The sequence below is a fragment of the Microbacterium maritypicum genome, from assembly GCF_041529975.1.
In the GTDB taxonomy this organism is placed as follows: Bacteria; Actinomycetota; Actinomycetes; order Actinomycetales; family Microbacteriaceae; genus Microbacterium.
Genome location: NZ_CP168030.1, coordinates 3606759 through 3662655 on the forward strand (window position 1 = coordinate 3606759; position 55897 = coordinate 3662655).

At 68.8% G+C, this 55897-nt stretch carries 55 protein-coding genes and 1 tRNA gene (2 of these 56 only partly in view); 31 read left to right on the plus strand and 25 right to left on the minus strand.

Features of this window, described 5'->3' with window-relative positions:
- The 3 genes in view from ACCO44_RS17465 to ACCO44_RS17475 are tightly spaced (each overlapping or abutting the next) and all read left to right on the plus strand, a layout consistent with a single transcriptional unit that may run on beyond the window.
- On the plus strand, positions 1-1700 hold the 3' portion of the coding sequence (locus tag ACCO44_RS17465; RefSeq protein WP_372467589.1) for a glycosyltransferase family 2 protein. The gene continues 265 nt to the left of window position 1, outside the view; 1700 of the gene's 1965 nt are visible here — the last part of the coding sequence; the start codon falls outside the window, past its left edge; the stop codon is at positions 1698-1700.
- Positions 1684-2016, plus strand: coding sequence for an STAS domain-containing protein (locus ACCO44_RS17470; RefSeq protein WP_372467590.1), 333 nt, complete (start codon positions 1684-1686; stop codon positions 2014-2016). Before ACCO44_RS17465 ends, ACCO44_RS17470 begins: the two co-directional genes overlap by 17 nt.
- Positions 2006-2425, plus strand: coding sequence for an ATP-binding protein (locus ACCO44_RS17475; RefSeq protein ID WP_029261336.1), 420 nt, complete (start codon positions 2006-2008; stop codon positions 2423-2425). The genes ACCO44_RS17470 and ACCO44_RS17475 overlap by 11 nt, the downstream gene beginning before the upstream one ends.
- Positions 2426-2464: 39 nt before the next feature.
- Here the strand turns inward: ACCO44_RS17475 and ACCO44_RS17480 are convergent, their stop codons facing one another.
- From ACCO44_RS17480 to ACCO44_RS17500, 5 genes are all read right to left on the minus strand, one after another.
- Positions 2465-2878 carry a heat shock protein transcriptional repressor HspR gene (locus ACCO44_RS17480; RefSeq protein ID WP_029261335.1) on the minus strand — a complete coding sequence of 138 codons (414 nt, stop codon included), beginning with the start codon at positions 2876-2878 and terminating at the stop codon, positions 2465-2467.
- A gap of 40 nt (positions 2879-2918) precedes the next feature.
- Entirely contained in the window at positions 2919-3902 is a 984-nt protein-coding gene (locus ACCO44_RS17485) for a DnaJ C-terminal domain-containing protein (protein ID WP_029261334.1), read from the minus strand.
- Positions 3903-3909: 7 nt separating this feature from the next.
- Positions 3910-4581 carry a nucleotide exchange factor GrpE gene (locus ACCO44_RS17490; RefSeq protein WP_372467591.1) on the minus strand — a complete coding sequence of 224 codons (672 nt, stop codon included), beginning with the start codon at positions 4579-4581 and terminating at the stop codon, positions 3910-3912.
- A 2-nt stretch (positions 4582-4583) separates the two neighbouring features.
- Positions 4584-6449, minus strand: a complete 1866-nt coding sequence (dnaK, locus tag ACCO44_RS17495) for a molecular chaperone DnaK (RefSeq protein WP_105711538.1) — start codon at positions 6447-6449, stop codon at positions 4584-4586.
- 199 nt (positions 6450-6648) lie between these two features.
- Positions 6649-7962: a DUF222 domain-containing protein gene (locus tag ACCO44_RS17500; RefSeq protein WP_372467592.1), complete on the minus strand. Its 1314-nt coding sequence runs from the start codon at positions 7960-7962 to the stop codon at positions 6649-6651.
- A gap of 168 nt (positions 7963-8130) precedes the next feature.
- Between ACCO44_RS17500 and ACCO44_RS17505 the strand changes: the two genes are divergently transcribed.
- Both ACCO44_RS17505 and ACCO44_RS17510 read left to right on the plus strand, forming a co-directional pair.
- Entirely contained in the window at positions 8131-8931 is an 801-nt protein-coding gene (locus ACCO44_RS17505; protein WP_262001796.1) for a MerR family transcriptional regulator, read from the plus strand.
- Positions 8932-8950: 19 nt separating this feature from the next.
- Complete coding sequence (locus tag ACCO44_RS17510; protein ID WP_029261329.1) at positions 8951-9622, plus strand: hypothetical protein; 672 nt, start codon at positions 8951-8953, stop codon at positions 9620-9622.
- Between the two features lie 33 nt (positions 9623-9655).
- On the opposite strand, the gene ACCO44_RS17515 is transcribed toward ACCO44_RS17510, so the two are convergent.
- Positions 9656-10117 (minus strand): DUF3817 domain-containing protein, encoded by a 462-nt coding sequence (locus tag ACCO44_RS17515; protein WP_029261328.1) that lies wholly within the window; start codon positions 10115-10117, stop codon positions 9656-9658.
- Positions 10118-10271: 154 nt separating this feature from the next.
- On the opposite strand from ACCO44_RS17515, the gene ACCO44_RS17520 reads away from it, so the two are divergent.
- The gene (locus tag ACCO44_RS17520; protein ID WP_372467593.1) at positions 10272-11189 is read left to right on the plus strand and encodes a helix-turn-helix domain-containing protein; all 918 of its coding nucleotides are present in this window, start codon (positions 10272-10274) and stop codon (positions 11187-11189) included.
- A 39-nt stretch (positions 11190-11228) separates the two neighbouring features.
- Here ACCO44_RS17520 and ACCO44_RS17525 read toward each other — a convergent pair whose 3' ends face one another.
- Complete coding sequence (locus ACCO44_RS17525) at positions 11229-12425, minus strand: MFS transporter (RefSeq protein WP_372467594.1); 1197 nt, start codon at positions 12423-12425, stop codon at positions 11229-11231.
- A 261-nt stretch (positions 12426-12686) separates the two neighbouring features.
- Here ACCO44_RS17525 and ACCO44_RS17530 point away from each other — a divergent pair, with 261 nt between their 5' ends.
- The 4 genes from ACCO44_RS17530 to ACCO44_RS17545 all read left to right on the plus strand — a co-directional run bounded on the left by ACCO44_RS17530 (position 12687) and on the right by ACCO44_RS17545 (position 16546).
- On the plus strand, positions 12687-13535 hold the full coding sequence (locus ACCO44_RS17530) for a serine protein kinase RIO (RefSeq protein ID WP_372467595.1): 849 nt from the start codon (positions 12687-12689) through the stop codon (positions 13533-13535).
- Positions 13536-13589: 54 nt separating this feature from the next.
- Positions 13590-14108: a DUF3253 domain-containing protein gene (locus ACCO44_RS17535; RefSeq protein ID WP_262001807.1), complete on the plus strand. Its 519-nt coding sequence runs from the start codon at positions 13590-13592 to the stop codon at positions 14106-14108.
- A 78-nt stretch (positions 14109-14186) separates the two neighbouring features.
- On the plus strand, positions 14187-15593 hold the full coding sequence (locus ACCO44_RS17540) for an MFS transporter (RefSeq protein WP_372467596.1): 1407 nt from the start codon (positions 14187-14189) through the stop codon (positions 15591-15593).
- Between the two features lie 35 nt (positions 15594-15628).
- Positions 15629-16546, plus strand: coding sequence for a cation diffusion facilitator family transporter (locus ACCO44_RS17545; protein WP_372467598.1), 918 nt, complete (start codon positions 15629-15631; stop codon positions 16544-16546).
- Between the two features lie 12 nt (positions 16547-16558).
- Here ACCO44_RS17545 and ACCO44_RS17550 read toward each other — a convergent pair whose 3' ends face one another.
- Positions 16559-17149 carry a MarR family winged helix-turn-helix transcriptional regulator gene (locus ACCO44_RS17550; protein WP_258134220.1) on the minus strand — a complete coding sequence of 197 codons (591 nt, stop codon included), beginning with the start codon at positions 17147-17149 and terminating at the stop codon, positions 16559-16561.
- A 103-nt stretch (positions 17150-17252) separates the two neighbouring features.
- Between ACCO44_RS17550 and ACCO44_RS17555 the strand changes: the two genes are divergently transcribed.
- Positions 17253-17996: a hypothetical protein gene (locus ACCO44_RS17555; protein WP_372467600.1), complete on the plus strand. Its 744-nt coding sequence runs from the start codon at positions 17253-17255 to the stop codon at positions 17994-17996.
- 69 nt (positions 17997-18065) lie between these two features.
- Here the strand turns inward: ACCO44_RS17555 and ACCO44_RS17560 are convergent, their stop codons facing one another.
- A complete protein-coding gene (locus ACCO44_RS17560; RefSeq protein WP_372467601.1) occupies positions 18066-19409 on the minus strand; it encodes an MFS transporter in 1344 nt (447 codons plus the stop codon).
- Positions 19410-19497: 88 nt separating this feature from the next.
- Here ACCO44_RS17560 and ACCO44_RS17565 point away from each other — a divergent pair, with 88 nt between their 5' ends.
- Positions 19498-19902 (plus strand): winged helix-turn-helix transcriptional regulator, encoded by a 405-nt coding sequence (locus ACCO44_RS17565; protein ID WP_372467602.1) that lies wholly within the window; start codon positions 19498-19500, stop codon positions 19900-19902.
- 44 nt (positions 19903-19946) lie between these two features.
- Here the strand turns inward: ACCO44_RS17565 and soxR are convergent, their stop codons facing one another.
- Positions 19947-20387 carry a redox-sensitive transcriptional activator SoxR gene (gene soxR, locus ACCO44_RS17570; RefSeq protein WP_091031975.1) on the minus strand — a complete coding sequence of 147 codons (441 nt, stop codon included), beginning with the start codon at positions 20385-20387 and terminating at the stop codon, positions 19947-19949.
- A 115-nt stretch (positions 20388-20502) separates the two neighbouring features.
- Between soxR and ACCO44_RS17575 the strand changes: the two genes are divergently transcribed.
- Complete coding sequence (locus ACCO44_RS17575; RefSeq protein ID WP_372467603.1) at positions 20503-21942, plus strand: MFS transporter; 1440 nt, start codon at positions 20503-20505, stop codon at positions 21940-21942.
- Between the two features lie 18 nt (positions 21943-21960).
- The gene (locus ACCO44_RS17580; protein ID WP_372467604.1) at positions 21961-22830 is read left to right on the plus strand and encodes an NAD(P)-dependent oxidoreductase; all 870 of its coding nucleotides are present in this window, start codon (positions 21961-21963) and stop codon (positions 22828-22830) included.
- A 30-nt stretch (positions 22831-22860) separates the two neighbouring features.
- Here ACCO44_RS17580 and ACCO44_RS17585 read toward each other — a convergent pair whose 3' ends face one another.
- Positions 22861-23241 (minus strand): winged helix-turn-helix transcriptional regulator, encoded by a 381-nt coding sequence (locus tag ACCO44_RS17585; RefSeq protein WP_372467605.1) that lies wholly within the window; start codon positions 23239-23241, stop codon positions 22861-22863.
- Between the two features lie 124 nt (positions 23242-23365).
- On the opposite strand from ACCO44_RS17585, the gene ACCO44_RS17590 reads away from it, so the two are divergent.
- On the plus strand, positions 23366-24889 hold the full coding sequence (locus ACCO44_RS17590; RefSeq protein ID WP_372467606.1) for an MFS transporter: 1524 nt from the start codon (positions 23366-23368) through the stop codon (positions 24887-24889).
- Here the strand turns inward: ACCO44_RS17590 and ACCO44_RS17595 are convergent, their stop codons facing one another.
- Positions 24890-25315 (minus strand): MarR family winged helix-turn-helix transcriptional regulator, encoded by a 426-nt coding sequence (locus tag ACCO44_RS17595; RefSeq protein WP_372467607.1) that lies wholly within the window; start codon positions 25313-25315, stop codon positions 24890-24892.
- Between the two features lie 70 nt (positions 25316-25385).
- Between ACCO44_RS17595 and ACCO44_RS17600 the strand changes: the two genes are divergently transcribed.
- Both ACCO44_RS17600 and ACCO44_RS17605 read left to right on the plus strand, forming a co-directional pair.
- Complete coding sequence (locus tag ACCO44_RS17600) at positions 25386-25790, plus strand: hypothetical protein (RefSeq protein WP_372467609.1); 405 nt, start codon at positions 25386-25388, stop codon at positions 25788-25790.
- Between the two features lie 44 nt (positions 25791-25834).
- Positions 25835-26860 carry an FUSC family protein gene (locus ACCO44_RS17605; RefSeq protein ID WP_372467610.1) on the plus strand — a complete coding sequence of 342 codons (1026 nt, stop codon included), beginning with the start codon at positions 25835-25837 and terminating at the stop codon, positions 26858-26860.
- A 7-nt stretch (positions 26861-26867) separates the two neighbouring features.
- Here ACCO44_RS17605 and ACCO44_RS17610 read toward each other — a convergent pair whose 3' ends face one another.
- The 3 genes from ACCO44_RS17610 to ACCO44_RS17620 are packed head-to-tail and all read right to left on the minus strand — an operon-like array spanning position 26868 to position 28773.
- The gene (locus ACCO44_RS17610; RefSeq protein WP_372467611.1) at positions 26868-27362 is read right to left on the minus strand and encodes a hypothetical protein; all 495 of its coding nucleotides are present in this window, start codon (positions 27360-27362) and stop codon (positions 26868-26870) included.
- A 1-nt stretch (position 27363) separates the two neighbouring features.
- Positions 27364-27969 (minus strand): dCTP deaminase, encoded by a 606-nt coding sequence (gene dcd / locus ACCO44_RS17615; RefSeq protein WP_029264458.1) that lies wholly within the window; start codon positions 27967-27969, stop codon positions 27364-27366.
- A gap of 9 nt (positions 27970-27978) precedes the next feature.
- Complete coding sequence (locus tag ACCO44_RS17620) at positions 27979-28773, minus strand: IclR family transcriptional regulator (protein WP_372467612.1); 795 nt, start codon at positions 28771-28773, stop codon at positions 27979-27981.
- A gap of 123 nt (positions 28774-28896) precedes the next feature.
- Between ACCO44_RS17620 and ACCO44_RS17625 the strand changes: the two genes are divergently transcribed.
- From ACCO44_RS17625 to ACCO44_RS17645, 5 genes are all read left to right on the plus strand, one after another.
- Complete coding sequence (locus ACCO44_RS17625) at positions 28897-30240, plus strand: MFS transporter (protein WP_372467613.1); 1344 nt, start codon at positions 28897-28899, stop codon at positions 30238-30240.
- Between the two features lie 32 nt (positions 30241-30272).
- Positions 30273-31310 (plus strand): zinc-binding dehydrogenase, encoded by a 1038-nt coding sequence (locus tag ACCO44_RS17630; RefSeq protein WP_372467614.1) that lies wholly within the window; start codon positions 30273-30275, stop codon positions 31308-31310.
- The gene (gene rhmD, locus ACCO44_RS17635) at positions 31307-32485 is read left to right on the plus strand and encodes an L-rhamnonate dehydratase (protein ID WP_029264453.1); all 1179 of its coding nucleotides are present in this window, start codon (positions 31307-31309) and stop codon (positions 32483-32485) included. The genes ACCO44_RS17630 and rhmD overlap by 4 nt, the downstream gene beginning before the upstream one ends.
- 17 nt (positions 32486-32502) lie before the next feature.
- A complete protein-coding gene (locus ACCO44_RS17640) occupies positions 32503-33357 on the plus strand; it encodes a fumarylacetoacetate hydrolase family protein (RefSeq protein WP_029264452.1) in 855 nt (284 codons plus the stop codon).
- Positions 33358-33421: 64 nt separating this feature from the next.
- Positions 33422-33495 (plus strand) — tRNA-Gly (locus tag ACCO44_RS17645).
- A 26-nt stretch (positions 33496-33521) separates the two neighbouring features.
- Here ACCO44_RS17645 and ACCO44_RS17650 read toward each other — a convergent pair.
- The 3 genes from ACCO44_RS17650 to ACCO44_RS17660 form a co-directional block, all read right to left on the minus strand.
- A complete protein-coding gene (locus ACCO44_RS17650) occupies positions 33522-35846 on the minus strand; it encodes a sulfatase-like hydrolase/transferase (RefSeq protein WP_372467615.1) in 2325 nt (774 codons plus the stop codon).
- A gap of 117 nt (positions 35847-35963) precedes the next feature.
- Positions 35964-36593, minus strand: coding sequence for a hypothetical protein (locus ACCO44_RS17655; RefSeq protein ID WP_262001888.1), 630 nt, complete (start codon positions 36591-36593; stop codon positions 35964-35966).
- A gap of 82 nt (positions 36594-36675) precedes the next feature.
- Complete coding sequence (locus tag ACCO44_RS17660; RefSeq protein ID WP_029264449.1) at positions 36676-37182, minus strand: hypothetical protein; 507 nt, start codon at positions 37180-37182, stop codon at positions 36676-36678.
- Between the two features lie 262 nt (positions 37183-37444).
- Here ACCO44_RS17660 and ACCO44_RS17665 point away from each other — a divergent pair, with 262 nt between their 5' ends.
- Complete coding sequence (locus ACCO44_RS17665; RefSeq protein ID WP_372467616.1) at positions 37445-38572, plus strand: AI-2E family transporter; 1128 nt, start codon at positions 37445-37447, stop codon at positions 38570-38572.
- A gap of 169 nt (positions 38573-38741) precedes the next feature.
- On the opposite strand, the gene ACCO44_RS17670 is transcribed toward ACCO44_RS17665, so the two are convergent.
- Entirely contained in the window at positions 38742-39467 is a 726-nt protein-coding gene (locus ACCO44_RS17670) for a 2-oxo acid dehydrogenase subunit E2 (protein WP_372467617.1), read from the minus strand.
- A gap of 117 nt (positions 39468-39584) precedes the next feature.
- Here ACCO44_RS17670 and ACCO44_RS17675 point away from each other — a divergent pair, with 117 nt between their 5' ends.
- The 7 genes from ACCO44_RS17675 (at position 39585) to ACCO44_RS17705 (ending at position 47498) form a co-directional block, all read left to right on the plus strand.
- Positions 39585-41015 (plus strand): MFS transporter, encoded by a 1431-nt coding sequence (locus ACCO44_RS17675; protein ID WP_372467618.1) that lies wholly within the window; start codon positions 39585-39587, stop codon positions 41013-41015.
- A gap of 148 nt (positions 41016-41163) precedes the next feature.
- Entirely contained in the window at positions 41164-41376 is a 213-nt protein-coding gene (locus ACCO44_RS17680; RefSeq protein ID WP_029264444.1) for a heavy-metal-associated domain-containing protein, read from the plus strand.
- The gene (locus ACCO44_RS17685) at positions 41373-42332 is read left to right on the plus strand and encodes a hypothetical protein (RefSeq protein WP_029264443.1); all 960 of its coding nucleotides are present in this window, start codon (positions 41373-41375) and stop codon (positions 42330-42332) included. Before ACCO44_RS17680 ends, ACCO44_RS17685 begins: the two co-directional genes overlap by 4 nt.
- Positions 42333-42404: 72 nt before the next feature.
- Positions 42405-44675, plus strand: coding sequence for a heavy metal translocating P-type ATPase (locus ACCO44_RS17690; protein WP_372467619.1), 2271 nt, complete (start codon positions 42405-42407; stop codon positions 44673-44675).
- A 53-nt stretch (positions 44676-44728) separates the two neighbouring features.
- Positions 44729-45004 carry a YHS domain-containing protein gene (locus tag ACCO44_RS17695; protein ID WP_091032036.1) on the plus strand — a complete coding sequence of 92 codons (276 nt, stop codon included), beginning with the start codon at positions 44729-44731 and terminating at the stop codon, positions 45002-45004.
- 14 nt (positions 45005-45018) lie between these two features.
- The gene (locus ACCO44_RS17700) at positions 45019-47157 is read left to right on the plus strand and encodes a heavy metal translocating P-type ATPase (protein ID WP_372467621.1); all 2139 of its coding nucleotides are present in this window, start codon (positions 45019-45021) and stop codon (positions 47155-47157) included.
- Positions 47158-47186: 29 nt separating this feature from the next.
- Complete coding sequence (locus ACCO44_RS17705; protein WP_091032040.1) at positions 47187-47498, plus strand: metal-sensitive transcriptional regulator; 312 nt, start codon at positions 47187-47189, stop codon at positions 47496-47498.
- A 70-nt stretch (positions 47499-47568) separates the two neighbouring features.
- Here ACCO44_RS17705 and ACCO44_RS17710 read toward each other — a convergent pair whose 3' ends face one another.
- From ACCO44_RS17710 to ACCO44_RS17730, 5 genes are all read right to left on the minus strand, one after another.
- On the minus strand, positions 47569-49542 hold the full coding sequence (locus ACCO44_RS17710; protein ID WP_372467622.1) for a twin-arginine translocation signal domain-containing protein: 1974 nt from the start codon (positions 49540-49542) through the stop codon (positions 47569-47571).
- Between the two features lie 80 nt (positions 49543-49622).
- The gene (locus ACCO44_RS17715) at positions 49623-50486 is read right to left on the minus strand and encodes a carbohydrate ABC transporter permease (RefSeq protein ID WP_081859916.1); all 864 of its coding nucleotides are present in this window, start codon (positions 50484-50486) and stop codon (positions 49623-49625) included.
- Positions 50476-51405: a carbohydrate ABC transporter permease gene (locus tag ACCO44_RS17720; RefSeq protein ID WP_081859917.1), complete on the minus strand. Its 930-nt coding sequence runs from the start codon at positions 51403-51405 to the stop codon at positions 50476-50478. Before ACCO44_RS17720 ends, ACCO44_RS17715 begins: the two co-directional genes overlap by 11 nt.
- 4 nt (positions 51406-51409) lie before the next feature.
- Positions 51410-52699, minus strand: coding sequence for an ABC transporter substrate-binding protein (locus tag ACCO44_RS17725; RefSeq protein ID WP_372467623.1), 1290 nt, complete (start codon positions 52697-52699; stop codon positions 51410-51412).
- Positions 52700-52772: 73 nt separating this feature from the next.
- On the minus strand, positions 52773-53807 hold the full coding sequence (locus tag ACCO44_RS17730; protein ID WP_029264434.1) for a LacI family DNA-binding transcriptional regulator: 1035 nt from the start codon (positions 53805-53807) through the stop codon (positions 52773-52775).
- A 122-nt stretch (positions 53808-53929) separates the two neighbouring features.
- Between ACCO44_RS17730 and ACCO44_RS17735 the strand changes: the two genes are divergently transcribed.
- Positions 53930-55540, plus strand: coding sequence for an FAD-dependent oxidoreductase (locus tag ACCO44_RS17735; protein ID WP_219860798.1), 1611 nt, complete (start codon positions 53930-53932; stop codon positions 55538-55540).
- Between the two features lie 15 nt (positions 55541-55555).
- Here ACCO44_RS17735 and ACCO44_RS17740 read toward each other — a convergent pair whose 3' ends face one another.
- Positions 55556-55897, minus strand: partial view of a LacI family DNA-binding transcriptional regulator gene (locus tag ACCO44_RS17740; protein WP_372469425.1) — the 3' end only. 696 nt of this gene lie beyond the right edge of the window; only the last 342 of its 1038 coding nucleotides appear in the window; the start codon falls outside the window, past its right edge; the stop codon is at positions 55556-55558.

Below are 55897 nucleotides of genomic sequence, written 5' to 3' on the forward strand. Positions count from 1 at the left end.
AATTGGTGATGACCACGGCCCGCGCAGCCGCGCGGATCGCGTATCCGCACACGACGTGGGTACTCGACGACGGCTCCCGTCCCGAGCTCGAGGTCGCAGCGCGGGAAGCGGGAGTCGGATATCTGACGCGCTCCGCGGACTGGGCCGGCAAGCCACGGCACGCGAAGGCCGGCAACCTCAACAACGCGCTCTTCGAGACGGACGGGGAGTTCCTGCTGATCCTGGACGCCGATCAGATCCCCGATCCGCTGATCCTCCACCGCACCCTCGGCTACTTCGCCGACGACGAGAAGGTCGCCGTCGTCCAGACACCGCAGTGGTTCGTGAACGTCGACGAAGCGGATCCGCTCGGCAGCCAGGCGCCCCTGTTCTACGGCCCGATCCAGCAGGGCAAGGACGGGTGGAACGCCGCGTTCTTCTGCGGCTCGAATGCGGTTCTCCGTCGTGAGGCGCTGATGCAGCTCGGCATCATCGGGTACGTCCGAGAGGTCACCGATTCCGCGGGCAGGGCGCTGCGGACGGCCGAGATCATGATCGACAAGGAGATGCGGGAGTCGGCGAGCGCCGAACTGTCGCGTGAGCTCTCCGTCCTCCAGATCACCATCCGTCGAGGAATCCGTGATCTCGCAGCCGGCGTGCCCGTCGCCGATGTGGCGGACGAGGTCGGTGCCGCTGTCGACCGCGCCTCGCGCATCCTGGTGGCACAGGATCTGGCCGGGATCCGGGCCGACCTGGAGGAGCTGGGCGCGCTGCCCATCGCGCAGGATGCGGAGCTCGATGCCGTGATCGTCGACGAGGCGGGGCTCGCCGCTCTCGCCGAGTCCGATCTCTCTCCGATCACCGCTCTGGATGCCGTACGGGGGCTGCTCGACGCGCTTCGTCTGGACCGGGGCGAGGAAGCTCAGCCGATCCTGCCGCTGGCGACCATCTCCGTGACGGAGGACATGGCGACCGCAATGCAGCTGCACGCTCTCGGGTGGCGCAGCGTGTACCACCACGAGATCCTCGCCAAGGGACTCGCACCGGAGGATCTGCGCACCATGCTCACACAGCGTCTGCGCTGGGCGCAGGGCACGCTGCAGGTGATGCTGCGCGACAATCCACTGGTCAAGCGGGGGCTTTCGTTCGGTCAGCGGTTGATGCACTTCGCCACGATGTGGAGCTACCTCTCGGGGTTCGCCGCGATCGCGTACCTCGCCGCGCCGGTGATCTACCTGGTGTTCGGCGTGCTGCCGGTCACCGCGTGGTCTGTCGACTTCTTTGCGCGGTTCCTGCCCTATTTCCTCGTGAACCAGCTGCTGTTCCTCGTGGTCGCGAAGGGGGTGCGCACGTGGCGGGGCCAGCAGTACTCGCTCGCCCTGTTCCCGGTGTGGATACGCGCGTGCGTGACGGCTTTCGCCAACGTCGTCTTCCATCGCCCGCTCGCTTTCGCCGTCACCCGCAAGGATGGTCGCGATCCGCGGGGTGTGCCCTGGCGTGAGATCTGGCCGCAGCTGACCGCCATCGCCGTCCTGAGCGTGGCGCTCGTGATCGGCGTGACGCGGGTCCTACTGGGAACGGCCGACGGGGTCGGCACCCTCGTGAACACGGTCTGGGTCGTGTACGACCTCGTGGTCCTCAGCGTCATCATCCAGGCGGCCCGCTACCGCGGCCCGGCCGCCGTCCTGCTCGAGAAGGAGTCCCATGGAACTGTCCACTGACACCCGCGACGGGTACGCCGTGATCGCGCTCTCCGGGCGCCTCACCGCATCCGGAGCACCCCTGCTCCGCAACGCGGTCGGCGACCTGGTGACGGCCGGCGAGCCGCACATCGTGATCGACATGGCGGAGCTCGCCTTCGTCGATTCCTCCGGCCTCGGCGCTCTGGTCGGCGGTCTGAAGAGCGCGAGGGTCGCCGGCGGGGACTTGCGCATCGCCGCCGTGCCCGAGGCGGTGCGAACGGTCCTGCGGCTGACGAACCTGGATCGTGTGCTCCGTGACTACCCGACGCCCGAATCGGCGTTCGATGCCCGGTGAAGCCCGCGCCCGCGTGAGCGGACCCGCCGGGCTGGCGACGGTCGACGAGATCCTCGACACTCTCGAACGGTTGTGGTCGGATGCGCCGGGCGTACCGGCCGAGGACCGCACGGTGTTCGCCCTCGCGGTCAGCGAGATCGCGACCAACATGGTGCAGCACGGAGAGGTCACTGCCGCAGTGACGCTCTCCGTGGACCTCAGCCTCTCCTCCGACGAGCTGCGCGCCACACTGGTGGACACGGCTCCGCCCGCCTCGATCGACTGGCACGGTGTCGCGATGCCCGACGTGGACAGCGAGAGCGGCCGCGGGCTGGCTCTGGCGCGCGAAGTGCTCGATGGGTTCGTCCACACCTACGATGACCGCGGCAACACCTGGGTGCTGGTGCGCCGCGTCGGCATCAGCCGCTGAGTCACGGGCAAGCGGGCGCGCCGACGCGCGGTATGTGGACTAGGCGCTCCCGCGCGGGTCCCAGAGCACGACCTCGGTCGAGCGACGGATGCGGCGGCCGGTCGGCATCGGGACGACCCCCGCGGAGCCGGCGGCGAACACGCGCACGCCGGGACGATTCTCGCGCTCGGTGCGCAGCGCGCCCTCGAGCACGGCGATGCGATCGCGCAGCATCCGGTTCTCGTCTTCGAGGTCCAGCAGGCGCGCGATCGCGGGAAGGCTCACGCCTTCGGAGGAGAGCTGGGCGACCTCGCGCAGCTGCTCGATGTTGCGGGGGGAATAGCGGCGGGAGCCGCCCGTGGTGCGCCCGGGGACCACGAGCCCGATGCGGTCGTACTGCCGCAGCGTCTGCGGGTGGAGGCCGGAGAGCTCCGCGGCGGCCGCGATCGCGAACACCGGGGTGTCAGCATTCATCATGAACGCCTCCGCCCCCGGTGCCCGCTTCGACGATCGGTCATCGCCGCGCCTTGGCCATCAGCTCGGCGCGCGGGTTCTCCTCGGGCTCGAGCTCCTGGAACTTCTGCAGCGCCTCACGTGCGGCGTCGTCGAGGTGCGTGGGCACCGCGACCTGGAGCTCGGCGAGCAGGTCGCCCGTCCCCTTCGATGTCGCGACTCCGCGGCCCTTCACGCGCAGCACCCGCCCGGAGGGGGTGCCGGGTGCGACCCGGAGCTTGACCACATCGCCGCCGAGCGTCGGAACCTCGATCGTCGCCCCGAGGGTCGCCTCGGTGAACGTCACGGGGACCACGACGCGCAGGTTGAGCCCGTCGCGGGTGAAGACCGGGTGCGGACGCACCGCGATCTGCACCACGATGTCGCCGTTCTCCCCGCCGTCAGGCGAGGGTCGGCCACGGCCGCGCAGACGGATCTTCTGCCCGTCGGCGACGCCCGCGGGGATCTTCACCTTGAACGGCTTGCCGTCTTCGCCCTGCAGGGAGATGGTCTCCCCCTGCACGGCGGTGACGAAGTCGAGCGTGGTGCGCGCGGTGACGTCGGCGCCGCGCTGCGGGCCGCCGTAGCCGCGGTAGCCGCCGCTCGGCTGCCCGAAGCGCCCGTTGCCGAAGCTCGCGCCCTGACCCTGGTTGAACATCGCGAAGATGTCCTCGAAGTCGGCGGTCTGCCCTCGGCCCTGCTGACCGAACCGGCTGAACACGTCTTCGAAGCCGCCGGCGCCCTGACCGCTCGCGGTGAAGCGAGCGCCCGAGCCCATGGCGCGGATCTCGTCGTATTCCTTGCGCTGTTCGGCGTCGGAGAGCACCGAGTAGGCCTCGCTGATCTCCTTGAACTTCGCCTCTGCTTTGGCATCACCCTGATTGGAGTCCGGGTGGTACTTCCGCGCGAGCTTGCGATACGTCTTCTTCAGATCCGCATCGCTGACGTCCTTGGAGACCCCGAGGGTCTTGTAGAAGTCCTTGTCGAACCAATCCTGGCTGGCCATCGATCACCTACTCCGCAGGGACAGCGACGACGACCTTCGCGGGGCGCAGCTCGACGTCTCCGAGGCGGTAGCCCACCTCGACGACCTCGAGGATCGTGGTCTTCTCCACGCCGGGAGTCGGCTGCTGGAAGATGGCCTCGTGGCGCTGCGGGTCGAATTCCTCGCCCTTCTCGCCGTACGCGACCACTCCGAGACGCTCCACGACCGTGCGCACCTTGTCGGCGATCACGGCGAACGGGGTGCCGTCGATGAGGTCGCCGTGCTGAGCGGCGCGATCGAGATCATCGAGCACGGGGACCAGGCCCTTGGCGGCCTCGCCCTTCGCCCGCTCGATCTCGACCTGGCGCTGCTCCTCGGTGCGGCGACGGTAGTTGGCGTACTCGGCCTGCAAGCGCTTGAGGTCGTTCAGCAGGGTCGACTCGAGGTCGGCGAGCACGGCGTCTTCTGCCGCGGCCTCGCCGGTCTGCGTCGCTCCGAGGATGTCGTCGACGGTGAGGTCGTCGGCAGGCTCAGGAGTCGCGGCGCCGTCGATCGGGGTCTCGTCCGATCCCTCGGCCGCTGCCGCCTCGCGGGAGTCCGGGTGGTGCGGCGCGGGGCCGGATGCCTGAGCGTCCGACCCCTCGCTGCGACCTTCGGCGGACTCAGGAAACTGGTTCTCGTCGAAGTTCTTATCCGTCATGATTACTTCTTCTCGTCCTCGTCGTCGACGACCTCGGCGTCGATGACGTCTTCCTCGGAGGAGGGAGCGTCACCGGCCGGGGCCTCGCCCTCAGCCGAAGCGCCGGCTGCGGCATCCGCCTGCGAGGAGGCGTAGATGGCCTCGCCGAGCTTGGACTGGGACTGGTTGAGCTTGTCGAACGCGGTCTTCACTGCCTCGTCGTCTTCGCCGGCCAGCGCCGTCTTGAGCGCGTCGACGTCGGCCTTGACCTCGGTCTTCACGTCTTCGGGCAGCTTGTCGTCGTTCTCGGTGATCAGCTTGTCGATCGAGTACGCGAGCGTCTCGGCCTGGTTGCGGACCTCGGCGGCCTCGCGGCGCGCCTTGTCCTCGGCCGCGTGCTCCTCGGCCTCGCGCACCATGCGCTCGATGTCTTCCTTCGACAGCGAGGAGCCCCCGGAGATGACGATCGACTTCTCGGTGCCGGTGCCCTTGTCCTTGGCGGACACGTGCACGATGCCGTTGGCGTCGATGTCGAAGGTGACCTCGATCTGCGGGATGCCACGGGGAGCCGGAGCGATACCCGTCAGCTCGAACGTGCCGAGCGGCTTGTTGTCGCGCGTGAAGTCACGCTCACCCTGGAAGACCTGGATCGCGACGGACGGCTGGTTGTCGTCTGCCGTGGTGAAGGTCTCGCTGCGCTTGGTCGGGATGGCCGTGTTGCGCTCGATGAGCTTGGTCATCATGCCGCCCTTGGTCTCGATACCGAGGCTCAGGGGCGTGACGTCGATGAGGAGGACGTCCTTGCGCTCGCCCTTGAGGACACCGGCCTGGAGCGCGGCTCCGACGGCGACGACCTCATCCGGGTTGACACCCTTGTTCGCGTCCTTGCCGGTCTCGCGCTTGACGAGCTCGGCGACCGCGGGCATACGCGTCGATCCACCGACGAGCACGATGTGGTCGATCTCGGAGACCTTGATGCCGGCTTCGCGGATGACATCCTCGAACGGCTTCTTGGTGCGGTCGAGCAGGTCCTTCGTGAGGTCCTCGAACTTCGCGCGGGTGATGGTCTCGGAAAGCGACACCGGGCCGGACTCCGTCAGCGACAGGTACGGCAGGTTGATGCTCGTCGAGGTCGAGGAGGAGAGCTCCTTCTTCGCCTGCTCGGCAGCTTCCTTGAGACGCTGCAGGGCGATCTTGTCACCCGAGACGTCGACGCCCGTGGTCTCCTTGAACTGCTTGATCAGGTAGTCGACGAGACGCTGATCCCAGTCGTCTCCACCGAGACGGTTGTCACCGGCGGTCGAGCGCACCTGGATCGTGGAGAAGTCGTCGTCCTTGCCCACCTCGAGCAGCGACACGTCGAAGGTTCCGCCACCCAGGTCGAAGACCAGGATGAGTTCGTCTTCCTTGCCCTTGTCGAGGCCGTAGGCCAGAGCGGCCGCGGTCGGCTCGTTGATGATGCGCAGGACGTTGAGGCCCGAGATCTCGCCGGCCTCCTTGGTGGCCTGACGCTCGGCGTCGTTGAAGTACGCGGGGACCGTGATGACCGCGTCGGTCACCGTGTCACCCAGGTACGACTCGGCGTCGCGCTTGAGCTTCATGAGGATGCGCGCGGAGATCTCCTGCGGCGTCCACTTCTTGCCGTCGACGTCGAAGCTCCAGTCGGTGCCCATGTGGCGCTTGACGGAAGCGATCGTCCGGTCGACGTTGGTGACGGCCTGGCGCTTCGCGGTCTCACCGACGAGCACCTCCCCGTCTTTGGTGAAGGCCACGACCGAGGGGGTCGTGCGGAAGCCCTCGGCGTTGGCGATGACCTTGGGCTCGCCACCCTCGAGGACGCTGACGACGGAGTTGGTGGTTCCGAGGTCGATACCGACAGCACGTGCCATGTGTTCTCTCCTTTGTTGGAAGTTTCGTGAACTGGATGTTCGTTGTGGTGCGGAAATCTGCGGCGATCAGAGAAACCTGAGTCGCGATGGCTCAACTGTACGCTCGAGCATCGACCGTGTCAAATCAACTTGATACGAGTCAACTCAACTTTGCGGAACCGCACCCCGTACGGCCCCGCGCACACTCCCTTGCCCCTGATCAGAAGGGTGCGAGCGCGTGATCCTCGACGAACGTCACGGTGTTCTGGGGCTGCGGTCGATCGAGGTAGACCCTGCCCGTCGGACTCGTCCAGGCATAGGCGCCGTCGCCGAGCACTTCGACGACCCACGGCGAATGGTGTTTGAGCACGTGATGGCGGCGGCAGAGGTGGCCCAGATTTCTCACGGCGGTCGGCCCGCCGCGGGCGGCATCGTGATGATGGTCGATGTCGCAGTCGCGGGCCGCATACCCGCAGGCGGGGAATCGGCAGCGTTGATCCCGTGCCCGCAGATGCCGTTTCAGTTCGGAGCCGGGCCGATAGCGATCGACGGCGAGCAGCGCCCCCGTGATCGGGTGGGTGAGGATCCGATCCCACCCGGACGCCGCTCCCGCAAGAGCTTTCGCCGTGCCGGTGTCGATCGGTGTACGCCCGTCGAGTTCGGCCGGAGTCGTACCGTGCCCCATCAGGGTCGTGACCGGAACGGTGACGGATACCGCTCCCTGGATTGCGGCAAGAAGTCCCTCAGGAGTGTCATGGCCCGCCGGAGCACCGGTGAGCAGCAGGTCGAGCGCGAGATCGGCGCGGAGTTGCGCGACCGTGCGCTGATCGACGTCCTCCCGCTCCGGCGATTCGGGCTCGTGCGATGGCGCTTGCGCTTGCGCCTCACCCTGCTCCTGCACGCCCTGCGCCATCTGCGTCAGTCGCTCGAATGCGCCGTGCACGAGCGCGGCGGGGCCGAGCAGCCCGAGCTGGGACATGCCGTCGCCGACGTCTTTCACCCACACCGACCGCTTCTCCCGCGCATCCTTGTGCCGCTCGTCGACCGACCGGGACTGGAACCGCTCCGCGACGCGCCGACCATGCCGCGACACCCGGTTCGGCGATCCCGATTCGGCGAACGGCACCATTTCGGCGGAGTATGCGTCGCGATCGGCCGCGTCTTCCAGATGCTCTGCCGCATCGCAGATCGCCCGTGCATGTGCGGCGCTGATGCGCCCGGTCCCCTGAGCCGCCCACACCAGCGGGAAGCGCTCCACCCGCCACACCGCCTCCGTCATCCGTGCCTGCACCGTGCGGTCGCTCACCCGGAGCGCCGCCGCCATCTCTGCCGCGACCGTGCGGGTGGTCAGATCGCCGAAATCCGGATGCTCCGCCTCGTCGGCAACCTGCAGCGCCAGCCGGGAACCGACCGCGAGCACGCCGTCACGCGCGGCCTGCAGACTGCTGATCGTGCGCTCCAACCCGACGAGCATGTCGGTGAGCTCGGCGAGCGTCCCCACCTGCTCGACCGTCGCATCCACCAGTGCTGCCATATCTCGAGTCAATCAGGGGCCACCGACATTCAAAGGGCCAGATCAGGCCCACAAAACGAAATACCGATATGCGGTCACGGGGGGTCCCGCACACCGCCGCGAAATCGATCGACACATCCCGGACGCGATACTTGACCCTGACACTGTGGCAGACGGGAGAACAGAGACATGTTGTCCATCGGAGCGTTCGCGCAGATCGGCCAGGTGACCCACCGCATGCTGCGGCATTGGGACACGGCCGGCCTGCTCGTCCCCGCCCACGTGGACGAGTTCAGCGGCTACCGCTCCTACGACCCCTCGCAACTGGATCGTCTGCATCGGATCGTCGCCCTGCGTCAGCTGGGCTTCGGGCTCGATGACATCTCGTCGATCCTCGACCGAGGTGTCGACGCCAACCGCATCGCCTCCCTGCTGCGGATCCGCCGCGCGGAGGTCGAGCTGGAGCACCGGGTCGCCGCAGAGAGACTCGTCGACGTGGAGCGGCGCCTCCACCTCATCGAGAAAGAGAACCACATGTCCCCGATCGAGATCGTCGACAAGCCCCTCCCGGCCGTCCGCCTCGCCGCCATCCGCACCGTCGTCGCCGATCAGTCGTCCGTCGCCGCCGTCGTGGGCCCGTCGTTCGACGCCGTGGCGGCGATCATCGGCGACGAGCACTCGCTCTCCACTCCGATCGCCCAGTACGAGACGCTCGACGACGGCTTGCAGGTCGTCGTCGGGTACACATACTCCGGCCCCGCCCGCGACGGGTTCGAGATCATCGAACTCCCGGCCGCGAACGAAGCGGTGTGCGGCATCCACCTCGGGTCGATGGACCGCATCGCCGAGAGCTGGCACGGCATCCACACCGAGATCTTCGCCCGCGGTCTGGTGCACGACGGGCCGTGCCGAGAGCTCTACGTCCGCGCCGTGTCGGACGACCAGTCGGACTGGGTCACCGAGCTGCAGCAGCCCGTCCGACGCGCCTGAAGTGGCTAGGCTGACGGGCATGATGTGGACCGCCTCCGCCACCCGCCGCCTCGGCACCGCCGCCGCCATCGTGACGCTCGCGATCCTGCCCCTGAGCGGATGCCTGTACGCGCAGATCCCCGCAGCAGATCCCTCTGCGGCGCCGTCGCCCGGCACGGAGACCGACGGGACGGACGCCCCGGAAGGCGGCACCCCCGGCACGACGCTGACCTTCGAGGAGGGCCTCGACCTCGATCCCGACACCTACATCGAGTGGGGCGACGGATTCATCGCCGACGAGCAGTGGGAGACGATCTCGCCCGACGACGGCAACGGCGGCTGGACGTACGGCACGGCAGACGGCACCTGCACGGTGCGCTTCTGGCAGGGCCACATGACCGATGTGCCCGTCGTCGACGGCGATGACAGCGCGTCGTCCGATGCGATCCTCGGCGTGCTGCTGGAGACCCCGACGGCCGACATCACCCCCGTCGCCACCACCGGCGAGTTCAGCTACATGGCGGGCGGCAACGGCGGCGTCGAGATGCGTCAGGTCAGCGCGGTGGAGGGTTCTCGGTCGTGGCTCATGGCCGCCCGCGCGTTCACGCAGACCGGAGTCGGTCTCTACACGATCGTGGACTGCATGGCCAACGACGCGGAGAAGATCATGGACGCCGTCACCGACGCGAACGCGGTCGTCGTCACGCCCTGATCGCCACGCCGACCGGGCTCACTCCGGGGCGGCTCACTTGCCGCCGGGAGGGCCGACCAGCAGCAGGATGACGTACAGCGCCACGATGCCGACGGCCAGCAGCAGCGCCAGCACCCACGGCCGCCGCAGGAACCACCGCATCAGGCGGTCGTACCAGCGACGATCCCGCGAGTCGTCCGTGGCCTCGAGGCGCCAGGCACCGTCGAGGCGACCGGTGCGGTGCAACCAGATCTCCATCGGGATCGTCGCGTACGGGATCACGGCGCTGACCACCGCGAGCACACCGACGCCGGGGTGCCAGCGCTGGTTCAGCGCGACCAGGATCGCCGTCGCCGCATAGGCGAGGAACACGAATCCGTGGATGCCGCCACCCACCGTCACCACGACCCCGGGCGCGCCGACGGCACGGGCGATGATCGCGGCGATCAGGATCGTCCAGGTGATCGCCTCCGCGATCGCGAGAACACGGAACAGGCGGTCGGGGGTGCGGAACACGGAACTCCTCGGGTGGGGGTCCTCCCACCGTATCCGGCCGTCATCGCCGTCGAATCAACCGAATGGTTGAGAACGCCGGAGCGATGCGACCTGTTTCGCGCCTCGAAGAAGTCGGATGCGGAATAGCGGACGCGACGGAGGCGTTGCCGAAGGCATGGTGACAGTGGACGCAGACGCGATCTCGCAGGTGCTCGGCGCCGTCGACCTCCGCGTCGGCGTCGGCCGTCGGATGTCGCTCGCCTCCGGCACACTGCTGCCGATCCCGACCGGCGCCATCACCCTCGTGTACATCGTCGAAGGCGGCGTGCACGGGCATCCGCCGCTCGGCGACGGCTGCCGCCTCGACGTCGACCGGGACTCGCACCGCCTCATGGTCGACCCGAGCAGCCGCCGCGACGTGCTCGTCGCGGGCGATGCCTTCCTCACACTCGGCCGCACACCGTTCGCGCTCGAGGCCCAGGGCGACACGAGCCTCATGATCGCCGAGATCGTGCTCGCGGATGCGGCTTCGCCGCTGCCCGCCCTGCTTCCGCCCTTCCTCACCGTCACCGGTTTCGACGACATCGAGCCGGCCGCCGCCGCCCTGGCCCTGAACATGGGCCTCGTCGATCACACCGTGCTCCCGGCCCGTCAGGGCGACCCGGTCATCTGCCGCATGATGGCGACGACGGTGCTGCTGTCGGTCATCCGCGCCTGGGCGGCGAACGGCTGCGCACCGGCGGGCTGGCCGTCGCTGTCGAACGACCCGTTCCTCGACCGCGTCGTCGACGCCATCCATGAGGAGCCCGGCCGCGACTGGACGGTCGAACGCCTCGCGGCCATCGGCGCCATGTCGCGGTCGACCTTCGCCGAGCGGTTCCGCAACGCCGTCGGCCGCTCCCCCGCGGACTACGTCACCGAGGTGCGCGTGGACGCGGCCAAGCGGATGCTCGAGGCCGGACGCAGTGTCTCGGAGATCTCCCGCGAGCTGGGCTACGCCTCGGACGAGGGGTTCAGCCGGGCGTTCCGCCGCCGCACCGGGCTGACCCCCACGTCGTGGCGGATGGCCAACCGGATCCCCGTCTCCGCCTGACGCCGTCCCGCCCGTCCCCACCCGTCACGGGCACCCTCGTCAGGCGCGGCTGCTGACCCGGTTGGACACCCCGAAGAGCACGGCACCGGCGAGCAGCGCGGCCGCACCGAGCACGTAGACCAGCTCGACGTTCAGGGTGTCGACGAGGAGCCCGCCGACGCCGGCCGCGATGGTGATCGCCCCCTGGAAGCCCACGACCACGAGGCTGCCGCCGGCTTCGAGCCGATCCGGCATCCGGTGTCCGACCCAGGTGTTCGCGACGATCAGCCAGGACGAGAAGAAGAAGCCCCAGACCACCACCACGATGCCCACACCCAGGAACGACCCGGAGAACAGGATCATCGAGATCACGGACACGGCGATCACCAGCGGCGCGAACACGGCGAAGAAGGCGAACGTGCGGTCGATGACGAGTCCGATCGTGATGTTGCCGAGGAGGCCGCCGACGCCGAACAGCGCGAGCAGCACCACGATCGTCGAGGCGTCGACGTCGGGGATGCGCTCCAGCGCGAGACGCACGTACGTGTAGGCGAGGAAGTGCCCGAGAACCACGAGCACGTGCCCGACCATGCCGAGTCCGATGCCCGGCCGGCGTAGCGTGTCGACGAGCAGGCGCAGGCTCGACGCGCGCTCGGCCGGAACCGACGGCAGTGTGAATCGCAGGACGACCGCGAGCACCACCATCAGCCCTCCGGCGATGGCGAAGACCATCCGCCAGTCGACGAGCTCACTCAGCATCACGCCCAGCGGCACGCCGGCCACGGTCGCCAGCGAGACACCGGCGGAGGTGAACATGACGCCGCGACCGAGGTTCGCAGGCCCCGCGAGGCGGGCGGCGACCGTGATCGACATCGCCCAGAACGCGCTGATCGCGGCGCCCAGCAGGAAGCGCGCCAGCAGCACGATGATCAGATTCGGCGAGATCGCCACGATGAGGTTCGACACCGCCGCGGCGAGCGCCATCCACACCAGCAGCGACCGTCGGTCGAGGCGCGGGAAGATCAGTCCGATCGTCGGCGCGACGACGAGGCCGACGAGGGCCGTGACAGTGACGGTCTGCCCGGCCTGACCGGGAGTGACGCCGAGCCCGTCGGCCATCTCGGTCAGCACGCCGTTGGGGAGGAACTCCGCCGTGACCAGCAGGAAGCCCATCAGCATCAGCACGATCAGTCCGCCGTAGCGGATGCGGGTGACGGCCGAGGCCGGCACGGTGGGGACGGGCGCTGTGATGGTCATGGTTCCACGCTCGCAGCATCCGGATGCCGTCGCCCGATCAGGCGTCCGCCGCAACCGACCGATCGTCCGAGTCCCGGAATCCTGGACACGGAACCGACGCACGCCCTATGCTCGACGACGCACCGGGAAGCGCCCGGGAAGCCCGAGCGGAAGGAGCTGAAGACATGAACACGGTCTTTGTCGCGCTCACCGCCGACCACCTTCCCTTCGAGGCCACCCGCTCCTGACCCTGGCGTGGCCTCCTGCTCCCGGAGCCACACCTTGTCTGATCACTTCACTTCCTCATTCGACTCCCTCGAAACCGAACTCTCCTTCGCCGACGTCGATCCCGGCGAGGGGCAGCGCTGGTCCACCTGGCCCGCGATCACCCCGTCCGAGCGCGGCCCCCAGCCGTGGCCCGCGTGGGTGGTCACCTCGGCGGGCGCACTCGACACCGAACGCGGCATCCTCAAGACCGGCAAGGAGGCCGACGTGTTCCTGCTCGAACGCGCGGTGCCGGACGACCCGAGCCAGCGCACGCTGCTCGCGGCGAAGCGCTACCGCAGCGCCGAGCACCGCAGCTTCCACCGCTCGTCCGTCTACACCGAGGGCCGCAGCACCCGGAACACCCGCGACACCCGCGCCCTCGCGAGGAAGTCGGATCACGGCCGCGAGGTCGCCGCGGCGCAGTGGTCGTTCGCCGAGTTCGAGGCGCTGTGCCGGATGTGGGAGCTCGGCGCCCCCGTGCCCTACCCCGTGCAGGTCAACGGCACCGAGCTGCTGATGGAGTTCCTCGGCGATGCCGACGGCACGGCCGCGCCCCGACTCGCCCAGGTGCGCAGCGACCGCGCCGAGCTGCAGGAGTACTACGTCCAGGTGGTCGATCTCATGCGGATCTTCGCCGCGGCCGGCTTCGCCCACGGCGACCTCTCCGCGTACAACCTGCTCGTGCACGAGGGGCGGGTGCGGGTGATCGACCTGCCGCAGATCGTCGACATCATCGCGAACCCGCAGGGGCTCGATCTGCTGCACCGCGACTGCGTGAACATCTGCGACTGGTTCACCCGGCACCGCGTCGAGTGCGACGCCGAGGAGCTGTTCGCCGAGATGCTCGCCGCGTCGTACGCGTGAGCGTCGCTCGTCAAGGGTCTGGAGCGGTCGCTGCGGGCCCGAGACACTGTCGGCATGGCGGAGCACGAGCGGGACGCGGCGCACGAGCGGGACGACGGCCCGGAGCGCACCCCCGACGGCCACCACATCATCGTGAACGGACGGCGGTGGCGCGCATCCGATCCGTCGATCCCCGATGCGCTGCGCCAGGAGCTGGTCGACGAGCTGATGGCGGCCCGGCGCGCGGTGAAGGCGTCGGAGCCCGACGCCCGGCGCCGGGTGCAGGACGCCAAGAACGCACTCGGCGAACGAGGCGCCCCCTGGTGGGAGGCGCGCTCCGGCGACGCCTTCGACGAACGCATCGCCGCGGCGATCCGAGCGCTCACCCGCAAGCGGTCGGACTCCTCGATCTGCCCCAGCGACGTCGCGCGCGCGGTCGGCGGCGAGGGCTGGCGCGCGCGCATGGACGACGTCCGACGCGTCGCGGCGGAACTCGCCGCCCGCGACGAGATCGTGGTGACGCAGAAGGGCGAGCGCGTGCGCATCGACGAGACCCGCGGCCCGATCCGCATCCGGCGCGGCCCTGCGCTCTGACCCGTTCGAGGATCACGCACGATCCGGCGTGCGGCGCGCCGTCACCGGGCGTTCACCGGGGGCCGCCAGACTTCCCCCATGAGCGAACCCGAATCTCGCCAGGGCGTCCCCGAGCCCGTGGCGACCGCCAACAGCGGCGCCGTGGCCGTCGTCGGACTCGACCTGCGCGGCGAGACGCCGGCCCCCAAGAAGCAGGTGTACTCCTGGGCGCTGTGGGACTGGGCGACGCAGCCCTTCAACACCGTCATCCTCACGTTCGTGTTCACGGCGCTGTACCTCGTCGGGGAGGGATTCCTCCCCGCGGACGTGGCAGCCCTCGACAAGAACGATCAGGTGCGACTGGCCGCCGAGGCGGACCTCGCCTCCGGGCTGGGGCTGGGCTCGACCATCGCCGCGTTCGGCATCCTGCTGCTCGCTCCGGTGCTCGGCCAGCGGGCGGATGCCGCCGGGCGCCAGAAGCTCTGGCTCGGGATCGGCACCGGAGCCCTGATCCTGTGCATGCTGGGCCTGTGGTTCGTCGAACCGACGCCGAGCCTGTTCTGGCTGGGCGTCGCCCTGATCTCGGCCGCGACCGTGTTCCAGGAGATCGCCGCGGTGAACTCCAACGCGATGCTCATCGGCATCGCGAACCCGAAGAACGTCGGACGCATCTCGGGCCTCGGGTGGGGCTTCGGCTACCTCGGCGGCATCATCGCCCTCGTGATCGTGGTCGTGCTCGACACCTTCGACTGGTTCGGCATGTCGACCGACAACGGCCTCGCCTATCGACTGATCGCCGTGGGATGCGCCGTATGGGCGATCATCTTCAGCATCCCGATCTTCCTCAACGTGCCGGAGCCGTCGCTCGGCCGCCCGGAGCGCAAGGTCGGTTTCTTCGCCTCCTACCCGCTGCTGGTGAAGGACGTCGCCGGGCTGTACCGCAACGAGGAGACCCGGCCCACCTTCTGGTACCTGCTGGCGAGCGCCGTCTTCCGCGACGGGCTGGGCGGCGTGTTCGCCTTCGGAGCGATCATCGGCACGGCCGTGTTCCACTTCGAGGCGCAGGACATCATCATCTTCGGTATCGTCGCGAACCTGATCGCCGGCGTCTCCACGATCGCCGCCGGCCGGCTCGACGACCGCCTCGGCCCGAAGCGGATCATCCTCGCCTCGATCGGCTCGATGATCGTCGCCGGTCTCGCGGTCTTCTTCCTGCGGGACGCCGGGTCGATGGTCTTCTGGATCGGCGGCCTCGTCCTGTGCGCGTTCGTGGGTCCGGCGCAGGCGGCGGCACGCTCGTTCCTCGCCCGGGTCACCCCCGCCGGCCGCGAGGGCGAGATCTTCGGCCTCTACGCCACGACCGGTCGCGCCGCGAGCTGGATGGCCTCCGGCGCCTGGACGCTCCTGATCGTGCTGACGAGCCAGACTGCCTACGGCATCCTCGGCATCGTGATCGTCTTGATCGCCGGCTTCCTGCTGCTGCTCCCGGTGAAGGCGCCGCGCTGAGTCGTGCACACCCGCGGCGGGAGTAGCCTGACCGCGTGACCGTGATCCTCGCCTTCCTCGCCAACATCCTCGTCGCGGTGGCGAAGACGATCGCGGCGATCATCACCTCGTCGGCATCGATGGTCGCCGAGGCGGCGCACTCGTGGGCGGATGCCGGCAACGAGGTGTTCCTCCTCATCGCCGACCGCCGCGGCGCGAAGACCAAGGATGCGCGGCACCCCCTCGGCTACGGACGCAACGCCTTCGTGTGGTCGCTCATCGCCGCGTTCGGGATCTTCACGGCCGGATCCATCGTGTCGATCATGCACGGCATCCAGGAGCTGTCCGACACGGGCCCCGTGGAGAGCCCGATGGTGGCGTACATCGTGCTCGGCGTCTCGTTCGTGCTGGAGGGCGCGTCGTTCACACAGGCGATGGTGAGGTCCCGGCGCCTGGCCAAGGAACGCGGATCGTCGACCTGGGACTTCGTGCTGGAGACGAGCGACACGACGCTGCGGGCCGTGTTCTTCGAGGACTCCGCCGCGCTCATCGGCTTGGCGATCGCGGCCGGCGCGATCGCGATGCACCAGATCACCGGCGTGGCCGCGTGGGATGCGATCGGCTCGATCCTGGTCGGCGTGCTGCTCGGCGTCGTCGCGATCATCCTGATCCGGCGGAACATCGCGTTCCTGGTCGGCGCCACGGCGGCGCCGAAGCTGCGGGCCCGCGTCGGCACCGCTCTGCTGGGGCTGGACGACATCGAGCGCGTCACCTACCTGCACATCGAGTACGTCGGGCCGAACCGGCTGTTCATCGTGGCCGAGATCGACCTGGCCGGCGACGCCCGCGAGCACGATGTGGCCCGCCGGCTGCGCGACGTCGAACGGCGGATCGAGGCACACGAAGCCGTCGAGACCGTCGTGCTGTCGCTCTCGGTCGACGACGAGCCGTCGCTCGAGTTCGCGCGCGCCTAGGGCGCAGCCGGTTCAGCGCTGCCAGTTGTCGGCGAGCTTGTTCAGCAGCCGGGCGAGCTCGACCCGCTCGTCGTCTGTGAAGGAAGCGAGCGCGGTCGTGAGCATCTCGCGACGCTCCCCGCGCATGCCGCGGGCGAGCCTGCGACCCTCGTCGGTGAGAGCGATACGGGTGCGTCGCGCGTCGTCGGGGTCGGCCTCACGGCGCACGAAGCCGTGATCGACGGCCTGTTGCACGAGCCGTGAGGCGCGCGGCTGATCGACGCCGATCGCGATGCCGAGATCGCTGACGCTGAGCGGAGCGGATGCCGCCGCCAGCGCCTCGAGCAGGCGCATGCGAGCGGGTCCGCCGAGACGTCCCGACGGGTCGGCCATCCAGGGCGGCATGCCGGGGTGTCCGCGGTGGTGGTCGAAGTGGTCGCGGGCGTCGTCGTCATGCGGACCGCCGTGCCAGCCGTGCGGGCCGCCGTGACCCCGACCGCGCTCGGACGGGCCGCGGCCGCCGGGGCCCCGGTCGCCGGGGCGACGCCCGCGCAGGCGGGACAGCGCCTGCGCGATGGCTTCGGCGGGATCCTGCGCGGCGGGGTCGTGCGGTTCGGTGGTCACCGTTCGATTTTACATGCGACTTGACATGCATTGGGACTCCATGTCACACTACATGTACATGCACTGTGACATTCACATGCACACTGACAACTAAGGACTTCCCATGAACACCTCTGAATCACAGAACCCCGAGAACACCACCCGCCCCTTCGGCTACTGGCTGAAGGCCGCCGACCGCCTGATGGCGGCCGAGTTCGCCGCCGCCTTCGACGGCGAGCACGCCAGCCGCCGCGACTGGCGGATCCTCAACATCGTCGACGGCACCGTCACGACGGACCGCCCGCTGAACGAGCACAAGCTGCACCGACTCGTCGAGCGCGGCTGGGTCGCCCCCGAGGGCGACGGCTGGACGCTCACCGACGAGGGCCGTGCGGCGAAGGATCGCCTCGGCACCATCGTCGACGGCATCCGCGCGAAGGTGTCGAGCGCCGTCTCCGACGAGGAGATGGCCACGACGCTCGCCTCGCTCGAGAAGATCGCCCGCGCCTTCGGCTGGGACGAGGAGACCCCTCTTCCTCGCGGCCGTCGGCACGGCTTCGGCGGACCCCGCCACGGACGCGGATTCCCGCGCGGCTTCGGGCGTCCGTTCGGCCGCGGCTTCGGTCCGGACGCGGATGCCGAGCACGGCTGCCGCCACGGCGAAGCAGGTGCCGGACACCGCGGTCACGGCCGCGGGCACGGACACCCCGGGCACGGACACCCCGGGCACGGCGACCACGGTCACGACGACCGGGGCCACGGACACCCCGCCCACCGCGGACATGGTCCGCACCGTGCCGAGCGCATCGCCCAGCACGCCTTCGAGCGCGGCTTCGACGCGGGCTTCACCCGCGGTAGCGACGCCTGACCTCCACCCCCCTCTGCGAAACGCCCCACCCGACAGCCGGGTGGGGCGTTTCGCGCTATCAGGGGCGGATCAACGCACGCCGCGGCGTGCCAGCGGCACCAGCGCAGCAGCTGTGACCACGACGGCCGCCACGAGCACCGCCGCCACGAAACCGCCCGTCACCAGCACGGCGGCGATGGTGCCGAACACCGCGATGCCGAGCCCGCCGCCGAGCGCGAACCCCACCTCCTGGATCGCGCCGACCTGGCCGGCCTGATCCTCGGTCGTCACCTCGAACAGCGCCGTCGCGGCGAGGGTCGCGCCGACGCCGAACCCGAGCCCGACGAGCACGAGCGGGATCGCCACGATCGCGGGGTCGAGTGCGAGCCAGACGAGCCCGACGGCCTGCAGCATCAGCGCCAGGACGGTGAGGGCGTTCGCCGACAGCCAGCGCAGCGCCACGGGCGCCACGACACCGCCGATCGCGATCGCCACCGCCTGCGGCAGCAGGGCGATGCCCGCCTCGGACGCGCTCTGCCCGCGCGAGTCCTGCAGATGCAGGCTCACCAGCAGCACCGAGGCCGACGACACTCCGCTGCTCACGATGATGCGGATGATCGCGGGACTGAATCCCGGCACCCGGAACAGCCGCATGTCGATGAGCGGATCACGGAGTCGTCGCTGCCGGCGCACGAAGAACACCAGGCTCAGGATCGCGATCACCGCGGCGACCACCGCCGACATCGGCGCCGCGAGGGCCTCATGCAGCGCGAAGACGAGCGCACCGAGCGCGACGATCGACGACAGGATGCTGGGTAGGTCCCAGGACGGGCGCTGCGAGCTGCGCGAGTCGGGCACGAGCCACAGAGCCAGCGCCGCGGCGACCACCGCGAGCGGAACACTGCCGAGCAGCAGCCAGCGCCATCCAGGACCCTCGGCCAGCACTCCGCCGAGCACGGGCCCGAGCGCGCTGCCCGTGCCGAAGGTCGCCGTCCACAGGCCGTAGGCGAGCACGCGTTCGCGCGCCTGGAACTTGGCGCCGATCGTCGCGACCACGCCCGCGATGACGAAGGCCTCGGCGACACCGAGCAGCGCCCGCACGACGATGAGCAGCAGGCCGCTGCCGGCGAGCCCGCCGATCACGTTGAGGACGGCGAACCCGGCCAGGCCGATCAGGATGATGGTCTTGCGCCCGAACGCATCACCGATCCGCGCGGCGACGATCAGCGTCGCGGCCAACGACAGCGCGTACACATCGACCAGCCAGAGTCCCTCGGTGTCGGTCAGGTCCAGCTCGCCGCGGATCGCGGGAAGGGCGGTCGAGACGCTGCTGATCGCGAGGGCGCCGATGAGCACCCCGAGGAGGAGGGGGACCATCGCGAACCAGAGGCGAAGGGAGGAGCGAGTGCCGTCGAGAGTGGGGGTGTTGGTCACGGTCTCAGTCTGTAAAGTACAGACAGAAGCCACAAGTACGGTCATTTCTGATACGTACTGACAGTTCGGATACCAAGGGAGCCGTGCCGTGCGGGAGAAGACCGAGCGGATCATCCGCGACTGGACCGAGACCTGCGACGCCGAGGTGTCGATCGCGGTGCTCGGCGGGGCCTGGAAGCCCAGCATCCTGACCCTGCTCGGCGAGCACGAGGTGCTGCGCTTCGGCGAGCTCGGACGCCTGCTCGAGAACCCGACCGCACGCGTGCTCACCCGTCAGCTGCGGGAGCTCGAGGAAGACGGCCTCATCACCCGCACCGTGTACCGCGAGGTGCCGCCCAAGGTCGAGTACCGGCTCAGCGACCTCGGCGCGAGCTCCGGACAACTGCTCACGGAGCTGACCCGCTGGGGCACGCTCTACGCCGGTCGGCAGCGGGCCGCCAAGACAGCAGACGCGCCCGCCGCACCGGAAGCCCTGCCAGCAGCGACCTCCTGAGACTCGCACACGCCAGCCGAGACTCACCCCAGCGATCCCCGCTGTCAGATGCGGCGCGGTCCCGGTCCGTCGGTGCCGAGCGCATCCTCGGGGTTCAGCAGACGGCACGCCTTCATCGACAGGCAGCCGCAGCCGATGCATCCGGTGAGCTCGCGCCGCAGGTGCTCGAGCTGCGTGCGGCGGAGGTCGAGCTGCTCGCGCCACAGCTTCGCCACGCGCTGCCAGTCGTGCTGCGAGGGCGGCTCATCCGTCGGCAGGCTCTCGAACACCTCGTGCACGTCGGTGAGAGGGATGCCGAGGCGCTTGGCGACCACGATCAGTGAGATCCGTCGCAGCATGTGCCGACGGTAGCGGCGCTGATTTCCCGCGGTCCGCGTCGAGACGATGAGTCCGAGCTGCTCATAGAAGTGCAGGGCCGTCGCCGGCACGCCGCTGCGGCGGACGACCTCGCCGATCGGCAGCAGATCATCGGGTTCCAAGGACATCTGCACCCCCTCTTGACCTCGAGTTTACTCGAGGTATTAGCGTGACGATCGGCCGCCGAGGAACGGCGCCGCCGGGCGGATGAACGCCCGCCTCCGACGCCACGAAGGGCATCCGATGACCCAGACACCGAACCGCACGAGCACCGCAGGGAGCTGGCGCGAACTCCTCGGCAGCCGCTACGCCCCGATCGCCTCGGTGCTCGCGGGAGGCGTGCTGCTCGAGGCGAGCAACGTGTATCTCACGACCAGCCTGCTCCCCACGATCGTCGGCGACATCGGCGGCGCGGAGTTCTACGCGTGGACGATGATGACCTTCCTCCTGGCATCCGTCGTCAGCTCGATGATGGTGAGCAGGATCCTCACGCAGCAGGGCGCCGTGCGCGCCTACCTGCTCGCGCTCGGCTTGTTCGCGCTCGGCTCGCTGCTGTGCGCGGCGAGCCCGTGGATGTGGGCGCTGCTCTCCGGCCGCGCCGTGCAGGGCCTCGGCGGTGGACTGCTCGCCGGCCTCGGCTACGCGCTCATCCAGCGCGCCCTTCCCGAGCGGCTCTGGGCGCGCGGTGCGGCACTCGTCTCGGCGATGTGGGGCGTCGGCAACATCGTCGGCCCGGTCGTGGGCGGCGTGTTCGCGCAGCTGGACGCCTGGCGGGTGACGTTCGTCGGCCTCGCCGTCGTCTCCGCGCTGATCGGCATCGTCGTGGTGCGCGCACTGCCGAGGACCGCCCGAGCCCGCTCGAGCGAATCGGTGCCGTGGGGATCCCTCGTGCTCCTCTCCGGCGGCGTCGCCGCGGTGGGCATCGCGAGCGTCGTCCCCAGCGGTCTCGGCACCGGGGTCGCCATCGTGGTCGGGGTCGTACTGGGCGCATGGTTCCTGCGTCACGAGCGCCGCGGGCGCACCGGCATCCTCCCCCGGGTCACGTTCGCCCCGGGCTCCTCGCTGGGCTGGGTCTACGTCACGGTCGCCGTCCTGGCGTTCGCGATCGGCACCGAGGCGTTCATCCCGCTCTTCGGCCAGGAGATCGGCGGACTGATGCCGTTCATCGCCGGCCTGCTCGGCGCCGCCCTGTCCCTCGGCTGGTCGATCACCCAGGTGTTCACGGCGAATGCCACCGGCATCCGCTCGCGCCGCGTGCTCATCACCCTCGGTCCGGTCGTCGTCGCCATCGGTCTCGCCGCGTACGGTCTGCTCCAGCATGAGGGCCCCTCCGCCGTCGTGATCGCACTCTGGTTCGCCACCCTGTTCCTCGCCGGCGCCGGCATCGGCCTCGGATTCCCGCACCTGACCGTCGCCGCGCTCGGCAGCACGTCGGGCGAAGAGGAGGGCGCCAAGGCGGCCGCGGCTGTCAACACCGTCTTCATCATCGCGAGCGCGTTCAGCTCGGCGATGGCCGGGGTCCTCGTCAACCTCGCGATGCCGGACGTCGTGGATGCCGCCCGCCTCCTGATGCTCGTGTTCGCGGGCGTCACCGTTCTCGGAGCCTTCATCGCGCGCGGCGCGAGCTGGGGCATCGGACTCACCCGCGACGACGAGCAGCCCGCCGCTACGGCGTCCGACTGACGGAAAGGAAACCTCACCATGGAAACGAAAACCCGGGTCACCGTGATCGGCCTCGGCGAGATGGGCTCCGCGATCGCGAAGGCCCTTCTCGACCGCGGTCACTCCACGACCGTCTGGAACCGCACAGCGAGCAAGGCCGACCCGCTGGCCGCGGCCGGCGCCGAGGTCGCCCATACGGCAGCGGATGCCGTGGCGGCGAGCCCGCTCGTCATCGTCTGCCTGCTCGACAGCGGCGCGGTGGATGCGGTCGTCGGAACACTCGACGCGGCGGTGGAGGGAAAAGTCATCGTGAACGTCACCAGCGGCTCCCCCGCGCAAGCACGGAGCAACGCGGAATGGGCCCGCACGCGCGGAGCGAAGTACGTGGACGGGGGGATCCTGGGAGACCCGTCGGATGTCGGCAGACCGAACTTCTTGTTGTCGTTCAGCGGCGATCGCGACGGGTTCGATGCTCACCGCGAGGTGTGGGAAGACCTCGGCACCCTCACCTACTACGGCGAGGATGCGGGGCTCGCTGCCGTCGAGTTCCTGGCCCAGGTGGCGGTCGGCTACGAGTTCCTCCTCGGCCTGCTGCACACGTTCGCGCTCGTGAAGGCGGAGGGCGCCGACGTCGAGGGGTTCGCCGACCGCGTCGCCGGGTCGGTCGGCGGCTACGTGCCGCTGGTGCAGGCCTTCGGCACCGCCGTCGCGAGTGGGGAGTACGGGCCCGACCTCGGTTCGCTCACCGTGCAGGCCGCACTGATGGACGACCTGATCAGCCACCGCGAGTCCCTCGGCGTCGACACCCTGCGCATGCGCGAGGTCAAGCGGCTGATGGACCGCCGGATCGCGGACGGCCACGGCGACGAAGGGTTCTCGAGCCTGTTCGAGCTGCTCGGCCACGCGTGAGCGAAAGGATGCCGCGGCTCTGACACGACGTCAGGGACGCGGCATCCGCGACGCGTCGGCATGGTCGACGAGGGCGATCTCCTCACGGAGAATGCGCTCACGGCCCCAGTCTCCGAGGGGTTCGAGAGCGGCACTGAGCGCGGCACCCGCCTCAGTCAGCGAGTACTCGACGCGCGGCGGCACCTCCGCGTAGACCTGTCGACGAACCAGGCCGTCCTGCTCCATCTCACGCAGGTGCTGGGTCAGCATCTTCTCGCTCACCCCGGGCAAGCCACGGCGCAGCTGCGCGAAGCGCAGGGTGCCGTGCTCGACCAGCTCCCAGAGGATCAGGCCCTTCCATTTGCCGCTCACGACATCGAGTGCGGCGTCGATGCCGCAGACGTAGGGCCCGCATCTGACGGTGTCCGACATGATCCCTCCCCCACTTACCAAAAGGTAAGTACCGAAGTAAATAGTGGGTACTTCCCCGATCCGGGGAACCGTCTCAGTATGAGGGACGTGCTCTCGGAAGAGAAGAGCCGGATACGAGGAGACGATGGACCAGACGACGACCCCCCTGATGCGCGCCGGGGCGAAGGAGTGGCTCGGTCTCGCGGTGCTGGCTCTGCCCACGCTGCTGCTGGCACTCGACATCACCGTGCTGCACCTCGGAGTGCCGCGGTTGAGCGAAGAGCTCCAGCCGACCGCGACGCAGCTGCTCTGGATCATCGACATCTACGGGTTCATGATCGCCGGTTTCCTGGTCACAATGGGATCGCTCGGCGACCGCATCGGGCGCAGACGTCTCCTCATCCTGGGTGCGGCCGCGTTCGGGATCGCGTCCGCAGCGGCCGCGTTCTCGACGACTCCCGAGATGCTCATCGCCAGTCGTGCGGTCATGGGCATCGCCGGTGCCACGCTCATGCCGTCGACTCTCGCGCTCATCAGCAGCATGTTCCCCGATCCGCATCAGCGCGGGCTCGCGATCGGCATCTGGGCGACGATGTTCTCCGCCGGAATCGCCCTCGGCCCGATCGTGGGCGGGGCGCTGCTCGAGCACTTCTGGTGGGGCTCCGTGTTCCTCCTCGGACTGCCTGTCATGCTGCTTCTGCTGATCGCGGCCCCCCTGCTCCTTCCGGAGTACCGCGATCGCACGGCTGGGCGACCCGATCTCGCGAGCGTCGGCCTGATCATCGGCGCAATGCTCGCGCTCACGTTCGGGATCAAGGAGTCGGCTGTGCACGGCATCAGTGCGCCGGCCGCCGCGTCCGGCATCATCGGCCTGCTGCTCGGCTACCTCTTCATCCGGCGACAGGGCCGACTCACGGATCCCCTGCTCGACCTCCGGCTCTTCGCGAACCCTGCGGTGCGCGCCGGCCTCATCGCACTTCTCATCAGCACCCTCACCATCGGCGGGATCTACCTCTTCCTGACGCAGCATCTGCAGCTGGTCGCGGGGCATCCGCCGCTCCTCACCGGCCTGCTGCTGCTCCCGGGAGCCGCGGCCCTCATCCTCGCCTCCGTCCTGGCACCGATCCTCGCCCGCCGCATCCGCCCGGTGCTGATCGTCGCCGTGTCGCTCGCCGTGTCCGCTGCGGGCTTCGTGGTCCTCGCACGCGCGGCGGTGGAGGCGGACACCGTGCTCGTACTGGTCGGCTTCGCGGTCGCTTATGCCGGGATCGGTCCCGTTACGGCCCTCTCCACCGAGCTCGTGGTGGGGTCGGCGCCTCCCGAACGGGCAGGATCGGCATCGGCGCTCAGCGAGACGAGCACCGAGATCGGCGTCTCCCTCGGCATCGCCGTCATGGGCAGCATCGGAGTCGCGGTCTATCGCGCCGGCATTCCCCAGGGATCGGATGCCGAAGGGACCGCCGATGCATACGGGAGCGCGGCGGAGACGCTGGCTGCGGCGCTGCAGGCGGCGGACGCCCTCCCCGCCACCCAGGGGGACGCGCTCCGCGTACTCGCCACCGACGCCTTCTCCGCAGGATTCGAGGTGTCGGCCTGGCTGGGGGCGGTGCTGCTGATCGCGGCGAGCGCGGTGACGCTCACGGCCCTGCGTCGACCACGGATCGAGTGATCAGGCAGATACACCGGTTCCGACGCGTCTGAGCAGGTCGAGGAAGACGGCGCGCTCCTCGTCGGCCAGCGGGGCGAGGAATTGCTCCTGCACTCGGTCGACGACGGTATCGAGCCGGGCGAGCTCGGTGCGGCCCGACGCGGTGAGGGTGACGAGGTTGCGGCGGCGGTCGGACGGATGCGGCGCGCGCGCGAGCAACCCGCCCGCTTCGAGCGCGTCCAGCGCGACCGAGACGTCGCTGCGGTCGATCTCGGTCGCGCGCCCGAGGTCGGCCTGGCTGATCGGGCCCCACTCCTCGACCGCCGCAAGAAGCCGGTAGTGGTAGGCGCGGGCGCCCGCATCGGTGAACTGCTCCTGCAGGAGCGCATGGCTGCGCAACTGCGCTCGGCTGACCCACCAGGTCGCTCTGTCTTCGAGTCGTCGCATGCCCCGATGCTACTCGTTGGTGCCACCCACGATCTGTTACCGTTGGTGGAACCAACGATATGGAGAAGTCATGATCCCCTTCGGTCCTCAACTCATCGGCCAGACGGAGAAGGCGCTGAACGCCCTGCTGCAGAGCGTCCTCGTCGGCCGCGACCTCACCGAACGCGAGTGGGTCACGCTGAGACTCGCCTCGCAGTTCGACGGCACCCACGACCTCGACGGCTTCGTCGCCGAGCGGCTCCACGATCCGGATGCCGGCCGGCTCACCGCCGCTCTGCGCGACCGCGGGCTCCTCACCGACACTGCGCTCACTCCCGCGGGCAGCGCCCTGGTCGCCGAGATCGGTCAGGAGATCGCCGCCCTCACCGCACCCCTGTGGCTCGGTATCGAGGAGGAAGATGCCGACGCCGCGACCCGCGGGCTGAACGTCGTCCTCGAACGGAGCCTGACACTCCTACGCACGTCGCACGCGTAGCACCTCGGCTTCGGCCCGGTCGCCGTCGGACGTAGGCTGGATCGGTGGCGGATTCCCAGGGACGAGTATGGACAGGCGTCCTGCGCGTCGGACCGCACCGGGGCGATCACCGGGTGGCTCTCCGGGCCGCGATCAGCGTGGCGGTGCCGCTCCTCGTGCTGTGGATGCTGGGGCGCCTCGACCTGAGCATCTACGCCAGCTTCGGCGCCTTCGCCGCGCTGTACGGTCGCCACGACGTGTTCCGCGACCGCATCCGGATGCAGGCGAGCGCCGGCGGAGTCCTGCTCGCCGCGATGCTCATCGGCACCGCGCTCTCGGTCGTGTCCGCTCCCGCCGCCGTCAGCATCCTCGTGCTCGCCGCCATCGCCTCGGCCGTCACCCTGCTCGCGTACACGATGCGCTGGCACCCGCCAGGGCCGCTGTTCCCGGTGTTCGCGGTCGGCGCGTGCGCCACCATCCCCGCGACGGCAGCCTCTTTCGGCGATGTGCTCCTGGTCGGCGGCGCGAGCGTGCTGTTCGGCCTCGCCGTCAGCGCGATCATCGGCCTGTTCACGCGCGGCACGCAGGAGGCGCCGCCCCGCTCTCGGCAGCCCGTGGGACCCATCGCGTGGGAGATGGCCGCCACCGTCGCCGTCGCGATCGTGGGTGCGGGCTTCGCGGGATTCCTGATCATGGATTCGCACTGGTACTGGGCGGCGGTCGGTGCGGTCGCCGCGGTCAGCGGTCCACAGCTCAACGCCCGTGTGATCCGCGGCATCCAGCGCCTCGTCGGCACGTTGCTCGGCATCCTCGTCGCAGCGGGAGTCCTTGCGATCGATCTGCCGCCGCTCGCCGTCATCGCACTCGTGGTGCTGCTGCAGGCCGCCGCCGAGCTCTTCGTCGGCCGCAACTACGGCATCGCGATGGTGTTCATCACCCCGCTGGCCCTACTCATGGTGCACCTCGCCGCCCCCACACCGGTCGACGTGCTCCTGCAGGACCGCGCGATCGAGACCGTGATCGGCGTCGCCGTCGGAACCGTGGTCGCCGTGGCATCGGCGGCGCTCCGTCGGCGGCAGACGAAGGCCTGAGGCGGCGTCAGACCAGCAGCGCGAGGACGGACTGCGGCACGACGGCTCCGCCCGCGAAGGGCAGCCCGACCGTGTTCAGCAGCACCACGATCACGACGATCGCGGCGACGAGCAGCAGGAACAGGAACGCGAAGATCACGGCCACGAACCCGCCGTAGCCGCCGGACGTCGGAACCTCGGGCGCGACCGACGGCTGCGCCCAGTCCTCGGCCACCGCGGCCGGCGCCTCGCCGTCGAGGATGCGGGGCGTCGGGCGTACCCGGTCGGAGCGACGCAGCGGGTCCGGCGGAGGCGGCGGGATCACGACATCCGCATCGGGGATGTCCGCTGACGGCGGCGGCGTGAGCAGGCCCTCGGGGATCGGGATCTCGGGCGGGGGCGGCGGGATGACGGCTTCGGCGGGCGGGATCAGCGCCTCCTCGGGGGCCAGTGCCTCCTCGGGGAGCGCCGTCTCCTCGGGGGTGACCGGCTGTTCCGGGGTGCTGCCGCTGCCGTCCGTCATGTCAGCCTCCGACTGCTCCGATATCGGTCACGCCGACATCCGTCCGATGGAAGTTCTGGAACGACCGTGAGGCCGTCGGTCCGCGCTGCCCCTGGTACCGATTGCCGTAGGGACCGGAGCCGTACGGGTTCTCGGCAGGCGAGGTGAGTCGGAAGAAGCAGAGCTGCCCGATCTTCATCCCCGGCCACAACTTGATCGGCAGGGTCGCGACATTCGCGAGCTCGAGCGTCACGTGCCCGGTGAACCCCGGGTCGATGAAGCCGGCCGTCGAGTGCGTGATGAGCCCGAGGCGCCCCAGCGACGACTTGCCCTCGAGGCGGGCGGCGATGTCGTCCGGCAGCGTGACCTGCTCGTAGGTGGCACCGAGCGCGAACTCGCCGGGGTGCAGGATGAACGGCTCCTCCGGGTCGACCTCGATCAGACGCGTGAGCTCCGGCTGATCGACCGACGGATCGATGAACGGATACTTGTGGTTGTCGAACAGCCGGAAGTAGCGGTCCAGGCGCACATCGATGCTCGACGGCTGGACCATCTCCTGCTCGTGCGGTTCGAGGCCGACGCGGCCGGATGCGAGTTCTGCCTTGATGTCGCGATCACTGAGAAGCACGGCCCCAGCCTAGTTGCCGATGCTGATCCCCTGGAGATGCATGTCCTCGCGGAGGCGAAGGACCGTGCGCCGCAGCGGCTCGACCATGGAGTGCGGCCACCGCTCGTCGGTGCGGCTGGTCGGCATCGTGATGCTCAGCGCGGCGGCCACGCCGGTCTCTTCCGGCCAGGTGAGCGGCATCGCCACACAGCGGCATCCGTCGATGAACTCCTCGTCGTCCACGAAGAAGCCCACATCCCGCCCCTTCTCGATGACCGCGAGGATGTCGTCCGGGTCGGTGATCGTGCGGGCCGTCAGGCGCGGGATCGCGACCTGGTGCAGGCGGCGCATGACGTCGTCATCATCGAGCGTGCTCAACAGCGCCTTGCCGATGCCGGTCGCGTGCGCGTGGAGTCGCATCCCCACGTTCGACGCCAGACGCATGGGATTCGGCGACGGGCTGATCGCGATGTAGACGTTCTCCACCCCGTCGAGCCGGGCCATCTGCACGGTCTCCCCGGTCTCGTCGGTGAGAGCGCGCATCAGCGCCGGCCCGGCCTCGAGCAGCAGGCGGTGCCCGTCGTAGCGCTGTCCGATCTGCCAGGCCTTGAGGCCCAGCGAATAGCGCTTGCTCACCGGGTCGAGTTCGACCCAGCCGGCGTCGACGAGCGTGCGGAGCAGGCCGTGCGCGCTCGAGCGCGGCAGCCCCAGCGCCCCGAGGAGTTCTGGGAACGTCTGGGCATCGGTCGCGGCGAGGTGCTCGATGATCTCGAGGGCCCGACCGGCGGATTTCACGGCACTCGGCGCCTGCGCGATGTCTGTCATGTCTCCCCCGGTGATGAATTGTGTCCGACGCGAACGTGTGTCACACTATCGCGCGTTCAGGTCTGAGACATCAGATTCACATACGTGAACGCATTGGATTCCCTCGTCAATGGAGATGCACCGATGTCCACCCAGTCCCCCACGCGGCCCGAACTCGCCGCGATCGTCCGCAAGGTCACGCTCCGGCTGATCCCGATCCTGCTCCTGATGTACATCCTGGCCTTCCTCGACCGGGCCAATCTCGGATTCGCGAAGGCGGCCTGGCAGGCCGACACCGGGATCTCGGATGCCGCGTACGCGCTCGGCGCCGGCATCTTCTTCCTCGGCTACGCGGTGTTCGAAGTGCCCTCGAACCTGATCATGCGCAAAGTCGGGGCCAAGATCTGGCTCGCGCGCATCATGGTCTCGTGGGGCATCGTCTCCGCGCTCATGATGTTCGCCACCAACGAGTGGATCTTCTACATCCTGCGCGTGCTGCTCGGCATCACCGAAGCGGGCTTCTTCCCCGGCGTCATCCTGTTCCTCACCTACTGGATCCCGCTCAAGTTCCGCGCCCGCGTGAACGGCCTGTTCTACTTCGGCGCACCGCTCGCCTTCATCTTCGGCGGGCCGCTGTCGGGAATGCTGCTCGACCTCGACGGCAAGGTCGGCCTCCACGGCTGGCAGCTCATGTTCCTGGTGACCGGCATCCTCACGGTGATCATCGGCATCGTCGCGTTCTTCTACCTCGACAACGGCCCGAAGGACGCGAAGTGGCTGAGCGAGGGTGAGCGCTCGACGCTCCTGGCCGCACTCGAAGCGGAGGACTCGGCGAAGGAGAACCACTCGCCGCGGGGCGCCCTGCGCGCACTCGCCAACCCGGTGGTGCTGTACTTCGCCGCGATCTACCTCACGATCCAGATGAGCGTCTACGGGGTGACCTTCTATCTGCCCACCCAGATCGCCACGATCGTCGGCAAGCCCGTCGGGCTCGAGGTCGGCCTGCTGACGGCCGTGCCGTGGACCTTCGCACTGATCATCACCTTCGTGCTCTCCCGACTCGCGGACAGCACGGGTCAGCGCCGCCTGATCGCCACGTGCGCCCTCGCCGCGGCGGGCGTCGGCATCGTGCTCTCCGCCGTCATCCAGGATCCGCTGATCGCCCTGGCCGCGCTCAGCGTCGGTGCGGCGGGGTTCATCTCGGTGCAGCCGGTGTTCTGGACGCTGCCGACGTCGTTCCTGCTGGGAGCGGCGGCCGCGAGCGGCATCGCGCTCATCAACTCGCTCGGCAGCCTCGGCGGCTTCCTCGCGCCGGTCCTGAAGAACTGGGCGGACGCCACGTTCGGCGACAACGCGGGACTCATCATCCTGGCCGCGATCGCCCTGGTCGGCGCCGGCCTCATCGCCCTCAGCAAGGTCGTCAGCCCCACTGTCCGCGAGACGGACGGCGTCGGACTCGCCACGACCACCACCACCGGCCAGCGCTGACCGCGCCCGGCAGATCAAGGAGACATACGCCCATGCGCGAGCTCGTGCTCACCGAGATCGGACGCCTCGACGTCCGTGAAGCCCCGATTCCGCAGCCCGGCCCCGGCGAGGCACTCATCCGGGTGGCCGCGACCGGGATCTGCGGATCCGACGTGCACGGCTACACCGGCGAGAACGGACGCCGGTTCCCCGGGCAGGTGATGGGGCACGAGTCGAGCGGGACGATCGCCGCGCTCGGCACCGGTGTCGACGAGCTCGCGGTCGGCACGGCGGTGACGTTCAACCCCGTCGTCGTGCCCGCCGAGGATGCCGCAGCGTTCGCGGGACGGGAGCAGCACCACCCCGGCAAGCATGTGATCGGTGTGGCGAAGGAGATCCCCGCCGCGTTCGCGGACTACGTCGTCGTCCCGGCGCGCAATGTCGTCGCGCTGCCCGACGGCCTGCCGATCGAACTGGGTGCGCTGATCGAGCCGCTCGCCGTGGCGGTGCACGCCGTACGCCGACTCCCCGCCGGGAGCCTCGCACGCGTGCTCGTGATCGGCGGCGGTCCGATCGGCCAGTCCATCGTGATCGCCCTGCGCGACGCGGGCGCCGGGACGATCATCGTGAGCGAGATGGATGCCGCACGCCGCGAGCTCGTGCGGCGGCTCGGCGCCGAGACGATCGATCCGGCCGACGGTCCGGTCGCGGACCAGCTCCGAGCCGGCGGCGGGCTCGCCGATGCGGCGCTCGACGCGGTGGGGATCACCCCGACGCTGCGGGACGCGTTCACCAGCACCACGCTCGGCGCCCCGATCTGCCTGGTCGGGATGGGTTCTCCGCAGGTGACCATCGACGCGTTCCTCGTGAGCACCGAGGAGCGCTCGCTCATCGGCAGCTTCACCTACGGATCCGACGACTTCGCCGATGCCACCGAGATCATCGGCGCCGACCCCGACGTCTACCGCACGCTGATCAGCCGCGAGATCGACGTCGCCGATGCAGACACCGCCTTCTCCGCCCTCGCGGCGGGCGACGGCACCCCGGGCAAGGTCCTTGTCCGATTCGACCGAGAGGAAGAGACACGATGACCGGCACCCCCACCATCCGCGAGGTCCGCGCCTACACCGTGCGCGGCGGCGGAGCGGACTACCACGACCAGGGCGCCGAGCACTGGATCGACGATCACATCGCGACGCCCATGAGCGTGTACCCCGAGTACCGGCAGTCGCGGCAGAGCTTCGGCATCAACGTGCTCGGCACCCTCGTGGTCGAGATCGAGGCGAGCGACGGCACGGTCGGCTTCTCGGTGACGACCGCCGGCGAGATCGGCGCGTTCATCGTCGAGAAGCACCTGGCACGCTTCCTCGAAGGCCGCAAGATCACCGACATCGAGCGCATCTGGGATCAGATGTACAAGTCGACGCTCTATTACGGACGGCGCGGTGTGGTGCTCAACGCCATCAGCGGCGTCGACCTCGCGCTCTACGACCTGCTCGGCCGTGTGCGACAGGTGCCCGTCTTCGAGCTGCTGGGCGGCCCCGTGCGCGACGAGCTGCAGTTCTACGCGACCGGCGCGCGCCCCGATCGCGCGAAGGAGCTCGGCTTCATCGGCGGCAAGATGCCCCTGCACCACGGCCCCGCCGAGGGCGAGGAGGGGCTTCGCAAGAACATCGCACAGCTGGCCGATATGCGCGAGAAGGTCGGCGATGACTTCTGGCTCATGCTGGACTGCTGGATGTCGCTCGACGTCGAGTACGCGACGCGCCTCGCCCACGCCGCCGCCGAGCACGGGCTGAAGTGGATCGAGGAGGCGCTCATCCCCGACGACTACTGGGGATACGCCGAACTGCGCAAGCGCGCACCCTCCACCGTGCTCGTCACCACCGGCGAGCACGAGGCGACGCGGTGGGGATTCCGGCAGCTGCTCGAGACCGGCGTCGACCTGATCCAGCCCGACGTGGGCTGGTGCGGCGGCATCACCGAGCTGCTGAAGATCTCGGCGCTCGCGGACGCGCACGGAACCATGGTCGTTCCGCACGGATCGTCGGTGTACTCGTACCACTTCGTCGTGACGCGCACGAACAGCCCGTTCGCGGAGTTCCTCATGATGCACCCGACTGCCGAGGAGGTCGTGCCGATGTTCTCGCCGATGCTCGTGGGCGAGCCCGTGCCCGTGAACGGCCGACTCAAGGTGCCCGAGACTCCCGGCTTCGGCGTCGAGCTCTCCGACGCCATCGACAAGCACCGCCCCTACACGCACTGACCCTGGAGACACGACACATGGAATTCCTCCGACTCGGCGCGGCCGGCGCCGAACGACCGGCCGTGCGCCACGACGGTCGCATCCACGACTTGACGCCGCTCACCGGCGACATCGACGGCGCGTTCCTCGCCCGCGACGGGATCACCCGCACGCGGGAGGCGCTCACTGCCGGCACGCTCCCCCTGCTCGACGGCGCCGAGGCACTGCGCGTCGGTGCGCCGATCGCGCGCCCGATGGCGGTGCTGTGCATCGGACAGAACTACGCCGCGCACGCCGCGGAATCCGGCGACGCCCCGCCCACGGTGCCGATCCTCTTCCACAAGCACCCGAACACGATCGTCGGCCCGTTCGACGACGTGCTCATCCCGCCGGGAGCCGAGAAGGTGGACTGGGAGGTCGAGCTCGGCGTCGTGATCGGCACCACCGCCCGCTACCTCGCGAGCCCGGAGGAGGCGCTCGCGCACGTGGCCGGATACGTCGTCTCGCACGACGTCTCCGAGCGCGCGTTCCAGGTGGAGCAGTCCGGTGGGCAGTGGTCGAAGGGCAAGAACGCCGAGACCTTCAACCCGCTCGGCCCGGTACTCGTCCCCGCCGATGAGGTCGACCCCCAGGCGCTGCGGCTCTGGTCGACGGTGAACGGCGAGGCCCGTCAGGACTCGAACACCGCCGACATGATCTTCACCGTGGCGCAGATCGTGCACCACCTGTCGCAGTACCTCGTGCTCGAGCCCGGCGACCTCATCAACACCGGCACCCCGCAGGGAGTCGCGCTCTCCGGACGCTTCCCCTACCTGCGCGCCGGCGACGTGGTCGAGATCGGCATCGACGGACTCGGGAGCCAGCGACAGCGCCTGGTCGACGCGCGACGCTGAGTCGCACTTTGGCCAACGCCCGTGTGCCAGGTAGGCTTGCCCTCACCTGCCCTCGGGCGGGTTCGGGACTGTAGTTCAATGGTAGAACTTCTGCTTCCCAAGCAGATAGCGCGGGTTCGATTCCCGTCAGTCCCTCCACATATGACGTCCAGAGCGGGAGCGCCCTACTCCCGCGCGAAGGCGGCCTGCGCTTCGAGTTCGAGGTCGAGGTACTGCTCCTCACTCACGTCGACGGCTACGCCGCGGATCGTTCCGCCTGTGAAGGTGAAGGGTGACCGGTAGGAGCGGCTCACCGAGTCGGCGCTGTCGTATCCGATGCACAGGCCGTCACCGCACAACGTGAACTTTCCGACTTGGGCGCGCATCGGTCCGGTCGCGACCGCCTGGTCGTCGACGTAGAGGGTCGTGGTGCCGACGGACTCCTTGTACTCGCCTGCCCCCTCGCGGATGAACTCCATGCCGACGGAGTGCTTTCCCGAGGTGAGCTTCTCCGAGACGAACGTCTGTTCCGGCTGGATGCCGAGGAAGTTGTAGACGTAGTGCAGTCGTCCGTCCTGGATGAACAGTGCATGTCCGCCGAAGCGCGATCCGTGGGCGAAGATCACGCCCTCGGCGTCGTCTTCGATCTCGACGTCCGCGATGATCTTGAATGACCGGCCCCGCACGTTCACGGCGACGCCCTCGGGGACCGACCCGCTGTCGGGGTAGTAGATGTAGCGGTGGCGTGGGGGCTCGGACGAGGGGCGCTCGATGGTGAGTTGCTCCATCGCGGTGCGGTCGTCGATGGGGAGCCCGTAATTGACTTCGGCTTCTTCGAACCAGGCGTCGACGAGTTCTCTGACCTTCTCGGGGTGGTCCGCGGCGACGTTCTTCGATTCCGAACGGTCTTCGTCGACGTGGTAGAGCTCCCACTCATCCTCGTCGAAGTGGCCGTGTCCGGTGATCGGGGCGTGCGTGGCAGCGACCTTCCATCCGTCTTGCCACAGCCCTCTGGTGCCGATCATGTTGTAGTACTGGCGCTTCTTCCGGGTGGGCGCGTCGGGGGCGGCGTCGAACGAGTACCGCATGGAGACGCCGGGCAGCGGCTCCTGCTCGACCCCCCGATACTCCTCGGGCATCTCGAGGCCCGCCACGTCGAGGATCGTGGGCACGATGTCGGTGACATGGTGGTACTGGTGGCGGATCTCGCCCCTGGCTTTGATGCCTGCAGGCCAGTGGATGATCATCGGATCGCAGGTGCCGCCGGAGTACTGGCTGTAGCGCTTGAACATCGGGAACGGGGTGGAGAATGCTGCCGCCCAGCCCGTCGGGTAGTGGTTGTAGGCCTCGGGGCCGCCGAGGTCGTCGATACGGGTGAGGTTCTCTGCGAGATCGTCGGGGTAGTTGTTGAAGAACTTGTTCTCGTTCACGGAACCGTCGGACGACCCCTCTCCGGATGCGCCGTTGTCGGCGCAATAGAAGATGATCGTGTTGTCGAGCTGGCCGGTCTCCTCGAGGTAGTCGACGATCCGCCCGATCTGCGCGTCGGTGTATTCGCTGAATCCGGCGAAGACCTCTGCCATACGGCGGAACAGCTTCTTCTCATCTTCGCTGAGCGTGTCCCAGGGCTTGACGTGGTCGGCAGCGTTCGCCTGAGCTTCCGGCATCGGATTGAACGGCGTCAGCTCGGTGTCCGCGGGCATGATGCCGCGGTCGATCATGCGACCGAGCACCCACTCGCGATAGGCGTCGTATCCCTCGTCGAAAGCGCCCTTGTACTTGTCGATGTACTCCTGCGGCGCCTGATGCGGCGCATGGTTCGCCCCGGGGCAGAACCACATGTACCAGGGCTTGGACGGATTGGTCGCTTGCTGGCCGCGCAGCATCTGCAACGCCTGATCCGCGAGGTCCTTGGAGAGGTGATACCCCTCTTCCGGCGTGTACGGCTGCTCGATGAAGTGGTTGTCCTCGGCGAGGTCGGGGTACCACTGGTTCGTCTCTCCACCGAGGAAGCCGTAGAACCTGTCGTAGCCCATCTGTAACGGCCACTGCCTGCGGCTGCCGCCGGCGGCGTTGTCCTGCTCCGGCACGTTGTGGTCCTTACCCAGCCAGAACGTCGAATAGCCGTTGTCCTGCAGGATGTGCGCCATCGGTGCACAGTCATCCGGAATCCGCCCCGAGTTGCCGGGGAAACCGTTCGTCGACTCCATCAGTGAAGCGATGCTGTTGCGCGTGTGGTTGCGCCCCGTGAGGAACACGGAACGAGTCGGTGAGCACAGCGCGGTGGTGTGCCACTGCGTGTAGGTGAGGCCGTTCGCGGCAAGCCGGTCGAGCGTGGGCATGTTGATCCGACCACCGTAGGGCGACCACGATGCCATCCCGGTGTCGTCGTAGAGGATCACGAGCACATTCGGAGCGTTCTCCGGTGCGGCCGGCAAGAGGTACGGCTCCCAGTCCGGCACCGAGTCCCGCACATCGAGCGCGATCTTGCCGTTGAAGTCCTCAGCCACACCGATACCCCCGTTTCGAGATGGGGCGGTGAGCCCGCCACCACGGGCGACGCTAGCCACAGCGGGCGCAGCGTCGGAAGGTCACATCACCCCGATGGGGTGACCCGAAGATCTCCGTCAGATCTTGATCGGGAAAGTGAGCAATGTCGCGATTCCTCCGATGACGATGACCCCACTCAAGCCGAGGAACACCCAGCGCCTCCACGGGACCGCCTGATGCTGAGAGATCGCGGCGAAGAACAGGACCAGGGCGAAGAGGACCGTGAGCAAGGAGTAGTCGTCGCCGCGCTGATTGTTGGCGAGGGCCTCGTCGAACTTCGCATCGGCGCGGGCGCTCAGCTCTTCGGACTCGACCGCGCCGGGTGGCACGTACTCGTCCATCACGAAAGGACCGCGGGCGGTGCGCCCTTCGGCTGTCCACGCGTCGAACGCGACCGCGAACTCTTCGGTGAAGCGTTCTTCGATGAACCGCACCAGGTCGTCACGCCCCTCTTCGTCGGCGAGCACCCATTCGGTGTAGAGCGTGAGGTCGTACTGACGTGCGGCCTGAGCCGTCGACTGTGCCGAGGCTGCTTGGACTCGCGCACTCGATGCCTGGCTGAAGGCGATGGACATCTCGCCGCCCCACTTCGAGGCCTCGAATCCGCACCACGCTGTCAGGACCGCGGTCACCGAGAGCAGAACGACGGTGATGATGTCGAGAACCCGGGTCGTGCGGACCGGTTCATCCGAGGCTTCCGTCTGCATGGCCTTGATCTTCGGCCAAGCGCCGCGGAGGCGAAAGCGGTTGCTCACCCCGGCGGGGTGAACGCCCGACGAGGTGTCTCCGTCAGAACAGCGTCACGGTGCGGGAACTCGTCGATCCGTCGGTGGGCGAACCCGTGGCCTGGACGGAAACCGAGATACCCGAATGCAGCGGGGTCGAGCCGAGGACACCGAAGCTGACATTCGTCACGCCTTGCCCGGCGAGCGACCCGGCGAAGGCCAACGTGTAGGAGACGGTGCCATCGCCGTTGTCACTCGCGCCGACCGATGTCCACGTCGGATCGGTCGCAGGGAGTGCCCCGACGACGGGACTGCTTCCGCCTGCATTGGCGATGATGGCGGGCTGCACCGCACCGACATCGACGGAGGCGAAGGTCACCACGACGATGCCGCTGGTGATCGGCTCCACAGGGAGTGTGGACGCCTGAGTGTCGTCGTTGCGCAGCTGGATCGACGCACCGTAGTACTGCGGATTCACCCACGTGCCGCCGAGCATCGACTCGATCACGAACCGGCCGCGCGCGTCCGTCGATGCCGCGGCGAGCGGCGTCGCCGCCGCGATCGCGATCACAGGGACAGACCACACTGCTCCCGTCAGGAGGGCTCGACGCCGCACACCGTGCGGTCTGTCCTGACCTGCTGCTTCATTGCCCATACTCTCGCCAACCTTCCCGATGCGTCTGATCGTGGTGAAGTGGTGTCTGATCTGCGGAAGAGGTCGTGCCCGGCCCGTGCGGACGCGTGTCAGCGAGTATAGGACTGTGTCCCCGCGGTCACCAGGAACGGGTGAGGGGGCACACGTGAGCGCCGTGGTCCGCGCGTAGCGTGCACGTATGGACGAGAGGGAATCCGGGCTGAGCGCGGACCGAGAGCGCGGACGGCGAGCTCCGCGGCTTCAGCTCGTGCTCCCCGCGAAGCCGCTGCTCTCCGGCTTCTCCGTCGCGGTGGGCGTCCTCCTCGCCATCGCGCTGGCCGCCACCGTCGCCGGTGTCTCGACGGTTCTCATCTCCATCTTCCTCGGCATGTTCCTGGCCCTGGGCCTCGATCCCGCCGTGCGTGCCCTCGAACGTCGAGGGTTGAGCCGCGGGGCGGGCGTCACCATCGTCGCTGTCATCTTCCTCGGAGTCGTCGCGGCGATCCTGCTCATCCTCGTCCCGGCAACGGTCCGTCAGGTCTCCGCGGCGATCGAGGCCGCCCCAGAGACCATCGCCGCCGTGCAGCAGAGCGGCTGGTACCTCACACTCGAGGCGAATCTCGGCGTCGACCTCTCCGCCCTCATCGCCGACGGCCTGCGGTCGCTCACCACGCTCTCCTCCTTCCTCGCGATCTCCGGAGGAGTCCTGAAAGCGGGATTCGGGGTGATCGGCGCGATCTCGAGCTTCATCATGGTCGTCGTGCTCACCCTGTACTTCATCTCCTCCCTGCAGAGCACTCGAGGGGCGATCGCGAATCTCATCCCGCTGTATCGGCGAGACCGCTTCGTCGCTCTCCTGGACGAGATCACGCAGTCGGTCGGGGCGGTCGTCGCGGGCGGCGTCACGCTGTCGGCCATCAACGCGCTCGTGGTGTTCGTGATCCAACTCGCCGTCGGCTCCTCCGTGCCCGCGGTCATGGCCATCGTCGCCTTTTTCGTCACCCTGGTCCCGATGATCGGCTCCCTCGTGTTCCTGGTCATCGGCGGCGTCGCGACGCTGCTCGTCAGCCCGACGGCAGCGTTGGTCTTCGTGGTGTGCTACCTCGTCTACATCCAGGTGGAGGCGTACGTCGTCACGCCACGCATCATGGGCAAGGCAGCGGCGGTGCCCGGCGTGCTGGTGATCATCGGGGCGATGATCGGCGCCACACTCCTGGGACTGCTCGGGGCACTCGTCGCCATCCCGCTGACGGCGTCGATTCTGATCATCATCCGAAAAGTATGGATTCCGCGCCAGAATCGTCAGACCGAGCCGCCCAGCGAGTGACCTCGCGGAGCAGAAAAGCTGCGCCACATCGACGGCAGCTCCCTGGCCGAGCTCCTCCGCTTCAGCGCGCGGGCCGCAGCGGTCACCGTCTCCCGGCCGGGCGCGGATCCGCCCCTGCTCGGCGAGCTCGCCACGCTGGCTCCCGGCTGACCCGGGGAGGTCGCCCGAGTCAGGGTCGACGAAGTCGGTCAGGCCGCTCGAGGATGCCGGTGAGGGTGGCGAGGAACTTCGCTGCGAGGGCACCGTCGATGATCCGATGATCCGCGGTGAGGGTGTACCTGAGCAGTCGGCGAGCGACAGCGGCGCCGTCGACGAGCGCGACGTGCTCGGTCACCGCGCCGACCGCGAGCACTGCCCCCTGCGGCGGGATGATCAGCGCGGTGAAGTGCCCGACGCCGAACATCCCGAGGTTGCTGATGGTGAAGGTGCCATCGCTCAGGTCGGAGAGCTGGAGCTTGCGCTCCTTCGCCCGCGCAGCGAGGTCACGGGTCCGGCGGGAGATCTCGGTGACCGAGTCGTGGTCGACGTCGTGCAGCACCGGGATCATCAGCCCCGAGGGCGCGTCCACGGCGACACCGATATTGATGCGGTCATGAAGGAGCACCTGTCCGCGGCCCTCGTCCGAGTAGCTGGCGTTGATCTCGGGATGATCTGCGAGGGCCAGCGCTACGGCGCGCACGAGGAAGGCGTTCACGGAGAGCCTCTGCCCGGTGGGGGTCAGCTCCTGGTTGAACTCTTCTCGCAGGCTCAACAGCGCATCGACATCCGCCGTGGCGGTCACGGTGAAGCTGGGTATCGCCGCGCTCTCGGTGACGGTTCGCGCGATGGCGCGACGCATCGGGTCGAACGCGACAGCGCGCGTGCCGCGCCGGTCGGCCGAGGTGGTGTCGATCATCGTGTGCCTCCTGCACGTTCGGTCGGGCGTCTTCGCGGTGTCGAGCACCCCTACCCCCTATGGGTATAGGCTACACCGCGACCCGGACATCCCGGCGAGCTTCCAGGAGGAACGACCATGTCCACATCCAGACCCCTGTCACCCGCGAAGCGATGGCTCGGCCTCGTGCTGATCGCCACCGCGCAGTTCGTCGTGATCATGGACACGTCGATCATCGGCGTCGCCCTGCCCGACATCCAGAGGGCTCTCGGCTTCACCCCCGAGTCGCTGTCCTGGGTGTTCAACGCCTACGTCGTCGCCTTCGGCGGCCTGCTCCTGCTGGGCGGACGCCTCTCCGACGCATTCGGCGCCCGCAAGATCTTCGTGCTCGGCTGGATCGTCCTCATCGTCGGCTCGATCATGGCCGGAGCCGCCGGCACGGTCGGCGTCGAGATCGCCGGACGCGCCATCCAGGGCGCCGGGTCCGCGATGATCGCCCCCGCAGCCCTGACTCTGCTCATGATGCTGTTCGGCGGCACCTCCGACCTCCCCAAGGCGTTCGCCGTCTATGGCGCCGCCGCGCCCATCGGCGGCACGGCCGGCGTCTTCCTCGGCGGTGTCCTGACCGAGTACGCGAGCTGGCCCTGGGTGTTCTACGTCACGGTCCCGATCGCGCTCATCGTGCTCGCCTTCGCCGCGACAGCTCTCCCCCGCACCGTCCGCAAGGCATCGGGCTCGATCGACATCGGCGGAGCCGTCACGGTGACCCTCGGACTCGCCGCCGTGGTCTACGCCGTCGTCAACGCACCGGAGATCGGCTGGCTCACCTGGTCCACGCTGGGGATGCTGGCAGCCGGCATCGTCCTGCTGCTGATCTTCTTCCTCATCCAGGCCCGCAGCCGCAACCCGCTGCTGCGCCTCGGCCTGCTGCGCGCCCCGCTCCTCGGTGCCGCGAACGTCGCCCAGCTGATGCTCGGCGCCGCGTGGGTGTCGATGTGGTTCTTCCTGAACCTCTACCTGCAGCAGGTGCTCGGTGCGAGCGCGTTCGCCGCCGGAGCCGCACTGCTGCCGATGACCGGACTGGTCGTGCTCGTCATGATCGCCCTGGCACCGCGGCTTCAGGAGCGGTTCGGCGCCAAGGCACTGATCGTCACCGGACTGCTCCTGCTGGCCGGCGGTCTCGCCTGGCTCGCGTTCGTCCGACCCGACGGCTCCTACGTCGTCGACGTCCTACCTGCCTCGCTGCTCGCAGCCCTCGGCATGTCGCTGGCGTTCGTCCCCTCGCTCGGCACCGCCATCAACGCGGCGCCTCCGGCGGAGACCGGCGTCGCCTCCGGACTCGTCAGCACCAGCTACCAGATCGGATCCGCGCTCGGCCTCGCGGTGCTCACGGCGATCGTCTACGGCATCGCCGGCCACGACTCCACCACGGTCGAGCTCACGCAGGGCTACTCCGCCGCCTTCATCGGCGCGGCGATCCTCGCCCTGCTGGGAGCGATCATCACCGCGATCGCCATGAGGAAGCCGCGGGCAGCGGCCTTCGTCTCCGAGGAGTCGGTATCGGCCTGATCCCCGGCTCTCCGACGACGACCAGTGACCCCTGACCAGTACCGGCCGGGTCCGCGCAACGGATCCGGCCGGTTGAGGAATACCCCTCATGGGTATACCGTTGTCACTGATACCCGGTACGGGTACCGAACGAGAAAGAGGATACGCGATGACCACGAACGAATTCCAGGTGACCGGAATGACCTGCGGACACTGCGAGATGTCGATCCGCGAAGAGGTCGCCGAGGTCCCGGGTGTCGAAGACATCCAGGTGAGCGCACAGACGGGCGTACTCCTCGTCACCGGCTCCGACTCCCTCGACGACGCGCAGATCCTGGCCGCCGTCACAGAGGCCGGGTACTCGGCGGTGCGGAAGGCATGAACGCCGGGGCGCGGCTCGCCATCTACGGGGCGGGGGTGGTGGTGGCGTTCGGCGCGGCATTCGGCCTCGCCCAGGTCGTCATCCCCCCGACCGTTGTCAGTGAGTGGACGAAAGGTACGGAGATGGAAGAGCACGGAGCACACGGCGCGGCCGCGACCACCGAGGATGCGGCGAGCGCGACAGCGGACGCCCTCAAGGGGCTCTCGCTGAGCCTCGAAGGATACGCACTGTCTCCGGTCGCGGCACCGGCGGGGGCGGACGAGCCCGGCGAGCTGAGCTTCCAGATCCGCGACGCGCACGGCACCCCGGTCACGGAGTACACGACCGCGCACGACAAGGACCTGCACCTGATCGTGGTGCGCTCCGACGGAAGTCAGTTCCGGCACGTGCACCCCACACTGGACGAGGCCACGGGCACCTGGTCGCTGCCGTGGGAGTGGGACGCCGCCGGCACCTACCGCGTCTTCGCCGACTTCACGCCGGCCGGCGCTGACGCACCGTCGCTCACCCTCACGCAGACCGTGCAGGTCGCCGGCGAGTTCACGCCCGTGACCCCCGCGCCGACGCAGGTCGCCGAGGTCGACGGATTCACCGTGTCGCTCGACGGGGCACTCGAAGCCGGATCGGCGAGCGACCTGACCTTCACCCTCACGAAGGACGGCACTCCCGTGACCGGCCTCGAACCGTATCTCGGCGCATTCGGCCACCTCGTCGCGCTGCGCGAGGGCGACCTCGCCTATTTGCACGTGCACGCCGCGGGTGACGAGCCGAAGGCGGGCGAGACCTCCGGTCCGGAGATCGCCTTCGCCGCCGAGGCCCCGACAGCGGGTCGCTACCTGCTGTACCTGGACTTCCAGGTCGACGGCACGGTGCACACCGCCGAGTTCGTGCTCGATGCCGCCCCGGCAGGGGACGCACCGGCATCCGAGGACGATTCGCACGACGACGGCCACTGAGCCGCGCACGGCGCCCGGCCGCCGGCCATCCGCCGCGGCCCCGAGCAACAGTCAGAGCAGAAAGAGAAGGACATGAGCACATCAGCACCCTCGAGTGCGGGGTCCGGCGTCGAGTTGGAGATCGGCGGGATGACCTGCGCCTCCTGCGCGATGCGGATCGAGAAGAAGCTCAACAAGCTCGAGGGCGTCGTCGCGACCGTGAACTACGCGACCGAGAAGGCGAAGGTCACCGTTCCCGACGGCTACGATCCGGCACTGCTGATCGCCGAGGTGGAGAAGACCGGTTACTCGGCCGCGCTGCCCGCCCCGAAGGGCAAGCGCGCAGACACCGGGTCGACCGGTGACGCCGAGGGCGAGGATCCGGAGCTGCGCTCGCTGCGCAACCGGCTGATCGGGGCCGTCGTGCTGACGGTGCCCGTGATCGCGATGGCGATGATCCCCGCGCTGCAGTTCATGTACTGGCAGTGGGCTTCGCTCGCCCTGGCCGCGCCCGTGATCATCTGGGCGGCCTGGCCGTTCCACAAGGCCGCGTGGACGAACCTCCGCCACGGCGCCGCAACGATGGACACCCTCATCTCGATGGGCACCTCGGCCGCGTTCCTGTGGTCGCTGTATGCGCTGTTCTTCGGAACCGCGGGCACGCCGGGCATGACGCACCCCTTCGAGTTCGCGCTGGCCCCCTCCGACGGCGCGGCCAACATCTACCTCGAGGTGGGTGCCGGGGTGACGATGTTCATCCTCGCCGGGCGCTACTTCGAGAAGCGCTCCAAGAAGCAGGCGGGTGCCGCCCTGCGCGCTCTCCTCGAACTCGGAGCGAAGGAGGTCGCCGTTCTGCGCGGCGGCGTCGAGACGAAGATCCCCGTCGAAGACCTGCAGGTCGGCGACGAGTTCATCGTGCGACCGGGCGAGAAGATCGCCACCGACGGCATCGTCGTCTCCGGGACGTCGGCCGTGGATGCATCCATGCTCACGGGCGAGGCCGTGCCCGTCGAAGTGGCCGAGGGCGATTCCGTCACCGGCGCCACGACGAACGTCGGCGGTCGGCTCGTGGTCCGCGCGACCCGGATCGGCTCCGACACGCAGCTGGCGCAGATGGCGCAGCTCGTCGAAGACGCGCAGACCGGGAAGGCCGAGGTGCAGCGGCTCGCCGACCGGATCTCCGGAGTGTTCGTGCCCATCGTGATCGTGATCGCGTTCGCGGCGCTCGGCGGCTGGCTCGGCGCCGGATTCCCGGTGACCGCGGCGTTCACGGCGGCCGTCGCCGTGCTCGTGATCGCCTGCCCCTGCGCTCTCGGTCTCGCCACCCCCACCGCGCTGCTGGTCGGCACCGGTCGCGGCGCGCAGATGGGCGTGCTCATCAAGGGCCCGGAGGTCTTGGAATCCACCCGCAAGATCGACACCGTCGTGCTGGACAAGACCGGCACGGTCACGACCGGCCGGATGACCCTCGTCGACGTGTTCGTCGAGGACGGCACCGATCGTGCAGAGCTGCTCCGGCTCGCCGGTGCGTTGGAGGATGCCTCCGAGCACCCCATCGCGCAGGCCATCGCCAAGGGCGCGACCCAGGAGGTCGGCGCACTGCCGACACCCGAGGACTTCGCGAACATCGAGGGCAAGGGCGTGCAGGGCATCGTCGACGGCCACGCGGTGCTGGTCGGCCGTGACTCGCTCCTCGCCGAGTGGTCGCAGAAGCTGAGCCGCGAGCTCGCCTCGACGAAGGCGCGCGCCGAGGGCGAGGGCAAGACCGTCGTCGCGGTCGGCTGGGACGGGCAGGCACGAGGCATCCTCGTGGTGGCCGACACCGTCAAGCCCAGCAGCGCCGAGGCGATCCGTCGCTTCAAGGAAATCGGGTTGACCCCCATCCTGCTCACCGGCGACAACGAGGCGGTCGCCCGCCAGATCGCCGCCGAAGTGGGCATCGAAGAGGTCATCGCCGAGGTCCTCCCGAAGGACAAGGTCGACGTCGTCACCCGACTGCAGCGCGAGGGAAAGACGGTCGCGATGATCGGCGACGGCGTCAACGACGCCCCTGCCCTCGCTCAGGCCGACCTCGGCCTCGCGATGGGCACCGGAGCGGACGTCGCGATCGAAGCATCCGACATCACCCTGGTGCGCGGCGACCTGCGCAGCGCGGTCGATGCGATCCGACTGTCGCGCAAGACCCTCGGAACCATCAAGACCAACCTGTTCTGGGCCTTCGCCTACAACGTCGCGGCGATCCCCGTCGCGGCGCTCGGGATGCTGAACCCGATGCTCGCCGGTGCGGCGATGGCGCTCTCGAGCGTCTTCGTCGTCGGCAACAGCCTCCGCCTGCGCGGCTTCAAGAGCATCGCCAAGCCCTGACGCCCCTTCCGCCACCACCGCCCCCACCGAAGAATGAGAGAGGAATCACCCGCATGACGAACGACACCGAGGCACCCGCCAGCTGTTGCAGCATCAGTGCCCCGAACCCCGCCGCGGCAGGAAACGGACGCGCAAACCTGCTGGCCGGCGGTGCGAGTGACGATCTGACGACCTGCCCGGTCATGGTCGGCAACCCGGTCAGCAAGAAGGCCGCAGAGGCGGCGGGCCTCTTCCGCGATCACGAGGGCGAGCGGTACTACTTCTGCTGCGCCGGATGCGGGCCGGCCTTCGACTCCGACCCCGCCAAGTACGCCGCCAACATGGCCTGAGAGAGGATGACCCCATGACCGATCCGCATGCGCACCACCACTCGCCCGCGCACTCGATGGATGCCCCGGAGGCTGCGCACGAGAACCATGGCAGCCACGAGAGCCATGGCGATCACGAGGGGCACGAGAACCACGGCGGTCATGGGGGTCACTCAGGTCACGGCGGGCACGCAGGTCACGGCGACCATGTCGGTCAGTTCCGACGCCTGTTCTGGATCAACCTGGTCATCGCGGTTCCCGTGGTGGCGTTCTCGCCGATGTTCGCGATGATCTTCGGCTACGAGGTCCCCGGGTGGGCGCGGTTCATCGCGCCGGTGCTGGGCACGGTCATGTACGTCTGGGGCGGCTGGCCCTTCCTCACCGGCGCCGTCAGCGAACTCAAGTCGCGCAAGCCGGGCATGATGCTCCTCATCGGCCTCGCCATCACGGTGGCGTTCCTCGCCTCGTGGGGTGCGACACTGGGGCTCCTCCATCACGAGCTCGAGTTCTGGTGGGAGCTCGCACTCCTCATCGTCATCATGCTGCTCGGCCACTGGATCGAGATGCGGTCGCTCGCGCAGACCACGTCGGCACTCGACTCGCTCGCCGCCCTGCTGCCGGACGAGGCCGAGCGCGTCGAGGGCGATACCGTCGTCACCGTCTCGCCCGCGGATCTCGTCGTCGGAGATGTCGTGGTCGTCCGTCCCGGCGGAAGCATCCCTGCGGACGGCCGCATCATCGACGGCACCGCGGCGATGGACGAGTCCATGGTCACCGGCGAATCCCGACCGGTCACCCGGGCCACAGGAGACACCGTCACCGCGGGAACCGTCGCCACCGACTCGGGCCTGCGCGTCGAGATCACGGCCACCGGCGACGACACCGCCCTGGCCGGCATCCAGCGACTGGTCACCGAGGCGCAGAACTCCTCCTCGCGCGCCCAGCGCATCGCCGACCGCGCCGCCGCGCTGCTGTTCTGGTTCGCGCTGCTCTCGGCCGCCCTCACCGCCGTCATCTGGACCCTGGTCGGGAACCCGGATGCCGCCGTGGTGCGCAGCATCACCGTCCTCGTCATCGCCTGCCCGCACGCACTGGGCCTCGCGATCCCGCTGGTCGTGTCGATCGCGACCGAGCGCGCGGCCCGCGGAGGCGTCCTGATCAAGGACCGCCTCGCGCTGGAGAGCATGCGCACGGTCGATGCCGTGCTCTTCGACAAGACCGGCACGCTCACCAAGGGAGCACCCACGGTGACGGCCGTCGAGCCGACCGGCGACATCGACGCCGACCGGCTGCTGCTCCTCGCCGCATCCGCCGAGGCCGACAGCGAGCATCCTCTCGCCCGCGCCATCGTGCGCGCCGCCCAGGAGACGGGCATGACTCTCGCGAAGGCATCCGGCTTCACCTCGTCACCCGCGGTCGGCGTGACGGCGACGGTCGACGGCCGGGAGGTGCGCGTCGGCGGCCCGAAGCTCCTCGACGAGGTCGGCGGGCAGGAGATCGCGGCCGCGGATCAGTGGCGCGGCGAGGGCGCCATCATCCTGCACGTCGTGGTCGACGGACAGGTCGTGGGCGGACTGAAGCTCGCCGACGAGGTGCGGCCGGAATCGCAGCAGGCCGTGGACGCCCTGCACAAGCTCGGCGTCGAGGTGGTCATGATCACCGGCGACGCCCAGGCCGTCGCCGAGTCGGTCGCCGCCGAGCTCGGCATCGACCGGGTCTTCGCCGATGTGCGACCGGAGGACAAGTCGAGGAAGGTCGCCGAGCTGCAGGCCGAGGGCAAGAAGGTCGCGATGGTCGGCGACGGCGTCAACGACGCTCCCGCCCTCGCCCAGGCCGACGTGGGCATCGCGATCGGCGCGGGGACGGATGTCGCCATCGCCTCGGCCGGCGTGATCCTCGCGAGCTCCGACCCACGGTCGGTGGTCTCCGTGATCGAGCTGTCCCGAGCCGCGTACCGCAAGATGAAGCAGAACCTGTGGTGGGCGGCCGGTTACAACCTGCTCTCGGTTCCGCTCGCCGCCGGCGTCTTGGCGCCCATCGGATTCGTCCTGCCCATGTCGGTCGGGGCTATCCTGATGTCCCTGTCGACCGTCGTCGTGGCGCTGAACGCCCAGCTGCTGCGACGCATCGACATCACCCCCGAAGCGAGCACGCGCGCCGTCCTCGGCCGCTGAAACCCGATCATGCGACGAAGGAAGCAGAGATGACCCCCGAAGCGACGGCTGACGAACACGCCCACGGCTACATCACCGACAAGACCAAGTACCTGAACCGGATGCGCCGCATCGAGGGCCAGGCCCGCGGGATCACGAAGATGGTCGACGACGAGAAGTACTGCATCGACATCCTCACCCAGATCAGCGCGCTCACGAGCGCACTGCAGGCGGTGGCCGTCGGCCTTCTCGACGACCACCTCAAGCACTGCGTCGTGGACGCCGCTCGCATGGGCGGCGACGACGCCGACGCGAAGATCAAGGAAGCGTCGGACGCGATCGCGCGGCTCGTGCGGTCCTGAGCCGGACGGGGCGACGCCGCCGGCCCGCGTCGGCGCCGCGGAACCGCCGGCGCCGACGGGGACCCGGGGATCAGACCGCCGGCACGACCTTCAAGTCGACGGCGAGCGAGTTCGCGAAGCTGATCGTGAGGATCCGGTGCGTTCGGTTCCCGAGGTAAGACCGATCCATGGGCGCGTACTTCGCTTCGCGGTCCACACCCCAGTCGATGATGAACCTCATGCCGCCTCGAGTGACCGTGATCCCTCGGGTGACCGTGATGGTCTCCTGTCCGTACGGCGCCGGCGTGCCGTTGGCGAAGACCACCTGATCGTCGGTGCCGATGATGAGCGGGATGCGCTCGCGTGACGCTCCCGGCGTCATCAGCGCACGCCTGATCCCATCCGGGCGATGGGTCACATCCGTGGTGACGGCGCCGTCCGCGGTCACGTACCTGGTGGTGAAGGTACCCGTGTATCCGGTCAGGGCATCCGCCGGGATCACAGTGCCCGATGCGCTGGACCCGGCATGATGCGTCGCCGTCACCGGACCCCGCGATGAAGCCGTCCCGACCGTGTCGGCGACGGTCGTCCAGTCATCCGGACCCGTGCTGTTCACGGTGAGGGCGAGCATCCCCGCGACGGGGTGCCAGAACGCGTTCGTCCCCATCCGCTGGAGCGAGTTCTGCCGCACGCCGTAGAGGCCGGCGGTGTAGTAGCCGGGGCGGCGGACGAACACATACTGCTGATCGAGGGTGCCTTTGCGCAGCTCGGTGAATGTGCTCTCGGCCCGATACCGCAGCGCGGCGACCTGGGCATCGCGCTGCGCCGCGGGCACCCCGATCGGCGCCTGCGGGACATGCATGTGCAGCCGTGGCGACGAATCCTGCTTCTGTCTCGGGGCCACGGGTGCCGCCGAGGAGCTCCACGCGTTTCGCGCCTGCGTCTTCTCCTCCGCGCTCGCGTAGAAGGCACGCAGCGCGGGCACGTGCGGCAGCAGCGTCCGCGCGAGGGCGCTGCGATCCAGATCGTCCACGGGGGTGGTGACGAACGTCGCGACGATGTTGCGCGCACTCGTCCCGGAGAGGATGAAGCCTTCGTTCCGCCCGGGTTCCATGACGACGACGTACCCCCACCACGCGGCGAACCGCTCCGCCAGCTGGATGATCGACGGGTCAGGCAGCCTCTTGTAGAGGGCGCCGAGATCGGGCAGCATCACGTCGAAGTTGTATCCGGCATCCGGCGCGACGGGTTCGTGGAAGAACCCGGCCGGAGCCTGGCCGTCCTTCAGGATGATCTGCAGCCGGTTCGGAACGGAGGCGCTCACCGCGGGCTCGCCGAGGATGTGCGCCGCCTCGACCACTCCGGAGAGGCCGGCGACCACCTGATTGGCGAACTGCACCGGTCGATTCCAATGCGGACGCGAGGTGTCCACGAGCCAGGCCGAGCTCTTGCGGATGGCGTCACGGATCTGCAGACGGCGGTCGTGGAGCTCGCCCGCGGCGCGAAGGTCCCGGAGGACCGCGGCGAGCGCCACGGTTCCGAATCCGGTCGGCGACAGGTGATGCTCGGTCGGGGAGTACTCCGGGTACGAGCCGTCGGCGTGCTGCAGCGAGAGGTAGTGGCTGAGCGCCGCGTCGAGCCGTCCGAGGAGAGCGGGGTCACGGTAGTACGGGTTCCACGGGCGGTCGTTGGCGTAGAACCATGAGAGCGTCGCGACATGCTCCATGATGCGGGTGTTGTAGGGCTGGTTCGGAGTGCGCCACCAGCCGTCCTCCATCCATCCGTAGTTCGGCGCGACGTCCCGGACACTGTTGGCGAGAGGTGCGACGATCATCAGGTAGGCGGCCAGCACCTGCTCGTTCGGGGCGAACTGGGAGCGCACCGGCTGCCCGGCGGGGAGCGGCGCGACGAGCGGCAACACCGTGCCGGCCGATGTCGCCAGCGCAGGCGACGCCCCCGCGTTCCCTATGGCGAGCAGCGCCGCGGCGGCGCTCGCACCGACCAGGAAGTTCCTTCGGCTGAGCGCCGGCAGCATCTGCGGGCGGGTCTCATCCTCATGCATCATCTCGACTCCTTCGTCTCTGACCGGGGCATGGTGAGTGGCGACGACGCCCGGTCCGCGTCGTCGCTGTGGGGGAAGTCAGCTCATCCCTTGAGCCCCGTCTGGGCGAGGCCCTGAACGAACTGCTTCTGCGCGATGAGGAACACCACGAGGATCGGGACGACCGTGAGAGACGCTGCGCCGAGCTGCGTGTTCCACATCTGCTCGCCGTAGAAGTCCTGATAGCGGGTGATCGCGAGTCCGAGGGTGAACTTCTCGGGTGTGCGCAGGAAGATGAGCGCCTCGAAGTACATGTTGAACGAGCGCAGGAACGCCATGATCCCGACGGCCGCGATCGCCGGCGTCGCCAACGGGAGGGCGATGCGGAAGAACACCCCGGCCCGTGTGACGCCGTCCAGCCGGGCCGCTTCCTCGTAGTCCTTGGGGAAGCTGAGGAAGTGCTGCCGGAAGATGAACACGGAGACGACCGCGGTCGGCCCGAAGATCGGGAGGATGATGAGCGGCCAGTGGGTGTCGTTGAGCCCCATGGCGTTCACCGCCGTGAAGATCGGGATGATCGTCACCTCGGTCGGCACCATCATCGCCGCGAGCAGCAGGGTGAAGGCCGCGTTGCGCAGCGGGAACCGGATCCGCGCGAAGGCGTAGCCGGCCATCGCCGAGAGCAGGATCGACGACACGGTGACGATCGCCGCGATGTACATCGAGTTCCCGTACTGCTGCAGGAACGGCTGGGCGGTGAACACCTGCACGAAGCCGTCGAGGGTCCACTCCCTGGGCAGCAGCGTCGGCGGCTGGAGGAAGATCTCGTTCGCGGGCTTGAAGGACGAGAAGAACATCCACAGGGTCGGATACAGGAACGGCACCGACACCACGACGAGCAGGACGTAGAGCACGACGGTGTTGATCCTGGAGCGGCTGCGGGCCGCCTTCGACGTCTCAGACCTCATCGTGCACCCACTTGCGTCGCGTGGTCCACTGCAGCATCGTCAGGGCCAGGATGATGGCGAACAGAACGACACCGATCGCGCTGGCGTAGCCGAACTGCTGGCTGACGAAAGCGGTGCGGTAGAGGAGGAACGGCAGGACGTTGGTCGAATCCCCCGGACCACCTCCGGTGAGCAGCTGCACGGGTGCGAAGACTTCGAGTGAGCCGATCGTGGTGAGGATGCCGGTGAGCAGGATCGTCGGAGCGATCATCGGCACGGTGATGGCCCAGAACGACCGCCACGGCGTCGCACCGTCGAGCTGGGCGGCCTCCCGGATCTCCTCGGGCACGCTCTGCAGCGCGGCGAGGAAGAGCACCATGTTCATGCCGACGCCCTTGAAGACCTGCACCACGACGAGCGAGATCAGGGAGGTGGAGGGATCTGCCAGCCAATTGGGGCCGTCGATCCCGAGCATCCGCAGCGCTCCGTTGATGCCGCCATCCGGGGCGAGGAGGAACCCCCAGGTCACCGACCAGGCGACGACCGACACCACGACGGGCGAGAAGAAGATCGTGCGGAATCCGGTGATGCCCTTCATCCGCCGATTGAGGAGCACGGCGAGGCTGATGGCGATCACGAGGTTCAGGATGAGGACGCCGGCACTGAACAGCAGGCTCGCGACGACAGAGGCGGAGAAGGTCGGGTCCGCGAAGAGACGCGAGTAGTTGTCGAGCCCGATGAACTCCATGCCGCCGGTGAGCGGACGCCATTCGTTGAAGCTGTACCAGATGACGAAGAGGAAGGGGACGACACCGAGGACGATGACGCCGAGGACCTGGGGCGCGACGAAGGCCACGCCGAGCCAGCGATCCCCGTCAGGACGGGGACGCCGGCTCGGCAGGGCTCTTCGATCGTTCGCCGCGACGGTGCGTGCGGTCACGCGGTCAGCCCTTGAGCGTCGGCGAGATCTGCTCGCAGATGCCGGTGACCGCGGTCTCGACGTCGCCGCCCGACCACACCGGGTCGAGACCCGCACGGACCTTGTCGGAGAACTGGGAGAGCACCGGGTGCTGCGGCTTGACCGAGGCGTCGGGGACCACGTCGATGATCGCCGACTGGATCTCGTCGGGCGAGAGCTTCGGCGCTGCCTGCGAGAGCGTCTCCACGTTGAGCAGGGACTCACGGGGCGGCGGGAAGAACTGCGCGAGGAGCTCGGCGTTCGTGGGGTTGGTCAGGTAGGCGAGGAAGCCTGCCGCCTGATCCTGGTTCTCACTGCGCTCGAGGACGCTCACGCCCGCCTGGCCGACGATCGGGTGGTACCCCTCCGGTCCCGCGGGCAGCGGGAGGAACGACCACTCGAAGCTGTCGTCGAGGCTCCCCGACTGGCTGAGCTGAGCGACGCTAAAGGCGACGTCACCGCTCGCAAATGCAGCGGGCGCCGCGTTGCCGGAGACGGCAGGGATCGCTCCCCTGTCGATCTGGTCCTGGTACCACGTGAGGTACTCGATCATCTCGGGAGAGGCGAACTCGCAGGTCGTACCGTCTTCGGACCACGGCGCGGCGCCCCATGCGTTCCCGAGCATGGTCACGGCACTCCAGTTCGTCGGGTTGAACGTGGGCACGTTCAGCCCTGTCGCTCCCGTCTCGCCGTTCACCGCCGCAGCGATGTCCGCGACCGTGTCCCACGTGTAGTCGGGAGTGCTGACGAGCGACTCGACATCCGGCTGGCCCGCGGCCGCGACGAGGTCATCGTTGACGTAGAGCGCGAAGGGGGAGTTCGAGAACGGATACGCGTAGACGCCTCCGTCGTCGTCCTGCCACGGCGCGAGCGCGGCCGGGAGGATGTCGTCGAGGTCGTAGCCGTCGGCGCCCTCCAGGGTTTCACGCACGTCGTGCAGGATCCCGGAGTCGACGAACTCGGGACCGCTCGCCTCCGGGATCCAGGCGAGATCGGGAACGTCGCCGCCGGCGATCTGCGTCGTCAGCCCGGCGACGTAGTCCGGGTTCGTGACGGGTTCGAAAGTGATCGACGAGACTTCGTCGCCGTGCTCTTCGACGTAGGCATCGCCGATCTCCTGCAGCAGCGCCAGGTGACCTTCGTTGGAGGACCAGAGCGCCATGGTCAGGTCGACGGGGCCTGAGGCGCCGCTGTCGGTACCGGCGCAGGCGCTGAGGGACACCGCCAGAACTCCGGTGAGCGCGATGGCAGCCCCTCGGGATCGGGTAGCTCGCATGAAGTACTCCTTCGGACTCATTGACGCGCCTCGTAGCGCGCTGAAAGAAAAAGTACCAGAACTATCGAGAATATCAAGCAGTATTTTCGATAGCTTGCAGAGGTGCCGTCGATCCTCGCACGACGAGTTCCGTCGCCAGGTCGGTATGGAAGGCCGGCGGTGTCGTGCCGAGCAACAGCTTGTGGGCGACCTCCACCGCGTAGGAGCCCATCGCCTCGGAGGGCTGCCGGATGGTCGTCAGCTGCGGGGCCGTCATCCGCGCGACGAGCTGGTCGTCGAACCCGATGACGCTGAGCTCATCCGGGACGGACACGCCGGCGCGGCGCGCGGCCTCGAGGACTCCGGCGGCCTGCGCGTCGCTCGCCGCGAAGATCGCCGTCACGCGACCCGGTCGACCCAGAAGGGTCTCCGCCGCCTGCAGGCCGGATTCGTAGGTGAAGTCGCCCTCTTCGATGATGTCGTCCCCGGGTTCGATCCCGGCCGAGGCGAGAGCGGCGAGATGTCCGTGCTTGCGAGCGATCGACGCCTGCGTGTCGGAGACTCCGCCGAGGAACCCGATGCGCCGATGCCCGAGCGAGAGCAGATGCTGCGTCGCTGCCATCCCCCCTGCGAAGTTCGTGGCGCCCACGGAGTACGAGTCGTTGTCCGGCAGCTGGTAGGTGTCGACCTCGACGAGGGGGACGCCGTTCTTCGCGAGCTTCGCCCGCTCCTGCGTCCTCAACCGCGACTTCAGCGCGATGACCGCGGTCGGACCGTTGCGCTTGGTCCGCTCGATCCAGCCGGCGGCGGGCGCCCCATCCGGAAGGTCGAGCAGCACGAGCTCGAGCCCGGCCTCGTGCGCCGCACGCATGGTGCCGCGCAGGATCTCGACCGTCAGCGGGGACGACATGCTCGAACTCGCGAGCACGACCACCACCGTCGCCAGATCACTCCGCGAGCGCTGCTTCGGCGACAGGTACTGCTTGTCGCGGAGCACCGACTCCACCCGCACGCGAGTGTCGGCAGCGACGTCGGGCGCCCCGTTCACGACCTTCGAGACGGTGGAGATCGAGACCCCCGCCTCACCCGCCACCTCGGCAAGCGATGGTCGACGCTCCTTCGCGCGCATGGGCACCCCTTCACTCAGTCAGCGTTCTGGAATTCTATGGCGAACCCGTCTCCTCTAGAGATTTTACTTGGACATGTTCGAGAAAATTACCTAGAGTTCTCGGGAAAGAAAGGTGTTCTTCCGTGACACGACAGCAGGCCGACCTTCTCATCATCGGCGGTGGCGTCGGCGGCGTCTCCGCCGCCCTCGCCGCTCTGCGCCGCGGCAGATCGGTCATCATGACCGAGCAGACCCCCTGGCTGGGGGGCCAGCTGACGAGTCAGCTCGTACCCAGCGACGAGCACCGACGCATCGAGGCGACGGGTCGTAACCGCAGCTACGCCCAGTTCCGCGACCTCGTCCGGGATCACTACCGGACGTACTACCCGCTCACCGCCGCCGCGAGAGCCGACCGGCATCTCAACCCGGGCGCGGCCTGGGTGAGCCCGCTCAGCGTCGAGCCGAAGGTCATCCTCGCGGTGATCCACGACCTCCTCCGGCCGTACGAGGCCTCCGGCCGACTCGCTCTGATGCTCGAGACCACGCCTGTCGCCGTCCACACCGACGGTGACCGCATCGCCGCGGTGACCGTGCGCGACCGCGAGGGCGTCTCGCGCGAGCTGTCCGCGCCGTTCGTGCTGGATGCGACCGAGCTCGGTGATCTCCTGGAGCTCGGCGGAGTGGAATACGTCACCGGCCGCGAGGCTCGAGGCGAGACCGGGGAGCCCAGTGCGCCGGAGGCCGGTGACCCGCTCGACATGCAGAGCGTCACCTGGTGCTTCGCGGTCGAACACCTCGCCGGTCAGGATCACACGATCGATCGCCCCGACGACTACGACACCTTCCGCGAGTGGCGGCCGCCGCAGCTCGACGGCGAGAAGATGCTCGGATTCCGACGCGCCGCGCACGACGGCTCCATCGCCCGCGAGTACACACTGCGGGTGAACGACGACGATGACCCCTTCGCCATCGACGTCGACCACCGCAACATGGACGGCGCCCCGGAACTGTGGAACTACCGCCGCATCGCCGCACGGCGCCAGTTCGAGGACGGCGCCTACGAGAGCGACATCGTCATCGTGAACTGGCCGATGAACGACTACGTCGGGGGCCCGCTCTTCGGCGTCGACGACGCCGCCGTCCACTGGGATCGTTCCAAGGCGTTGAGTCGGTCGCTGCTCTACTGGCTGCAGACGGAGGCTCCTCGACCCGATGGCGGTGTCGGCTGGCCGGGGCTCCGCCTCGCACCACAGGTCACGGGGACGCCCGACGGGTTCGCGATGATGCCCTACTTCCGCGAATCCCGTCGTATCCGGGCTGAACGGACGATCCTCGAGCAGGACTTCGACCGCGATCTCCGCGACGGAAGGGGCGCCGAGCGCTATCCCGACACCGTGGGGGTCGGCCACTACTACTGGATCGACCGGCACGCCACGACCGGTGGCAGCGCCGGTGGCGGCGGGCTCCCGGAGCCGTTCGAGATCCCGCTCGGCGCCCTTCTGCCGCAGCGCGTGCGCAATCTCCTCCCCGCAGCCAAGAACATCGGCACGACGCACATCTCGAACGGCAGCTACCGGCTGCAGCCCGTCGAATGGTCCATCGGCGAGGCCGTGGGGGCCCTCGCCTCGTACTGTCTCGACCACGGTGTCGAGCCGTCGACGGTGCGCGCGGATGCGCGGCACCTCGACGATTTCCAGCGCGACCTCGAGCGCGGAGGCGTGCAGCTGCGGTGGGACCCCGCCCTTCGCTGGTAGACCGCCGTCGGTGGATCAGGCCTCGGTCGGCGCAGGACCGGTCGAGGCCCTGACCTGCAGCATCGGCGTCGCCTCCTGGTAGACGGCCGGCTCCGCACCGTCGATGACGTCGAGCAGGCGGCGGGCGGCCTGGGCGCCGAGGGCGACCACATCGTGGCTGAGCGCCGTCAACCCCGGCGTCACGAGTCGACAGAGCAGCGAGTCGTCCCACGCGATGATCGAGACATCTCCGGGAACGGACAGTCCCCGCTGATGCGCCGTGGTCAGGGCGGCGACGGCCATGATGTCGTTGTCGAAGATCAACCCCGTCGGCGGGCGCGGCGACGAGAGCACGGCGCGCGTGGCGACCGCACCGGC

Bases quoted from the DNA above. Each gene is read 5' to 3' on its own strand.
- ACCO44_RS17470 (WP_372467590.1), top strand. From the start codon at position 1,684: ATGGAACTGTCCACTGACACCCGCGACGGGTACGCCGTGATCGCGCTC.
- ACCO44_RS17475 (WP_029261336.1), top strand. From the start codon at position 2,006: ATGCCCGGTGAAGCCCGCGCCCGCGTGAGCGGACCCGCCGGGCTGGCG.
- ACCO44_RS17480 (WP_029261335.1), bottom strand. From the start codon at position 2,878: ATGAATGCTGACACCCCGGTGTTCGCGATCGCGGCCGCCGCGGAGCTC.
- ACCO44_RS17485 (WP_029261334.1), bottom strand. From the start codon at position 3,902: ATGGCCAGCCAGGATTGGTTCGACAAGGACTTCTACAAGACCCTCGGG.
- ACCO44_RS17490 (WP_372467591.1), bottom strand. From the start codon at position 4,581: ATGACGGATAAGAACTTCGACGAGAACCAGTTTCCTGAGTCCGCCGAA.
- dnaK (WP_105711538.1), bottom strand. From the start codon at position 6,449: ATGGCACGTGCTGTCGGTATCGACCTCGGAACCACCAACTCCGTCGTC.
- ACCO44_RS17500 (WP_372467592.1), bottom strand. From the start codon at position 7,962: ATGGCAGCACTGGTGGATGCGACGGTCGAGCAGGTGGGGACGCTCGCC.
- ACCO44_RS17505 (WP_262001796.1), top strand. From the start codon at position 8,131: ATGTTGTCCATCGGAGCGTTCGCGCAGATCGGCCAGGTGACCCACCGC.
- ACCO44_RS17510 (WP_029261329.1), top strand. From the start codon at position 8,951: ATGATGTGGACCGCCTCCGCCACCCGCCGCCTCGGCACCGCCGCCGCC.
- ACCO44_RS17520 (WP_372467593.1), top strand. From the start codon at position 10,272: ATGGTGACAGTGGACGCAGACGCGATCTCGCAGGTGCTCGGCGCCGTC.
- ACCO44_RS17525 (WP_372467594.1), bottom strand. From the start codon at position 12,425: ATGACCATCACAGCGCCCGTCCCCACCGTGCCGGCCTCGGCCGTCACC.
- ACCO44_RS17535 (WP_262001807.1), top strand. From the start codon at position 13,590: ATGGCGGAGCACGAGCGGGACGCGGCGCACGAGCGGGACGACGGCCCG.
- ACCO44_RS17540 (WP_372467596.1), top strand. From the start codon at position 14,187: ATGAGCGAACCCGAATCTCGCCAGGGCGTCCCCGAGCCCGTGGCGACC.
- ACCO44_RS17555 (WP_372467600.1), top strand. From the start codon at position 17,253: ATGAACACCTCTGAATCACAGAACCCCGAGAACACCACCCGCCCCTTC.
- soxR (WP_091031975.1), bottom strand. From the start codon at position 20,387: ATGTCCTTGGAACCCGATGATCTGCTGCCGATCGGCGAGGTCGTCCGC.
- ACCO44_RS17575 (WP_372467603.1), top strand. From the start codon at position 20,503: ATGACCCAGACACCGAACCGCACGAGCACCGCAGGGAGCTGGCGCGAA.
- ACCO44_RS17580 (WP_372467604.1), top strand. From the start codon at position 21,961: ATGGAAACGAAAACCCGGGTCACCGTGATCGGCCTCGGCGAGATGGGC.
- ACCO44_RS17585 (WP_372467605.1), bottom strand. From the start codon at position 23,241: ATGTCGGACACCGTCAGATGCGGGCCCTACGTCTGCGGCATCGACGCC.
- ACCO44_RS17590 (WP_372467606.1), top strand. From the start codon at position 23,366: ATGGACCAGACGACGACCCCCCTGATGCGCGCCGGGGCGAAGGAGTGG.
- ACCO44_RS17595 (WP_372467607.1), bottom strand. From the start codon at position 25,315: ATGCGACGACTCGAAGACAGAGCGACCTGGTGGGTCAGCCGAGCGCAG.
- ACCO44_RS17600 (WP_372467609.1), top strand. From the start codon at position 25,386: ATGATCCCCTTCGGTCCTCAACTCATCGGCCAGACGGAGAAGGCGCTG.
- ACCO44_RS17610 (WP_372467611.1), bottom strand. From the start codon at position 27,362: ATGACGGACGGCAGCGGCAGCACCCCGGAACAGCCGGTCACCCCCGAG.
- ACCO44_RS17620 (WP_372467612.1), bottom strand. From the start codon at position 28,773: ATGACAGACATCGCGCAGGCGCCGAGTGCCGTGAAATCCGCCGGTCGG.
- ACCO44_RS17625 (WP_372467613.1), top strand. From the start codon at position 28,897: ATGTCCACCCAGTCCCCCACGCGGCCCGAACTCGCCGCGATCGTCCGC.
- ACCO44_RS17630 (WP_372467614.1), top strand. From the start codon at position 30,273: ATGCGCGAGCTCGTGCTCACCGAGATCGGACGCCTCGACGTCCGTGAA.
- rhmD (WP_029264453.1), top strand. From the start codon at position 31,307: ATGACCGGCACCCCCACCATCCGCGAGGTCCGCGCCTACACCGTGCGC.
- ACCO44_RS17640 (WP_029264452.1), top strand. From the start codon at position 32,503: ATGGAATTCCTCCGACTCGGCGCGGCCGGCGCCGAACGACCGGCCGTG.
- ACCO44_RS17655 (WP_262001888.1), bottom strand. From the start codon at position 36,593: ATGCAGACGGAAGCCTCGGATGAACCGGTCCGCACGACCCGGGTTCTC.
- ACCO44_RS17665 (WP_372467616.1), top strand. From the start codon at position 37,445: ATGGACGAGAGGGAATCCGGGCTGAGCGCGGACCGAGAGCGCGGACGG.
- ACCO44_RS17670 (WP_372467617.1), bottom strand. From the start codon at position 39,467: ATGATCGACACCACCTCGGCCGACCGGCGCGGCACGCGCGCTGTCGCG.
- ACCO44_RS17675 (WP_372467618.1), top strand. From the start codon at position 39,585: ATGTCCACATCCAGACCCCTGTCACCCGCGAAGCGATGGCTCGGCCTC.
- ACCO44_RS17680 (WP_029264444.1), top strand. From the start codon at position 41,164: ATGACCACGAACGAATTCCAGGTGACCGGAATGACCTGCGGACACTGC.
- ACCO44_RS17685 (WP_029264443.1), top strand. From the start codon at position 41,373: ATGAACGCCGGGGCGCGGCTCGCCATCTACGGGGCGGGGGTGGTGGTG.
- ACCO44_RS17690 (WP_372467619.1), top strand. From the start codon at position 42,405: ATGAGCACATCAGCACCCTCGAGTGCGGGGTCCGGCGTCGAGTTGGAG.
- ACCO44_RS17695 (WP_091032036.1), top strand. From the start codon at position 44,729: ATGACGAACGACACCGAGGCACCCGCCAGCTGTTGCAGCATCAGTGCC.
- ACCO44_RS17700 (WP_372467621.1), top strand. From the start codon at position 45,019: ATGACCGATCCGCATGCGCACCACCACTCGCCCGCGCACTCGATGGAT.
- ACCO44_RS17705 (WP_091032040.1), top strand. From the start codon at position 47,187: ATGACCCCCGAAGCGACGGCTGACGAACACGCCCACGGCTACATCACC.
- ACCO44_RS17710 (WP_372467622.1), bottom strand. From the start codon at position 49,542: ATGATGCATGAGGATGAGACCCGCCCGCAGATGCTGCCGGCGCTCAGC.
- ACCO44_RS17715 (WP_081859916.1), bottom strand. From the start codon at position 50,486: ATGAGGTCTGAGACGTCGAAGGCGGCCCGCAGCCGCTCCAGGATCAAC.
- ACCO44_RS17725 (WP_372467623.1), bottom strand. From the start codon at position 52,699: ATGCGAGCTACCCGATCCCGAGGGGCTGCCATCGCGCTCACCGGAGTT.
- ACCO44_RS17730 (WP_029264434.1), bottom strand. From the start codon at position 53,807: ATGCGCGCGAAGGAGCGTCGACCATCGCTTGCCGAGGTGGCGGGTGAG.